Origin of the sequence: Methylomonas sp. HYX-M1, assembly GCF_040741385.1 — a bacterium.
Lineage (GTDB): Bacteria > Pseudomonadota > Gammaproteobacteria > Methylococcales > Methylomonadaceae > Methylomonas > Methylomonas rhizoryzae.
Map to the genome: position 1 here is coordinate 688,389 of NZ_CP160405.1, position 57,671 is coordinate 746,059.

Annotated in this window: 48 protein-coding genes and 2 pseudogenes (2 of these 50 cut by a window edge); 21 read left to right on the top strand and 29 right to left on the bottom strand. The window is 52.5% G+C overall.

Features of this window, described 5'->3' with window-relative positions; translation table 11 throughout:
* The 7 genes in view from AB0A83_RS03280 to AB0A83_RS03310 are tightly spaced (at most 12 nt apart) and all read right to left on the bottom strand, a layout consistent with a single transcriptional unit that may run on beyond the window.
* Positions 1-362, bottom strand: partial view of a 1-acyl-sn-glycerol-3-phosphate acyltransferase gene (locus AB0A83_RS03280; RefSeq protein WP_150046694.1) — the 5' portion only. 427 nt of this gene lie to the left of the window's left edge; the window shows 362 of its 789 coding nt (coding positions 1-362); the start codon lies at positions 360-362; the stop codon falls past the left edge of the window.
* The gene (locus tag AB0A83_RS03285; protein ID WP_367155391.1) at positions 355-1,107 is read right to left on the bottom strand and encodes a beta-ketoacyl synthase chain length factor; all 753 of its coding nucleotides are present in this window, start codon (positions 1,105-1,107) and stop codon (positions 355-357) included. Before AB0A83_RS03285 ends, AB0A83_RS03280 begins: the two co-directional genes overlap by 8 nt.
* Before the next feature lie 12 nt (positions 1,108-1,119).
* A complete protein-coding gene (locus tag AB0A83_RS03290; protein WP_150046697.1) occupies positions 1,120-2,349 on the bottom strand; it encodes a beta-ketoacyl-ACP synthase in 1,230 nt (409 codons plus the stop codon).
* Complete coding sequence (fabG, locus tag AB0A83_RS03295) at positions 2,349-3,077, bottom strand: 3-oxoacyl-ACP reductase FabG (protein WP_367155393.1); 729 nt, start codon at positions 3,075-3,077, stop codon at positions 2,349-2,351. Before fabG ends, AB0A83_RS03290 begins: the two co-directional genes overlap by 1 nt.
* On the bottom strand, positions 3,074-3,529 hold the full coding sequence (locus AB0A83_RS03300) for a 3-hydroxylacyl-ACP dehydratase (RefSeq protein ID WP_367155394.1): 456 nt from the start codon (positions 3,527-3,529) through the stop codon (positions 3,074-3,076). The genes fabG and AB0A83_RS03300 overlap by 4 nt, the downstream gene beginning before the upstream one ends.
* Positions 3,529-4,722 carry a beta-ketoacyl-ACP synthase gene (locus tag AB0A83_RS03305; protein WP_232056760.1) on the bottom strand — a complete coding sequence of 398 codons (1,194 nt, stop codon included), beginning with the start codon at positions 4,720-4,722 and terminating at the stop codon, positions 3,529-3,531. Before AB0A83_RS03305 ends, AB0A83_RS03300 begins: the two co-directional genes overlap by 1 nt.
* Before the next feature lie 2 nt (positions 4,723-4,724).
* Positions 4,725-5,951: an NAD(P)/FAD-dependent oxidoreductase gene (locus AB0A83_RS03310; protein ID WP_150046703.1), complete on the bottom strand. Its 1,227-nt coding sequence runs from the start codon at positions 5,949-5,951 to the stop codon at positions 4,725-4,727.
* A gap of 81 nt (positions 5,952-6,032) precedes the next feature.
* Here AB0A83_RS03310 and AB0A83_RS03315 point away from each other — a divergent pair, with 81 nt between their 5' ends.
* From AB0A83_RS03315 to AB0A83_RS03350, 8 genes are all read left to right on the top strand, one after another.
* Complete coding sequence (locus AB0A83_RS03315; RefSeq protein WP_150046705.1) at positions 6,033-7,367, top strand: AMP-binding protein; 1,335 nt, start codon at positions 6,033-6,035, stop codon at positions 7,365-7,367.
* Between the two features lie 468 nt (positions 7,368-7,835).
* Positions 7,836-8,045, top strand: coding sequence for a hypothetical protein (locus AB0A83_RS03320; RefSeq protein WP_150046707.1), 210 nt, complete (start codon positions 7,836-7,838; stop codon positions 8,043-8,045).
* A gap of 23 nt (positions 8,046-8,068) precedes the next feature.
* Complete coding sequence (locus tag AB0A83_RS03325; protein WP_150046709.1) at positions 8,069-9,067, top strand: AraC family transcriptional regulator; 999 nt, start codon at positions 8,069-8,071, stop codon at positions 9,065-9,067.
* Between the two features lie 202 nt (positions 9,068-9,269).
* On the top strand, positions 9,270-10,559 hold the full coding sequence (locus AB0A83_RS03330; RefSeq protein ID WP_367155395.1) for an NAD(P)H-binding protein: 1,290 nt from the start codon (positions 9,270-9,272) through the stop codon (positions 10,557-10,559).
* Positions 10,556-11,029 (top strand): DUF2269 domain-containing protein, encoded by a 474-nt coding sequence (locus tag AB0A83_RS03335; protein ID WP_150046713.1) that lies wholly within the window; start codon positions 10,556-10,558, stop codon positions 11,027-11,029. The genes AB0A83_RS03330 and AB0A83_RS03335 overlap by 4 nt, the downstream gene beginning before the upstream one ends.
* Before the next feature lie 4 nt (positions 11,030-11,033).
* Positions 11,034-11,621 (top strand): DUF4166 domain-containing protein, encoded by a 588-nt coding sequence (locus AB0A83_RS03340; RefSeq protein ID WP_190303233.1) that lies wholly within the window; start codon positions 11,034-11,036, stop codon positions 11,619-11,621.
* Positions 11,622-11,816: 195 nt separating this feature from the next.
* Positions 11,817-13,415 carry a phytoene desaturase family protein gene (locus AB0A83_RS03345; RefSeq protein ID WP_367155396.1) on the top strand — a complete coding sequence of 533 codons (1,599 nt, stop codon included), beginning with the start codon at positions 11,817-11,819 and terminating at the stop codon, positions 13,413-13,415.
* A gap of 50 nt (positions 13,416-13,465) precedes the next feature.
* Positions 13,466-15,457: a DUF3488 and DUF4129 domain-containing transglutaminase family protein gene (locus tag AB0A83_RS03350; protein ID WP_367155397.1), complete on the top strand. Its 1,992-nt coding sequence runs from the start codon at positions 13,466-13,468 to the stop codon at positions 15,455-15,457.
* 4 nt (positions 15,458-15,461) lie between these two features.
* Here the strand turns inward: AB0A83_RS03350 and AB0A83_RS03355 are convergent, their stop codons facing one another.
* On the bottom strand, positions 15,462-15,719 hold the full coding sequence (locus AB0A83_RS03355; protein ID WP_150046717.1) for a hypothetical protein: 258 nt from the start codon (positions 15,717-15,719) through the stop codon (positions 15,462-15,464).
* A 103-nt stretch (positions 15,720-15,822) separates the two neighbouring features.
* Here AB0A83_RS03355 and AB0A83_RS03360 point away from each other — a divergent pair, with 103 nt between their 5' ends.
* Both AB0A83_RS03360 and AB0A83_RS03365 read left to right on the top strand, forming a co-directional pair.
* A complete protein-coding gene (locus AB0A83_RS03360) occupies positions 15,823-16,743 on the top strand; it encodes an SPFH domain-containing protein (RefSeq protein WP_150046719.1) in 921 nt (306 codons plus the stop codon).
* A 2-nt stretch (positions 16,744-16,745) separates the two neighbouring features.
* Positions 16,746-17,210, top strand: coding sequence for an NfeD family protein (locus AB0A83_RS03365; protein ID WP_150046721.1), 465 nt, complete (start codon positions 16,746-16,748; stop codon positions 17,208-17,210).
* A 282-nt stretch (positions 17,211-17,492) separates the two neighbouring features.
* Here the strand turns inward: AB0A83_RS03365 and AB0A83_RS03370 are convergent, their stop codons facing one another.
* The 6 genes from AB0A83_RS03370 to adk all read right to left on the bottom strand — a co-directional run bounded on the left by AB0A83_RS03370 (position 17,493) and on the right by adk (position 25,154).
* On the bottom strand, positions 17,493-20,186 hold the full coding sequence (locus tag AB0A83_RS03370) for a FimV/HubP family polar landmark protein (protein WP_367155399.1): 2,694 nt from the start codon (positions 20,184-20,186) through the stop codon (positions 17,493-17,495).
* Positions 20,187-20,243: 57 nt separating this feature from the next.
* A complete protein-coding gene (locus AB0A83_RS03375) occupies positions 20,244-21,266 on the bottom strand; it encodes an aspartate-semialdehyde dehydrogenase (RefSeq protein WP_367155400.1) in 1,023 nt (340 codons plus the stop codon).
* Positions 21,267-21,269: 3 nt separating this feature from the next.
* Complete coding sequence (gene leuB, locus AB0A83_RS03380; RefSeq protein ID WP_150046727.1) at positions 21,270-22,349, bottom strand: 3-isopropylmalate dehydrogenase; 1,080 nt, start codon at positions 22,347-22,349, stop codon at positions 21,270-21,272.
* Positions 22,350-22,375: 26 nt separating this feature from the next.
* Positions 22,376-23,014: a 3-isopropylmalate dehydratase small subunit gene (gene leuD, locus AB0A83_RS03385; RefSeq protein WP_367155401.1), complete on the bottom strand. Its 639-nt coding sequence runs from the start codon at positions 23,012-23,014 to the stop codon at positions 22,376-22,378.
* Between the two features lie 2 nt (positions 23,015-23,016).
* On the bottom strand, positions 23,017-24,423 hold the full coding sequence (leuC, locus tag AB0A83_RS03390) for a 3-isopropylmalate dehydratase large subunit (protein ID WP_150046731.1): 1,407 nt from the start codon (positions 24,421-24,423) through the stop codon (positions 23,017-23,019).
* Between the two features lie 92 nt (positions 24,424-24,515).
* Positions 24,516-25,154, bottom strand: a complete 639-nt coding sequence (gene adk, locus AB0A83_RS03395) for an adenylate kinase (RefSeq protein WP_367155402.1) — start codon at positions 25,152-25,154, stop codon at positions 24,516-24,518.
* A 319-nt stretch (positions 25,155-25,473) separates the two neighbouring features.
* On the opposite strand from adk, the gene AB0A83_RS03400 reads away from it, so the two are divergent.
* Positions 25,474-28,995 carry an ABC transporter substrate-binding protein gene (locus tag AB0A83_RS03400; RefSeq protein ID WP_367155404.1) on the top strand — a complete coding sequence of 1,174 codons (3,522 nt, stop codon included), beginning with the start codon at positions 25,474-25,476 and terminating at the stop codon, positions 28,993-28,995.
* A gap of 134 nt (positions 28,996-29,129) precedes the next feature.
* The gene (locus tag AB0A83_RS03405) at positions 29,130-31,484 is read left to right on the top strand and encodes a penicillin acylase family protein (RefSeq protein ID WP_232056761.1); all 2,355 of its coding nucleotides are present in this window, start codon (positions 29,130-29,132) and stop codon (positions 31,482-31,484) included.
* A gap of 41 nt (positions 31,485-31,525) precedes the next feature.
* On the opposite strand, the gene rsmA is transcribed toward AB0A83_RS03405, so the two are convergent.
* Genes rsmA through AB0A83_RS03420 form a run of 3 tightly spaced genes read right to left on the bottom strand, consistent with a single transcriptional unit; the run spans position 31,526 to position 33,889 of the window.
* Positions 31,526-32,317, bottom strand: a complete 792-nt coding sequence (rsmA, locus tag AB0A83_RS03410; protein ID WP_367155405.1) for a 16S rRNA (adenine(1518)-N(6)/adenine(1519)-N(6))-dimethyltransferase RsmA — start codon at positions 32,315-32,317, stop codon at positions 31,526-31,528.
* A 6-nt stretch (positions 32,318-32,323) separates the two neighbouring features.
* Complete coding sequence (gene pdxA, locus AB0A83_RS03415; RefSeq protein ID WP_150046739.1) at positions 32,324-33,304, bottom strand: 4-hydroxythreonine-4-phosphate dehydrogenase PdxA; 981 nt, start codon at positions 33,302-33,304, stop codon at positions 32,324-32,326.
* A gap of 21 nt (positions 33,305-33,325) precedes the next feature.
* Complete coding sequence (locus AB0A83_RS03420) at positions 33,326-33,889, bottom strand: MarR family winged helix-turn-helix transcriptional regulator (RefSeq protein WP_150046741.1); 564 nt, start codon at positions 33,887-33,889, stop codon at positions 33,326-33,328.
* 209 nt (positions 33,890-34,098) lie between these two features.
* Between AB0A83_RS03420 and AB0A83_RS03425 the strand changes: the two genes are divergently transcribed.
* The 8 genes from AB0A83_RS03425 to AB0A83_RS03460 all read left to right on the top strand — a co-directional run bounded on the left by AB0A83_RS03425 (position 34,099) and on the right by AB0A83_RS03460 (position 39,516).
* Positions 34,099-35,679 (top strand): nitrite reductase, encoded by a 1,581-nt coding sequence (locus tag AB0A83_RS03425; RefSeq protein ID WP_150046742.1) that lies wholly within the window; start codon positions 34,099-34,101, stop codon positions 35,677-35,679.
* Complete coding sequence (locus AB0A83_RS03430) at positions 35,676-35,984, top strand: c-type cytochrome (RefSeq protein WP_150046744.1); 309 nt, start codon at positions 35,676-35,678, stop codon at positions 35,982-35,984. The genes AB0A83_RS03425 and AB0A83_RS03430 overlap by 4 nt, the downstream gene beginning before the upstream one ends.
* Positions 35,985-36,007: 23 nt before the next feature.
* Positions 36,008-36,283 (top strand): cytochrome c, encoded by a 276-nt coding sequence (locus AB0A83_RS03435; RefSeq protein ID WP_150046746.1) that lies wholly within the window; start codon positions 36,008-36,010, stop codon positions 36,281-36,283.
* Positions 36,284-36,320: 37 nt separating this feature from the next.
* On the top strand, positions 36,321-36,740 hold the full coding sequence (locus AB0A83_RS03440; RefSeq protein WP_150046748.1) for a DUF3465 domain-containing protein: 420 nt from the start codon (positions 36,321-36,323) through the stop codon (positions 36,738-36,740).
* A 153-nt stretch (positions 36,741-36,893) separates the two neighbouring features.
* Complete coding sequence (locus AB0A83_RS03445; RefSeq protein ID WP_367155406.1) at positions 36,894-38,084, top strand: cytochrome D1 domain-containing protein; 1,191 nt, start codon at positions 36,894-36,896, stop codon at positions 38,082-38,084.
* The gene (locus tag AB0A83_RS03450) at positions 38,081-38,539 is read left to right on the top strand and encodes an Lrp/AsnC family transcriptional regulator (RefSeq protein ID WP_190303235.1); all 459 of its coding nucleotides are present in this window, start codon (positions 38,081-38,083) and stop codon (positions 38,537-38,539) included. The genes AB0A83_RS03445 and AB0A83_RS03450 overlap by 4 nt, the downstream gene beginning before the upstream one ends.
* Positions 38,532-39,080 carry an AsnC family transcriptional regulator gene (locus AB0A83_RS03455; RefSeq protein ID WP_367155407.1) on the top strand — a complete coding sequence of 183 codons (549 nt, stop codon included), beginning with the start codon at positions 38,532-38,534 and terminating at the stop codon, positions 39,078-39,080. The genes AB0A83_RS03450 and AB0A83_RS03455 overlap by 8 nt, the downstream gene beginning before the upstream one ends.
* The gene (locus AB0A83_RS03460) at positions 39,073-39,516 is read left to right on the top strand and encodes an Lrp/AsnC family transcriptional regulator (RefSeq protein WP_150046752.1); all 444 of its coding nucleotides are present in this window, start codon (positions 39,073-39,075) and stop codon (positions 39,514-39,516) included. The genes AB0A83_RS03455 and AB0A83_RS03460 overlap by 8 nt, the downstream gene beginning before the upstream one ends.
* An 11-nt stretch (positions 39,517-39,527) precedes the next feature.
* Here the strand turns inward: AB0A83_RS03460 and AB0A83_RS03465 are convergent, their stop codons facing one another.
* From AB0A83_RS03465 to AB0A83_RS03490, 6 genes are all read right to left on the bottom strand, one after another.
* The gene (locus tag AB0A83_RS03465) at positions 39,528-40,514 is read right to left on the bottom strand and encodes a UDP-glucuronic acid decarboxylase family protein (RefSeq protein ID WP_150046754.1); all 987 of its coding nucleotides are present in this window, start codon (positions 40,512-40,514) and stop codon (positions 39,528-39,530) included.
* Positions 40,515-40,703: 189 nt separating this feature from the next.
* Positions 40,704-41,576: an NAD-dependent epimerase/dehydratase family protein gene (locus AB0A83_RS03470; RefSeq protein ID WP_150046756.1), complete on the bottom strand. Its 873-nt coding sequence runs from the start codon at positions 41,574-41,576 to the stop codon at positions 40,704-40,706.
* Positions 41,573-43,234 (bottom strand): lipopolysaccharide biosynthesis protein RfbH, encoded by a 1,662-nt coding sequence (gene rfbH / locus AB0A83_RS03475; RefSeq protein WP_367155409.1) that lies wholly within the window; start codon positions 43,232-43,234, stop codon positions 41,573-41,575. Before rfbH ends, AB0A83_RS03470 begins: the two co-directional genes overlap by 4 nt.
* A gap of 182 nt (positions 43,235-43,416) precedes the next feature.
* Positions 43,417-44,526: a CDP-glucose 4,6-dehydratase gene (gene rfbG, locus AB0A83_RS03480; RefSeq protein ID WP_150046761.1), complete on the bottom strand. Its 1,110-nt coding sequence runs from the start codon at positions 44,524-44,526 to the stop codon at positions 43,417-43,419.
* Positions 44,523-45,296 carry a glucose-1-phosphate cytidylyltransferase gene (gene rfbF / locus AB0A83_RS03485; RefSeq protein ID WP_150046763.1) on the bottom strand — a complete coding sequence of 258 codons (774 nt, stop codon included), beginning with the start codon at positions 45,294-45,296 and terminating at the stop codon, positions 44,523-44,525. The genes rfbG and rfbF overlap by 4 nt, the downstream gene beginning before the upstream one ends.
* A gap of 150 nt (positions 45,297-45,446) precedes the next feature.
* Positions 45,447-46,295 (bottom strand): hypothetical protein, encoded by an 849-nt coding sequence (locus tag AB0A83_RS03490; protein WP_150046766.1) that lies wholly within the window; start codon positions 46,293-46,295, stop codon positions 45,447-45,449.
* 421 nt (positions 46,296-46,716) lie between these two features.
* Between AB0A83_RS03490 and AB0A83_RS03495 the strand changes: the two are divergent.
* Positions 46,717-48,048 (top strand): annotated as a pseudogene (locus tag AB0A83_RS03495) (IS1380 family transposase).
* A 297-nt stretch (positions 48,049-48,345) separates the two neighbouring features.
* Here the strand turns inward: AB0A83_RS03495 and AB0A83_RS03500 are convergent.
* From AB0A83_RS03500 to AB0A83_RS03525, 6 genes and pseudogenes are all read right to left on the bottom strand, one after another.
* Positions 48,346-49,433 (bottom strand): annotated as a pseudogene (locus AB0A83_RS03500) (IS5 family transposase).
* Positions 49,434-49,657: 224 nt separating this feature from the next.
* On the bottom strand, positions 49,658-52,945 hold the full coding sequence (locus tag AB0A83_RS03505) for a glycosyltransferase (RefSeq protein ID WP_150046770.1): 3,288 nt from the start codon (positions 52,943-52,945) through the stop codon (positions 49,658-49,660).
* A 547-nt stretch (positions 52,946-53,492) separates the two neighbouring features.
* The gene (locus AB0A83_RS03510) at positions 53,493-54,449 is read right to left on the bottom strand and encodes an NAD-dependent epimerase/dehydratase family protein (RefSeq protein ID WP_150046772.1); all 957 of its coding nucleotides are present in this window, start codon (positions 54,447-54,449) and stop codon (positions 53,493-53,495) included.
* 11 nt (positions 54,450-54,460) lie between these two features.
* Positions 54,461-55,654, bottom strand: a complete 1,194-nt coding sequence (locus AB0A83_RS03515; protein WP_150046774.1) for an NAD-dependent epimerase/dehydratase family protein — start codon at positions 55,652-55,654, stop codon at positions 54,461-54,463.
* Between the two features lie 11 nt (positions 55,655-55,665).
* Positions 55,666-56,190, bottom strand: a complete 525-nt coding sequence (locus AB0A83_RS03520; protein ID WP_367155410.1) for a hypothetical protein — start codon at positions 56,188-56,190, stop codon at positions 55,666-55,668.
* A gap of 160 nt (positions 56,191-56,350) precedes the next feature.
* Positions 56,351-57,671: the 3' portion of a hypothetical protein gene (locus AB0A83_RS03525; protein ID WP_367155411.1), read on the bottom strand. 89 nt of this gene lie beyond the right edge of the window; 1,321 of the gene's 1,410 nt are visible here — the last part of the coding sequence; its start codon lies off the right edge, out of view; it ends in the stop codon at positions 56,351-56,353.

Sequence of the window (57,671 nt, forward strand, 5' to 3'; positions counted from 1 at the left end):
AACGGGTTTTTGATTAACGCCGGTTTGACGATGCAACTGGCGTTGCGGATTTGCGAAATCAAAAACACGATGTCCAGCAGGCAGGGGTGGTTGGCCACGACGATTTGACCGGATCGGTTCAAAATTTCCGGATCGCTGACCCGGTAATCCAATATGCCGACGGTTCGCATGAAATTCATGTATAGGCGAAAAACCTGCTGCATCAGGCGGCGCGAGCGTTGGGTTCGGATTTGGTTGCGGCCCAGTAACGGCGCCAGCAGCGGGAATACACCACCCCACAGCAGGACGCCGACCGCGCCGAACAAAAAGAAGCTCAGGCCGGTAGCGAACAAGCGCCACAAGTAATTCAGGCGGTTAGCCAAGAGTTAATCTCCACTGCCACAGTGCGCGCCGGGTGGCAACGCTGCCGTTCAGTTGCCCGCTGCAGGCGGCTTGCAGCAGGGCATAACCGGCGTCCGGCGACGGCGGCCGGCTTCTGTCCGGCGTGCGGCACAGCTCTAAGGCAGAACCGGACGCGCCGGGGTTGGCCAAGACCATGGCCAAGGCCCAAGTCTGTTCCGGACCGTGAATATGGGTTAGATACACCTCCGGCAAGGCTTGATCGTAAGCGACCAGCAATACCCGAGGAACTTCCAGCAATAGCCCGGCCGCTTCGACCAAGCCGGCAAACACGTCGTCCCCGCCGCCGGCTAAAGCCAGATAAGGCTGGCGGCTGGCGCATTGCAATCCGTACAAGCCGCCGATGGCGTTATGCACGCTCAAACTGAACCGGCTGGGCGATAGGGCTTCGCCGCGCGCCAGATCGGTCAGCATCTCGAAGTAATAGCGGCTTTCGCCGTGGCGGGAAAAAAATATGGACGGCATGTCGCCGCAGGCTTGCCGGCAGCGCCAAGCGCTTGCGCAGGCGGCCCTGGCCAGCGGCGACAGACGGCGGCGTTGCATTATCGGCAAAAACTCCAGATCCGGATGCTCGCCGGTCAATAGGCCGCCTTCCGGCCAGCAGTCGTCGGATGTTGCCGGGTTGGCCTGCCAGCCGCACCAATGCAATAAAGCGAATTTGAAACGGAGCGTGTCGCCGGGGTTGGTTGATTGCAAGAGCGCCGCCATGGGCCGCACCCGTCAGCCGCGCCAGCGGCGCAGTACCAGCGAGGTATTGATGCCGCCGAAAGCAAAATTGTTGCTGATCAGGTAGTCGGTGTCGATAGCGCGGCCGTTGCCGGTCAGATAGTCCAGCGGCGCGCAGCGCGGGTCGGGGTCGTCCAGGTTCAAATTGCCGTGAAACCAGCCTTCGCGCAGCATCTCGATCGCCACCATAGCCTCCAGCGCGCCGCAGGCGCCCAAGGTATGACCGGTATAGCCTTTCAGCGTGCTGATAGGGGTTTGTCCGCCGAATACCGCGAAGGTGGCCTGACTCTCGGCGATGTCGCCTTGCTCGGTGGCGGTGCCGTGGGCGCTGACATAGCCGATTTGCGCCGGCGCCAGGCCGGCGTCGGCCAATGCCTGACGCATGACTACCTGCATGGTGTCGGCGTTGGGTTGGGTGACGTGGGCGCCGTCGGCGTTGGTGGCGAAGCCGACCACTTCGGCGTGTATCGTTGCGCCGCGTTCGATAGCGCGTTGCAGTTCTTCCAACACCAAGGTGCAAGCGCCTTCGCCTATTACCAAGCCATCGCGCCGTCGGTCGAACGGGCGCGGGGTCAGCTGCGGCTGGTCGTTGCGGGTGCTGGCGGCGTACAAGGCGTCGAACAGAGCCGCCATGGTCGGGCACAATTCCTCGCCGCCGCCGGCCAGCATGACGTCTTGCTGGCCGAATTTGATCGCTTCGTAGCCGAAGCCTATGGCCTGACTGCCCGAGGTGCAAGCGCTAACGGCCGGTAGCATGCGGCCGCGTACTTGAAAAAACACCGCCACGTTGGCCAAGGTGGTATGGCCCATCATTTTTAAATAGGTGGTGGCGTTCAGGTTGCCAATGTCGTGGTGCAGCAGCATGTTGCCGAAATCGGCGATGGCCGAGGTGGAGCCCACCGACGAGCCGTAGGATACGCCGGTGCGGCCGCTGCCGATCACGGGATCGTCCAGCAAGCCGGCGTCCAGCAGCGCCAATTCGGTGGCGCGGGTGGCCATTTGCGATACCCGCCCCATGCTGCGGGTACGTTTGCGGCTGTAGTGCGCCGGCAGTTCAAAGCCTTCGACCGGCGCGCCCAAGCGGGTCAGCAAGCCGTTGTAACGTTCCCAGTCCGGTAAATAGCGTATACCGGATGCGCCGCGCTGCAGGCGGTCGCGGATCTGCGCCCAGTCGTTGCCTATCGGCGAAAAGCCGGCCATGCCGGTAACCACCACCCGCCGCATCAGCACAAACCTCCGTTGACCGAAATCACTTGGCGGGTGATGTAAGCGGCGTCGTCGGACAGTAAAAAAGCCACTAAGGCGGCCACTTCCTCCGGTTTGCCCAGGCGTTTGGCCGGAATGGCGTTGACGATCTCGTCCACCGGCACGCCTTCCAGCATATCGGTTTCGATCAAGCCGGGTGCGACGCAGTTGACGGTGATTTTGCGCTTGGCCAGTTCGACGGCCAGCGCTTTGCTGGCGCCGATGATGCCGGCTTTGGCGGCGCTGTAATTGACTTGACCGCGGTTACCGATCAGGCCGGATACCGAGGACAGGGTGACGATGCGGCCGGGCCGGCGGCGCTGGATCATTGGCATCACCACCGGATTCAAGACGTTATAAAAGCCGTCCAGATTACCGCGCAGTACCGTGTCCCAATCGTCGCTGCTCAGGGCCGGGAAGGCATTATCACGGGACAGGCCGGCGTTGCAGACTACGCCGTAATAGGCGCCGTGGGTCTGCATATCGGCTTCCAAGCTGGTTTTGGCGGCTTCGCGCTCGGCCAGGTCGAAACACAGGATACGGCTGCGTTGGCCCAATATCTCGATTTCGCCGCGAACCTGTTCGGCGTCTTGTATCCGGCTGCGGCAATGGACAACCACGTCGTAGCCTTCACGTGCCAGGCGCAAGGCGATGGCTTTGCCTATGCCGCGGCTGGCGCCGGTAACCAATACCGATTTGGGGCTCATGCGGCTTTTTGAGCGATAAAGCGCTGCCAGTCTTCCGGTAGCAGCACGTTGAGTTTGGCCGCCGCTTGGATGCCGGCGCCGTCTATCTTGCAATCGAAAACCGCCATGTCGTTGGCCGCTTCGATGATTTTCTCCGCGCGCACGGTCAGCACGGCGCCGCACGGAAAGCGGTCGACCGAGCTTTGGTAATGGCGGGTGCCCAATAAAAATCCCAAGCCTATCTCCAGGCCGGCGCGGCGGCGCTGGTAGCCGGAGTAGGCGCCTATGGTCTGTGCCATGTATTCCAAGCCCAGCCAGGCCGGGACGCAACGGTCGGGGCCGGAAAACAAGCCGTCGTCGCGCACGCTCAGCTGCACCAAGGCGTGTTGATCGTCGGCCGCCAACAAGCGGTCTATCAATATCATGTTGCGCGATTGCGGCAATAAATCGGCCAGCGGAAAATTATCCGGCATCAGAGAAGTTCCGACTTACCGAGCAGTAAAGACACATTGTTGCCACCAAACGAAAAAGAATTACTGAGGCAATATTGTAACGGCTGGTTGCAGCGATGTCCCGGTGCGACGAAGTTCAAGCTCGGCAAGGTTGGATCGGCTTGACCGTCCCAGCGGTGTGCCGGCAGCCTGCGCTCGGGATTGAACTCGGATAACAGCAACCAGCACAGTGCCGCTTCGATGGCGCCGGCCGCGCCCAGGCAATGCCCGGTAGCCTGTTTGCTGGAGCCGCACGGCGGCGTAGTACCGAACAAGGCGTGTACCGCCAAGGCTTCCATCGCGTCGTTCTGGACGGTGGCGGTGCCGTGCAGGTTTAGGTACTCGATTTGCCGCGGGCTGAGGCCGGCGTCGCTCAAGGCCGCTTGCATTGCGGCCAATGCGCCGCTGCCGTCCGGGCGGGGTGCGGAAATGTGGTAGGCGTCGGCGCTGGCCCCGCCTCCCGACAATACGAACGGGGCGGGTTCTCGGCTCATCATGAATAAAGCGGCACCTTCGCCGAGCACGGTGCCGTCCCGGTTGGCGCTGAACGGCAGGCAGCGGGTGCGACTGATGGCGGCCAGTACGGAAAATCCCTGCAAGGTGGTGCGGCACAAGCTGTCGCTACCGCCTACCAGCACCGCATCGCATGCGCCCAGGCGGAGCAAGCGGCGGGCGGACAATAAGGCGTTGGCGCTGGACGAGCAGGTGGTCGATAGGGTGTAGGCCGGACCTGCGATACGCAAATATTCGGCCAGAAACTCGGCTGCACCGCCCAGTTCTTGTCGGCTGTAGTGGTAGGACTCCGGAAAAATCCCCGTCGCTAGCAATTCGGCGATCGCGCGTTCACCCTCGGCAATCCCCGACGTGCTGGTGCCCAGCACTATGCCGATTCGGTGCGGTCCGTAGCGGGCAATGGCTTGTGTCGTAACGGCTTCGATTTGACCTAGGGCGGCCAACAGCAGTCGGTTGTTGCGGCAATCGTAGCGGTTAAGCCGGGGCGGAATACGCGGTAATTCGGCTTGCACGGCCATGGCGGGAATGGACGCCTCACCGCAGCTTAGGGTTTGCGGCTGCGGGGCGCGGCCGTCCAGCCAGGCCTGCAGCACGCTCGGTTTGTCGCAGCCGAGCGCGGAGACGATGCCGACGTCGTGCAGGTAGGCTGCCGCTCGCATCATTACTATAGCGGCGGACAAAGTTCGGCGATGGCGCTGAGCCGCTTGTCGCTGCGTTGCGTCATCGGGTTGTCGCCGTCCCAGGCATAGCCGGCCAAAATGGAACTGATCATGGATTTAATCCCGGTCAACTGGTAGGGCTCGAACAGCAGGCGCTGGAAACGGCCGTCGTACCAGGCGTCGACGAAGGCGCGAAATACGTCTATGCCTTTGCGTAACGGCCGTTCGTAATCGCTATGCCAATCCACCGCCGCGCCGTTGAGTTGTTGATGCAGCAAGGGCGCGGCCAATGCCGCCGATTTCAGCGCGATGGTGACGCCGGAGGAAAACACCGGGTCCAAAAACTCGCCGGCGTTGCCTAGCAGCGCATAGCCTTGGCCGTGCAAGGCGGTGACGTTGGCGGAATAGCCGCCGATGCGGTTGGCCGGGGTGTCGAACCCGGCGTCGGCCAGCAGTTGCGCCAAGCGCGGCTCTTCCATGGCGATGCCGCGCAACACATCGATGGGTTTGCCCGGCCGCTGTTCGATCCAGCCGGCCGGCGCTACGACGCCAAGGGAACTGCGGCCGTTGCTGAACGGAATCAGCCAATACCAAACTTCGTGGCATTCCGGGTGGATGGCGATCAGAATTTTGGTGCGGTCGTAGTCGGCGACCTTGATTCGGTCCTCGATATGGGTGAACAAGGCTTGTCTGGGCGCTAAACCGCTAGCCGTTTCCAGGTTCAGCAGTTTGGGCAACACTCTGCCGAAGCCGCTGGCGTCCAGTACCCAGGCCGCTTGCCAGCGCCGAGGCCGGCCCTGATCGTCCAAGCCGCTCAGGCGAGCGCAGCCCGGCTCGGAAAAATCGGCGGCGGTAATCTCATGGCCGTAACGGATGGGTACGCCGTTGGCGGCGGCGGTGTCGGCCAACAGTTGATCGAAGCGGGCGCGTTGCACTTGGAAGGTCGTGCCCCAGCCCGGGGTGAACTTTTCGGAAAAGTCGAATTCGCTAAGTTTGCCGGCGTGAGAAAAGGCCGCGCCGGTTTTCAATTGAAAGCCTTCGGCCACTATGGCGTCCAACAGCCCGGCCTGTTCCAGGACCGGCATGCATTGCGGCAACAGGCTTTCGCCGATGGAAAAACGCGGGAAGCGGTGTTTTTCCAGCACCAATACCTTGCGGCCCGCTTGGTGTAATAGTTGCGCGGCAACGCTGCCGGCCGGGCCGGCGCCTATGATGATTACTTCGGCATCCATCGCTGAGTCTGTCTCTGTCTATGGGTAAAATATAAGTTTTGTTTCATTGACTGCAATCGCGCCAAGGTCGCCAGCACACGCATGCCAATTGAGTCGGCAACAATACCGCAGCAGACGGTTTTCATGCAGGACGAGCGGCCGTTCGCCCTGTTCCAAGGTCGGGTGATCAGCCGCCGGCAACTGTGGCGAGACGTATCGGCTTTGGCCGAGCGCTTGCCAGCCAAAACCCATGCGCTCAATCTGTGCCAAAACCGTTACTTGTTTTGCGTGTGCTTGTTGGCGGCAGCCAGCCGCGGGCAAATTTGTCTGTTGCCGTCTTCCGCCCATCAACGGGTACTTTACGATATTTTAAAGGATTATCCCGATGCCTATTTGGTCGGCGAACAGATGCCGGAGATGGCTGGGGTTTGCCGTTTCGAGGTAGGCCGACCCGCAGCGGGCGGCGGCGGCAACATTCATGCGGCCGAGATAGACTGGGCGCGGGCCGGAGTCGTCGCGTTTACCTCCGGCAGTACCGGTAAACCCAAGCCTTGCCCGCACAGTTTGCTCAGCTTGCTGACTTCGGCGCGCATGGCGCTAGCGGCGTTGGGCTTGGCGGCAAGCCGGCGCGTGATGATTTCGACCACGCCGCCGCAGCACATGTACGGTTTGGAAACCTCGGTGTTTTGGCCGTTGAGTTCGGATTTGCTGTTATACGACGGCCGGCCGTTTTATCCGGGCGACGTGCAGGCCGCGCTGGCGGCCGCGCCTTGGCCGGCGCTATTGCTTACGACGCCCGCGCATTTACGCTCCTTGAGCAAAACCCGGCAGGCTTGGACCAACTTAGCCGGGGTGCTGAGCGCCACCGATACCTTGCCGCATGCCTTAGCCGCCGCCGCTAAAGCCGCGTTAGGGTTGGAGGTTTGGGAAATCTACGGTAGTACCGAAACTTTGTCGTTCGCCTGCAGGCAGGCGTTAAGCGCACGCGCGTGGCGCTTGTACCCGGGCTGTCGCTTGTACCGGGAGCGGAACCGGGGGCCGGTTTGGCTGGAGGCCCGGCATTTGCCCGAGGCCGCCGTTTTATCCGACCGGTTGAGACTTTTGGACGGCGAGCGGTTTGCGGCGTTAGGCCGCGATGTCGATATGGTGAAAGTGGCCGGCAAGCGCGCTTCGCTGAGCGATTTGAATCGCATTTTGTGCGAAATCGCCGGGGTCGACGACGGGGTTTTCTATTCGGTTGACGACGGTTCCACGGAGCCGCGTTTGGCGGCGTTCGTGGTCAGCAGCTTATCGGCTGCCGAGTTGCGTAGCGCGTTACGTGCGCGGATAGACGATGTGTTCTTACCGCGAAAAATCCAGCGGGTGGCGACCATCCCGCGCTCGGCGACCGGCAAATTTACCCGGCAGGCTTTGGAACAGCTGTTGCAAAATTGGTAAAACCCGGCGGCAAGCGAGCTGCGGCAACGTGACGCATTTTTAATATTAGGAAATACTGATAATCTATGGTCATTGCAACGCTGTTCAGCTCATTGCAATAACGTCCTCCCTCCAAATCCGGCCGTCGCGCCGGATTTTTTTTGCTTTACCCCTCCAAAAAAGCTGGGTTTACAATCAAGTTTCGCACCGCCGCTTTTCCGGGGTGATTTGGGTGACAATCCGCTCAGGTGCTTGTTCCTTAACTTTATAGTAGCGAGCCTATGATGCCTTTATCCGGCTTTATTCGCTCGGCATCCGAATGCACTAAACTTTTTCGTGGTCAATGACATTGGCCGGGGTCTCCTCTAGTTCTAAGATCGTCCACTAGGAGCAAGAGGGTGTCAGGTCGTTTGCTATTGGAATGAACAGGCGTTAGAAAACTGTGAGGATTAATTTGGGTGCAATGCTGGAACGTATTAAAGGCTGATCATGACTATTCTCTTTTCGTTTGCGGCTGAAAAAATCTGGCGCGCCATGCCTAAATCGAATCGGGAAGCCATTCTGTCCTCGGTTTGGTGTGGACAATGCCGAGGTAATACGACTATGGTCGATTATTCAGTCCAATCATTGGGCGATGAGGTGATTTTGTGCGGTAAATGCCAAACTTGCGGTGCGCAAGTCAGGCGGGTGGTCGACTGATAGGCACGAGGCCTCTGTTTCAAATGCAACTTGCTTCATTACTGACTATAGGCTTTTCGTTCGGTGCGGCAGCGCTGTTATTGCTGGGAAATCTTTTGCAAAGACGCGAGCCGGTCAGTTTCCAGGCCAAGGCGGCAGGATTTTTGCTGTTAGCGGATTTGACAGCTTTGCAGTGGTTGCATCTGCAATACCTGCTCGGTCGCCCGGATGCCGTGTTGTCTAAAGTTTATCTGGGGCTGTTGTTCGGTGTTGCTCCCAGCTTTTACTTTTACAGCCGGCAATTGCTGGGTGGCGTGGCAGCCTACCGCCGGCGCGACGTTTTACATTGGCTGCCGTTTACATTGACGCTGTTGTCATACCATTGGGCGTTTCTATCGGCTTTCGCGGTTGGCAGCGGCTATTTGCTTTGGCTGTGTAAGACGGTTTACGGCTTACGCGGCCAGCGGCGGCGCTTTCATCTGGAATTGCTGTCGTTGGCCGGCCTGTTGGCGATTGCCGTGGCGGTAATCGTATTAGGTTTGCTAGGTCCGCTACTGGACGACGGCCGTTTTATCAGCGTTTACAGTCTGTTGCTTGGCTTGGCGTTTTTCACCGTGGCACTGACCTTGTTGCGTTTCCCGAATCTTGCCGGCGAGGTGTCGGAAGCGGTGCAGGCGGCCTATGCCGAGTCTACATTGAAGAATATCGATAAAGCGGCGGTGCTTGCGAAACTCGATAAGTTGATGAGCGAAGATAAACTGTACACGCTTGAGGGCATAAGTCTGGCCGCTGTGGCCGAGCCCTTGGCCATTAGTCCTCACCAGTTATCGGAATTGATCAACACCGAATTCGGCCAGGGCTTTTCCCGTTATATTCGCGAACACCGCGTTGCTGCGGCCAAACAATTATTGCTAGCCGACCCGCAGGCTTCGGTGTTGTCGATTGGATTGACGGTTGGCTTTGCCACCCAATCCAATTTTTATGCCGCCTTCAAAGACGTTACCGGCATCACGCCGGGCCAATACCGCAAAAAGCCCGACTGAATCGGCCGGCGCTAACCGATCAAGCCCCCTGTTTGCTGCGGCCGTTTACTCCGAAATGATCATTTTGGATGTTTATAAGGCTTTGAAAATAAAGCCTGTTAAACAGTAGCGGCCATTTATTGTTCCTGAATGATCAATCAGGAAGATTGCTCGCGTCGCGTGGCTTATCTTGCTCCTGCCTTTCGATTTTAAGGAGCAAAGCATGGACATTTTACTGACCGGCGCTAGCGGTTTTGTCGGCCGTGCGGTATTGGCCGAACTGCTCGGCCGGGGACATCGGGTAACGGCCTGCTGCCGGAATCCTGAACAACTCACTATCCGACATGAACACCTCGCCACATTTGCTGTCGATTTCAACGAAGCCGATACCGTAGCGGCGTGGTGGCCCCGTCTACAGGGCATAGATGCCGTCGTTAACTGCGTCGGTATTATCGCGGAAACCCGCAATCAACGCTTCGAAGCCCTGCATAACCAGGCGGCATCGGCGTTGTTTACTGCGGCGGATCGGGCCGGCGTCGGCAAAGCGGTGCAGATTTCGGCCCTTGGAGCGGACGGCACAGCAGAGTCGCCCTACCATGTAAGCAAGAGGACCGCCGACGATGCCTTGCGGCAATTGCCGTTGGATTGGTTCGTGCTGCAACCGTCGCTGGTTTACGGTGATGGCGGTCAAAGCGCAGCGCTGTTTTATGCGCTGGCCTCCCTACCAATACACTGTCTACCCGATGGCGGACGGCAATTCATACAACCCGTTTATATTAATGATGTCGCCGAAGCGGTTGGCCGTTGCTTGGACGCAGACACGACGGGCCGCAAAACGTTGGCCTTGGTCGGCCCCGAAGCTATCACCTATGCCGATTGGTTGGCAGGCTTGCGTCGGCGGCTGGGTAAAACGGGAGCTACGGCGGTATCCATACCGCTACGTTACGCAAAGCTTGCCGCAAGTCTCGGGCGCTGGATAGGTGAGCCCATTCTGAGTCCGGACAGTATTGCGATGCTGGCTAGAGGTAATAGTGCGGATGTTTCCGTATTGACCGATTTTCTTGGTCGCCCGCCCGTCAACGTTACTAGCCGATTGTTCGAACGGCCTGCCAGCCAAGCCGAACGCTGGCAGGCCGGCTTGTATTTTTTACGGCCGGCGGCCCGATGGGTGATCGCATTGGTTTGGCTGTGGAGCGGCGTCACATCGCTATTTTTCTATCCGCACGACCTCAGTTACCGTATGCTGGCCGATACCGGTATAGAAGGTTGGATAGCTGCCTTGACCTTGTATGCTCTGGCGCTGATGGACATCGTTTTCGGCGTCGCGACGTTGTGCCGTTACCGCATTCAATCGTTGTTGCTTTGGCAGTGTTACATCGTCTTCGCCTACAGTATCGTCGTGGCCTGCCGTTTGCCCGAGTTCATATTTCATCCATTCGGGCCCTTATTGAAAAACCTGCCGTTCTTAGTCTTGTTGCTGGTTTACCGCGTATTGGAAGGAGAAAGACCATGATGTATTTAAGCTTGAAGTTGACTCACATCCTCAGCGCCGTCGTTTTATTCGGGCTAGGTTGCGGTACAGTGTTTTATAAGGTTATGGCCGATAAAACCGGGGAGCATGCCGCGATTGCCGCGACTAGCCGCCATGTAGTATTGGCAGATTGGTGGTTCACGACGCCAACCGTATTGATACAACCTGCTACCGGTGTGTTGCTAGCGGGGCAATTGCCGGCTTCGTTAGACGACGGCTGGCTGTGGTGGACTTTGCTGCTGTATTTAATCACCGGTTTGTGCTGGCTGCCGGTAGTCGTGTTGCAAATCCGCATGCGCGACATTGCCGTGCAAAGTCTTGCGGAAGGCAAACCGTTACCCTATCTGTACCATTATTATTCGAAACTCTGGTTGTGGCTGGGGGTACCTGCTTTCTTCGGCATGATCAGCATCACCACGTTGATGGTGTTTCATAACTCACTTTGGAGCTAAGCCCATGACAAAAGCATTGATGCAGAAAGTTTTAGGTGAAGATTGGTACCTGCTCCCGGACAGCATACGTCGGCACTACGACATCAGCGACGGCGGCAAAAGCCGGCTGCACGGCGAGATGGAAATAACTTATCCTGGTTATTTGTTTCCATGGGTCTGGACGATACACCTGTTCGGAGGCTTGGTGCTGTGGCCGGGCAAGGCGGTAGCGGCGGAAGTCGACAAACGCGCCGACGGCGGCGTTTTGCAGTGGCGGCGCACGCTGAGTTATGCCGACGGCAAGAGCGATTGTTTTTATTCGAGTATGCGTTTTGCTGCGGACAACGAGCTGATCGAAGACATCGGTTTTGGATTCGGTTTGCGGATGCGAGTCGAAGTCGACGAAGGCGAATTGCTTTACCGTAGCCTGGAGCACTTTTGGCAGTGGCGAAATTTCAAGCTGAAGATACCGGACTGGCTGCTATTGGGAAGTGCCGAAATCAGGGAGCATGCGCTCGGTGATGGGTTTCGACTGGATTTTAAGCTGACTCATCCATTATGGGGTATCACTTATCGTTACGCGGGTGGCTTTCTGTATTCTCCCGCTCAATAACCACTAAGGCGTTTAAAAAATGGCTTACCGCAATGAATTGTTGCAATCCAACCCATCGCTATTTAGTACCGACGGATCAGGCCTTAATGCTCATTCCGTTATTTTTTCAAATGTGCCTCACTGTTGCTATCGTGATATTTTCCTGACTGAGGGCTCGAAGACCTCAAATTGAGGTCGTCAGCCGAATCTGTTACTTTGCCCGGCTTGACGGCTTACCTTAAGACAACGGACAAAACTCCCGGCGGCATGCGCGGCATCCATACAGAATCCAAACAAGAACGTTACGACGTGGTGGTGATAGGCGCCGGGATCGGCGGTTTGAGCTGCGCGGCGTTGTTGGCCAAAGCGGGTAAGTCGGTGTTGGTGGTCGAGCGCCACGACAGGCCCGGCGGCTATGCGCACGGTTTCAAGCGGCGTGGCTTCCACTTCGATGCCGGCGTGCATTTGGTCAGTGGCTGCAGCGCCAGGGGGTATGCCAACGGCAGTACGATTTACCGGATTTGCCGGGCGGTCGGGATAGACGCCGACGGCTTGTTCATCGACGTGCCGCGTTATGGCCGGGTGGTTTATCCGGACGGACAGTTCTGGTTGCATAGTGGCGAAGCCGAGTATGTCGACGCTCTGTGTTCCCGGTTCGGGTCGGAGCACGCCGGTTTGCTGGCGCTGTTGCGCTTGTGCCGCAAGATTGCGGAGCAGTCGGTAATGGCCGACGAGTGGCTGGCGCAAGGCCGAGAGAGTAGCGGGTCGCCGGCGCAAGCTTTAGCCGATTTGTTTCGCTACAGGCGCGCAAGCTTGGCACAGGTATTGGACGAATATCTCGTCGACGCCCGTTTAAAAAGCGCGTGCGCGGCGCTCTGGCCTTATTTGGGGCTGCCGCCGTCGCGACTGTCGTTTTTGTACTGGGCGGTCATGATGGCCGGCTATGTGTACGAGGGTGGCTATTATTGCCGGGGCAGCTTTCAGCAGTTCGCGAATGCGCTGGCGGGTGCCATTGCAACGCACGGCGGCGAAGTGATGCTGAATGCCGGCGTCAGGCGCATATGCTGCGAAAGCGGCCGCGCCGACGCCGTCGTATTGGAAAACGGGCAAGTGATCGGCGCGGATGCGGTGGTTTCGAACGCCGATGCGCTGCTGACCGCAGAGATGTTGTCCGCCGGCGGCAACGACTTGGCGGCATGGCGGGACAGGGTCGCGGCCATGCAAGTGTCGCTGTCGATTTTTGCCTGTTACCTGGCCACCGACAGGGTGCCGCCGGCGTCGCAGCTCAGCCACGAAGCATTTTTTTTCCCGAGTTACGATCACGAGCTGAATTACCACCGCAGCTTGGCCGGAGAAATGACCTGGTTTTCGGCGACTATGCCGGGCGTCAGCGACCGGTCTGTCGCCCCGGCGGGCGGTCAGGTAATGATGCTGACCAGTTTATGTCCGTTCCAGGTCGGGCGCTCGTGGCGGGAGGCGAAACCGGCGTTCCAGCAGCGCTTGCTGGAATTGGCGGAACGCGAATTTCCCGGCTTGGGTGGCCGCATTTTGCTGGTGGAATCGGGGTCGCCGCGCACCATGGAACGTTACACCTTGAACCGGCACGGCGCCGCCTACGGTTTCGCCGCAACGCCGGAGCAAATAGGGCCCAACCGGCCGGACGTGCGCGGCGCAGTGCCGGGCTTATATCACGTAGGCCATTGGACCCGGCCGGGCGGCGGCGTGGCCGGCGTCAGCGTTTCCGCAGTATTGGCCGCGCAAGCGGTATTAGAGCGGCCTAAGCTGCAGGATTTTTGGCAAGCCTTGCAGGCTTAGTCACATGTCCGCCCCCGGTTTATGTTCCTTACAACGCAGTTGACCGGCCGATGGCGATTACCCTGAATTTTCCTAGCACAAGGACGGCCGGCAGCGTAGCGATAGAACCGGTTCCGGACCGGCGGGCGTTGGCCTTGCTGTTGCTGTCGGTGTGCTTGATTACCGTGCCGCACGCCTGGCACATTCCGCTACCCTTGTTTGGGTTTTTCGGCGTGCTGGCGGCATGGCGGGCAGTGACCTTGTATCGGCAGTACGGTTTGCCGAATCGCACGCAGCTGACCTTGCTGACGTTGCTGGCCATTGCGCTGTTGGTCAGTCAGCAGCGCAGTTTTTTCGGGCGCGACGCCGGTACCGCCGTGTTTGTCGTGGCTTTAGGCTTGAAGTTGCTGGAAACGCGCAGTCGGCGCGACGCTTATCTGGTCGTCAATCTGGCTTTCATCGTGGCCGCTTCGCAGTTTTTATATCAGCAAAGCTTGTGGATGGCCGGGTATGTGTTAACGGTATCCGGCCTGTTGTTGGTGACTTTGCTCAGCTTGCATTCGGCTACGCTGCCGATAGGGCGGATGCTGAAAACGGGATTTGCTATCGGCTTGCACGCGCTACCCCTGGCGTTGCTGATGTTCGTGTTTTTTCCCAGGGTCGAAGCGCCGCGTTGGATGTGGTTGCAGGATCAGCACAAAGCCGTGTCCGGTCTGACGGACAGATTGGAGCCGGGCTCGATCAGCGAGCTGAGCCTGTCCGACGCTTTGGTGTTCAGAGTGCGCTTCGATGGGCCGATTCCGCCGCCCGCCCGACGCTATTGGCGCGGACCGGTATATGTCGAAACCGACGGCAACGGCTGGCGCGCGGTAAAGCAGGCGGATCAACGTGCCGATCCGCCGGAGATAGTCGGCGATCGGTACGCATACACCTTGTTGTTGGAGCCGCAAGCGCAGAATTTGGTGTACGGTTTGGAAATGGCTGAGTCTTTCGGTCCCGAGCTGAGGCGCAATCGTTATTACCAATTGCAGGTCAAGGAAAAACCGCTGGAGCGCGCCGAATACCGCATCGTGTCCGGGGCGGAATACAGGATTTTGCCGCTCAGCGACCAAGAGCGCCGGCAAGCCTTGCAATTACCGCAGCCGGTTTCCGGGCGCCTGCGCGATTTCGTCGCCGGCATGCAGCAAGAGGCCGCCGGTCCGCAAGACTTGATCGATGGGCTGCTGCGCTATTTTCGCACCGAAAATTTTTATTACACGCTGACGCCGCCGTTGATGCCGGATCAGCCTGTCGAGACCTTTCTGTTCGAAACCCGGCGAGGATTTTGCAGCCATTACGCGACCGCCTTGGTGTATTTGCTGAGAATTGCCGGCGTTCCGGCTAGGGTGGTCGGCGGTTATCAAGGCGGCGAAATCAATCCGGTCGGCAATTTTCTGGAAGTCAGGCAGGCGGATGCGCATGCATGGGCGGAGGCGTGGCTGCCGGATAAAGGTTGGGTCCGCGTGGATCCTACCGCGGCAGTGGCGCCGGAGCGCATAGAGCGAGGGGTGAACGTAGATTTGCAAATCGCCAGCGGCGAAGTCAGCTTTACGTCCGTCAGCATAGGATCGGCCGGAGATTGGCTGAAACGCAGCCGGCAATTATGGCAAAGCATCGATTACAACTGGCAACGCTGGGTGGTCAATTACAACAGCGAAAATCAAGCGCAATTTTTTCGCGATTGGGGCATCGATAGCACGTTCAAGCTGGCGCAGTGGTTGTTTGCGAGTCTGTTACTCGTCGGATTGCCGTTAACCGCTTGGTTATTGAAAACGCGCGTCGCGGCGGATCGAAGCGTGGAATGCTATCGGCAGTTTTGCAGGAAAATGGCCAAGGCCGGCGTAGAAATCGGTTACAGCGAAGGCGCGCTAGCCTTCGCCGAGCGCGCCGCAGCCGCAAAACCGGAATTGGCGGAGCAAATCGAGCGGATTACCGCTTTGTACATTCGTATTCGCTATCAAGCGCAAAGCGATGCGGCCGATTTACGGACATTGAAAAATAGGGTGCGCGGGCTGCGTATCTAGCTCATCAATGCAAGTCCGGCACTTCCGAATTCAGCGTTCTAGCCGGTTGCTGCTGTTTGGCTTTTTCTTGTTGCAATTCTTTGTTCCCTTCGCCGAACATGGTGGCGGCAACCATGAACAGCACTGCGCTGATGACCAGTACCGGCGCCCGTCCCGGAGAATCCATCCAAAAAAAGATCCATTTAGGTTTGATCATCCCTACGATCAAAATAACCGCCATCAAGATGAAGATGTTGAACGAATAGTAAATTAGCGTGTTCATGCTTAGGCCCTTAAACCGGCAGGTTGTCGAAGTATGCATTATTATTAGTTGGTTAGCAGTTTGCAATATCTACTATTTCGAATCGAAAACTCCGGGAGGCCTTATGGGCGGGTTCAGTTTGTTTGTCACCGTATTGTTTGCGTTTGCCATTTTAATGGTGTTCATGAGCGTGAAATCGGTACCTCAGGGCATGGAATACACGGTCGAACGTTTCGGCAAATACATCAATACCCTGACGCCGGGGTTGAATATCATCGTACCTATCATCGATCGTATCGGTCGGCGCTTGAATATGATGGAACAAGTGCTGGATGTGCCGTCTCAGGAGGTGATTACCAAGGATAATGCGATGGTCAGGGTAGACGGCGTGGTGTTTTACCAAATCATGGATGCCGCCAAGGCGGCTTATGAGGTCAACTACTTGGATGTAGCCATCATCAATCTGGTCATGACCAATATCCGCACCGTGATGGGTTCCATGGATTTGGACGAGCTGTTATCGCGGCGCGACGAAATCAATGCCCGGTTGTTGGCGGTGGTGGACGACGCGACTACGCCTTGGGGCATCAAAGTGACCCGTATAGAAATCAAAGATATCGCGCCGCCCAAGGACTTGGTCGACTCTATGGCAAGACAAATGAAAGCCGAGCGGGAAAAACGCGCACAGATTTTGGAGGCGGAAGGCTTGCGGCAGGCGGAAATTTTGAAAGCGGAAGGCTTGAAGCAAAGCGCAATCTTGGAAGCGGAAGGCCGTAAAGAGGCCGCTTTTCGCGAAGCGGAGGCGCGCGAACGGATGGCGGAAGCCGAGGCTAAGGCCACGATGATGGTGTCGGAAGCGATAGCCAAGGGCGACGTGCAAGCGATCAATTTTTTTGTGGCACAAAAATATATCGAATCGTTGAAAGCGGTTGCGGCGGCGGACAATAGCAAACTTATTTTGATGCCGTTGGAAGCCTCCAGCGTGATCGGCGCGTTGGGCGGTATCGGCGAATTGGCCAAAGAAGCCTTGAATAAAAAGGGCTAGACATGGAGGCGACGCAAATCGAATTTTGGTATTGGTGGGTGTTGGCGACCGGTTTTTTGGCAATAGAGCTATTGGCCCCCGGCTTTTTTTTCCTGTGGCTGGCGGTTTCCGGTTTTGTGGTGGGGTCGCTGGTCTGGATGCAGCCGGCCGTATCGTTTGAAATACAGTTATTGATTTTTTCGGTACTGGCGGTGGCTTCAGTGTTGGTTTGGCGCCGTTATTTCCACGCCAAGGACCAGCAAAGCGATCAACCCTTGCTGAATAAACGAGGGGCGCAATATATCGGGCGTACCTTTAATTTGGTTACCGCCATCGAAAACGGCCAAGGCAAGATCAAAGTGGACGATACGACTTGGAAAGTGCAGGGGCCGGATTGCCCGTTGGGCAGCAAGGTGAAGGTGCTTAACGTGAAAGGCGTGGTATTCGAGGTGGAGCGTTGCGGCGAAGCTACGGAGCCGGGAAAATAGCTGTCAAATCGCAACGCTGTTTGGAATGCAGGGAATTGGCTACTATGAAAGTCATGGTGGGAGCGACGCCTAGCCGCGATTGGCAAGGCCCTCATTGCGGCTAGGCGTCATTCCTACCAAGCTACCTTTCATTTGCCGGAGCGATTGCCAGCCCTTCAAGATCGTTAGGTGATTTTCGGCGAAAAGATGCCCGGCTGACCGGTTTTTTGCCTATAGACTGCGGAGCATACCCGAAGGGCAAAAATCCGGCGCCTTCGGGTAGGTACATTCTTGGCTATCGCCTTAGATGAGTTCGTCCAGCAAAGCTTGTGCCGCTTGTTTTTGTTCTTTCGAACCTTTCTCCAGAACCTCGCTCGCGATTTTTCTGGCCGCTTCGGTGTCGCCCATGTCGATATAGGCTTTGGCGAGGTCGATTTTAGTTTCCAATTCATCCATATCGGTTAAATCGGAAACGCCTAAGCCGAAATCGCTTTCTTCTTCCGCGCCCAGGGCGGGGGCATCGAAGTCGAAATTGAAGTCGAATTCGTCCGCGTCGCCAGCGGCGATGTTCTCCGGCTCTTTGCTGCCGGAAGAGGCTAGCGTCAGCGGAGCCGCGGATTTGTCTTGTGCCGGGCTGACAAATTCGGGGAAATCCCAGCCGTCCGGTTCTTCGACCTCGGTAGCCGACGCCGTTTCTTCCGGTTGCGGTGCGGGGGCTTGTTCGGCGGATTTGGGCAGGCTGTCGTCCAAATCGAAGCTGAAATCGAAAGTTTCGAATTCTTCGGCCGGCGATTTTTCCCCTGTAGGTTTTTGTTCTGCAACCGAACCTAAATTGTCGAAGTTAAATTCTATCGATTCGATGTCGGTATCCGCGGTATTTTGTTTGTCTTCCTCGGCTTCATCATCGCCGATAGAAAACGAACTCAAATCGAAGTCCAGGCCGTTGTCGTCCAGCGCTGCGTCTTCGTCCAGCCGTAATTCGCTTAAGTCGTCGTCCAACTGCAATTCGCCTGCTGCGTCAGTCTCCGGCGTTGCGGGTTCCGATTTCGGTTCGAATGAGGCTTTAGTCTCTTTGCTATGCTGCGCGGGGCTGGCGGTTGCCGTTTCGGATGCGGCCGTTCCGCCGAATAACGGCGAGTCCGGAACGATTTCGCTAGCCATATCGGTCACTTTGTTCCAAAACCCTTTATCGGCCTGTTTGCCGGCCTTGGCGAGTTCTTGGGCGTAATTTTCGAAGGCTTCGCGGTTTTCGTTGGCGTAGAAGATTTCCAGCAGTTTGAGCTTAAATTCGTCTTTCTGAGGATGCTCTTTGATCGCTTCTTTGATCAAATCTTCCGCTTGTTGGTAGCGGCCGTAAGCCAGATAAACATCGGCCTCCGATAATGGGTCCACTTCGGCTTGATCGGTATCGAAAGCCTCGAAATCGCTGGGAGTAAAGTCGCTGATGAAGGAGCTTTCCCCTACCGTGCCGACATCGTAATTGCCGCTGGAGGTCATGTCGAGAACCGGTACCGATAATGCGCTGTCTGCGTCCGGCATTCTGATTTGGGTGGCCGAGGCAAACATGCTTTCGGTATCGGGTTGCCCTTCCGGTTTGCGTTTACGCCGGTATAGCCAGCCCAGTGCACCTAGAATGCCAAGGCCTAGTCCCCCGGCTGTCAAGTAATATACGGACGAAGAAAAGAAGCCCTCTTCTTCTGCAACCACTTCCGGTACCGGTGGAGGAACTGGTTTACGCGGTTGCGGAACAGGTTTGGGGACAATCGGCGTCGGCTCGGCTGTGGGAGGCGGTTGCGGTGCCGGCGTTGTTTGTTGCGCCGGTTCTATAGGCGCCGTCGGTGTCGGGACTTCCTGCTGTACGTCCGGAGTTTCCGGCTGTGTTTTGGCCTCAGGCTCAGGCGTTGGCGCGGGTTGGCTGGGTACGGCCGCGCCTTGGTTTTGTAACGTCGCCAATTGTTGGTCTTTCAACGCCAACAATTGCTGCATCATGTTGATCTGCTGTTCCAGGCGGTCGATACGGGCTTGTAGATCGGCTTGACCGGCGTCCGCTTCACCGGCTCCGCTATCGCCGCTGATATTGCCGCCGGTAGAGGTTCCGCCGGATTTGACTTGAGCGCCGACTTCGGCGTTCTCGGCTATTTTTGCATCGCTGGGGGCGACAAGCTCCAGCGGTTTAGGCGGTTTGACATCGCTAGGTTGCGGCTTGACCGGTGCGGCTGCTTTAGCGCCGGCTTTTGGCCCGGATTGCATAATCGCCGCTGTTTCGGGAATTTTTAAAACGACTCCGGTTTTTAACGAATTGATATTGCCGTGATTGAATGCGTCGGGGTTGGCGCGGTACAGCGCCGTCAGCATTTGCTTGGTGGGGACTTCGCGTTGCTGAGCTAATTGTTGTGCGATGTGCCACAAGGTATCCGCGCTTTGCGTTGGTCCGTATTCTCCGTCGGTCGGCGTTTGCGGTGAAATAGTCGAAGCGGTGCGAATCGGACTGCGGCTGCGGCGTGGCGTAGCCTTGGGCGCGCTCGGCTCTTCCAACGGCTCGATACGGTATTCCGGACTAATCGCGCTTGGAAGAGGCGATGGTTGGTATTCCGCCGGCGGATCGATCAGGACGGTGTATTCGCGATATTGGCTACCCTGCGGCCAATTGATTTCCAGCAAGAAATTCAGAAAAGGCTCGGTGATCGGTTCGCGCGAGGATACTTTGACGACGATGTCGCCGTTAGCTTGAACAACCGGTTGAAATTTGATTTTGGAAAGAAAATAACTCCAAGGGATGCCGGCTTGATCGAATTTTTCAGGCGGCGCCAAACGCACGCTAACGTCGGCAGGATTTTCGCCGGAAGCGATATGAAGTTTGATTTGCGCTTCCAGTTTTTGGTTGAGTGCCGAATGTAATTCTATATCTCCGATACCTAACGGCTGTGCGGTTATCGGCGCCAATAACGATACCATCGCCAACAGTTGGGACACAGCTTTTACGTTCGATTCCTTCACAGAGTTACACCTCGGCACTTTCGACTGGATGCGCTTGATACGCTTGGTAATCTTAGCTTAGATGTATTTTTTTACCAGCACTTCGGCAATCTGCACACTGTTAAGCGCCGCACCTTTTCTGACATTATCCCCAACCACCCAAAGGTTTATACCCATAGGATGGGATATGTCTTCTCTGATGCGTCCAACGTAGACGTCGTCGTGGCCGGCCGATTCGGTTACCGCGGTCGGATAGCCGCCGGCTACGCGTTCATCCAATACGGTGACGCCGGGAGCCGCATCGAGCAGGGCTTTGACTTCCTCGACGCTGATTTTACGTTTGGTTTCGATGTGTACGGCTTCCGAATGGCCGAAAAACACCGGAACTCTGACCGCCGTCGGGTTAACCTGAATGCTGTCGTCGCCCATGATTTTGCGGGTTTCCCAGACCATTTTCATTTCTTCTTTGGTATAGCCGTTGTCCATGAACACGTCGATTTGCGGCAACACGTTGAAGGCGATTTGTTTGGGATAAACGCTGGGCTGCACCGGCTTGGCATTCAACAAGTTAGCGGTTTGGGTGGCCAGCTCTTCGATCGCCTCTTTGCCCGTGCCGGAAACGGCCTGATAGGTGGCGACGTTGATGCGTTCTATGCCCACCGCGTCGTATATCGGTTTCAACGCCACCAGCATTTGGATGGTGGAGCAGTTGGGGTTGGCGATGATGCCGCGGTTTTTGTATTCGGCCACTTTTTCCGGGTTGACTTCCGGGATCACCAGCGGAATGTCGGCGTCGTACCTAAATTGCGAGGTGTTGTCTATCACCACGCAGCCGGCGGCGGCGGCCTTAGGCGCATATTCCGCGGAGACCGACGCGCCGGGGGAAAATAGGCCTATCTGCACTTTGGAAAAATCGAAACTCGCCAAGTCCTGGACGACCAGCGAGCCGCCTTTGAACGGAATGCGCTTGCCCGCGGAGCGTTCGCTGGCCAGAGCATATACATTGCCCACCGGAAAATTGCGTTCTTCCAAGATGCTGATCATGGTTTCGCCAACGGCCCCGGTGGCACCGACAACCGCGACGTCGTAGGTTTTCGACATATATTAGCCTCCTAAGGCGGTGACGACGGCGTCGCCCATTTGCGCCGTGCTGACTTTTTTCATGCCGTCGGAATAGATGTCCGCGGTTCTGACATTAGCGTCCAGAGCGGTGTTTACGGCTTGTTCGATACGCTCTGCGGCGCCTGCTTCGTTAAAGGTATAGCGTAGCATCATCGCGGCTGACAAAATGGTGGCCAAAGGATTGGCTATCCCTTGGCCGGCAATGTCCGGCGCGGAGCCGTGTATCGGTTCGTACATGCCTTTGCCGTTGGCGTCCAAAGAGGCGGACGGTAACATGCCGATCGAGCCGGTCAGCATGGCGGCCGTATCTGACAAAATATCGCCGAACATATTGGTGGTGACGATGACGTCGAATTGTTTCGGCGCGCGCACCAATTGCATGGAGGCATTGTCGACGTACATATGGCTGAGCTGTACGTCGGGATATTCTTTGCCGACTTCGGTCACCACCTGCCGCCACAGTTCGGTGCATTCCAGTACGTTGGCTTTATCGACCGAACACAGTTTTCGTTGGCGTTTTTGCGCGGTTTTGAAAGCGGAATGCGCGATGCGGCGGATTTCCGATTCGCTGTATACCAGTGTGTTATAGCCCTGCTGTTCGCCGTTTTCCAGTAAACGAATGCCGCGTGGTTGACCGAAATAGATGCCGCCGGTCAGCTCGCGCACGATCATGATGTCCAAGCCGGATACCACTTCCGGTTTCAGTGTGGAGGCCGCCACCAATTGCGGGTATAAGATAGCCGGGCGCAAATTCGAAAAAAGGTTCAATTCGGAACGAATGCCCAGCAGGCCGCGTTCCGGCCTGACCGCGTGCGGCAGAGGTTCCCATTTGGGGCCGCCGACCGCGCCCAATAGCACCGCGTCGGAATGTTTGCATAAATTCAGGGTTTGCTGCGGCAGCGGCGTACCGAACGCGTCGTATGCGGCGCCGCCGACTAGTGCGGTTTCAAAATTTAAGCCGAGATCCATGTCGGAGTTTAAAAATTTCAACACTTTAAGCGCTTCGGCAACGATTTCGGGGCCGATGCCGTCGCCCGGCAATACTGCGATTTTTTTCGTCATTGATTTACCTGGATATATAAAAGGTGTTATGCGTCGTGAAACAGCCAAGGTGCGCGTTTGGCGCGCTCCGCCTCGTAAGCTTTGATGCGCTCGGCGTGTTGTAACGTCAGGCCTATATCGTCCAAACCGTTTAATAAACGGTAACGGCGGTTGTCGTCCACGTCGAAGCCGATTTGCCGGCCGTCGGGTGTGGTGATGGTTTTCCGCGCCAAATCGACAGTCAGTCGATAGCCGTCGATCAACTCTTTGAATAACTGATCTACCTGTTCGGCGGGTAACACGATGGGCAAGATGCCGTTCTTAAAGCAATTGTTGAAAAAAATATCGGCAAAGCTTGGGGCAATGATAACTCTGAAGCCGTAGCCTTCCAGCGCCCAAGGTGCGTGCTCGCGCGACGAGCCGCAGCCGAAGTTTTCCCGGGTCAACAATATTTGGGCGCCTTGATATTGCGGTTGATTTAATACGAAGTCCGGGTTCAACGGGCGATTGTTGCAATCCATTTCCGGTTCGCCGCGGTCCAGATAGCGCCATTCGTCGAACAGATACGGGCCGAATCCGGCTCTACGAATCGATTTCAAGAACTGTTTGGGGATGATGGCGTCGGTATCAACGTTGGCGCGATCCAATGGCGCCACCAAGGCCGTCAAGGTGGTAAATGCCTGCATGGTTACAACTCCTCCGCAACGTTGACGAAATGGCCGGCAATGGCGGCGGCGGCGGCCATGGCCGGGCTGACCAGATGGGTGCGTCCGCCGTAACCCTGTCTGCCCTCGAAATTGCGATTGGAAGTCGAGGCGCAGTGTTCGCCGGCTTCCAAGCGATCCGCGTTCATAGCCAGACACATCGAACAGCCGGGTTCCCGCCATTCGAATCCGGCTTCGAGGAAGATTTGATCCAGGCCTTCCGCTTCGGCTTGCCGTTTGATCAAGCCGGAGCCGGGCACGATCAACACTTGTTTCACCGTGTCGGCTTTGCGGCGGCCTTTGATCGCGCCGGCTGCGGCCCGTAAGTCTTCGATGCGCGAGTTGGTGCAGGAACCGATGAAGACTCTGTCTATGCGGATGTCGGTGATTTTTTGCCCGGCCTGCAGGCCCATGTATTGCAACGCGCGCAGCATGCTTTCGCGTTTGACCGGGTCGGGTTCTTGGGCCGGATCGGGCACCTGCGCATCGACCGGTACTACCATTTCCGGGGAGGTACCCCAGGTTACTTGCGGTTTGATGTCGGCGGCGTTTAGTTCGACGACTTTGTCGAATTTGGCGTCGGCGTCGGAATGCAAGTTTTGCCAGTAGCGTACCGCCATATGCCAGTCGTCGCCTTTGGGCGAATAAGGCCGGTCACGGTAATAATCTATGGTGGTCTCGTCGACGGCTACGAGTCCGGCGCGGGCGCCGGCTTCTATCGCCATGTTGCAAACTGTCATACGTCCTTCCATGCTTAGGGCGCGGATCGCTGCGCCGCCGAATTCGATGGTATAGCCGGTACCGCCGGCGGTACCGATTTTGCCGATGATGGCCAGTACGATGTCTTTCGCTGTCACGCCGGGGCCGGTTTGGCCATCGACTTTGATCAGCATGTTTTTGGCTTTTTTTTGCACCAGGCATTGAGTGGCCAGCGCATGCTCCACTTCGGAGGTGCCGATGCCGAAGGCTAAGGCGGCCGAAGCGCCGTGGGTGGAGGTATGCGAATCCCCGCATACCACGGTCATGCCCGGCAAGGTAGCGCCTTGTTCCGGACCTACCACGTGGACTATGCCTTGCCGCATGTCGCTCATGTCGAATTCGGTAATGCCGAATGCGCGGCAATTGTTGTCCAGCGTATCCACTTGCAGGCGAGAAATCGGGTCGGCAATGCCTTTGGCTCTATCGGTGGTCGGCACGTTATGATCGGCCACCGCCAGATTGCGCGAGGTGCGCCAGGGCTTGCGCCCCGCCAGCCTCAGGCCGTCGAAGGCCTGAGGAGAAGTGACTTCGTGCAGCAATTGCCTATCGATGTAGATCAAGCACGAACCGTCGTCTTCGACGTGTACGATGTGGTCGTCCCAAAGTTTGTCGTATAAAGTTTTACCTGCCATTACGGGATCTCTAATTCAAAACGAGCTACTAAGCATCTGCCGAAGTCGGTCCGGTTGTATTGCCGGACTTGCGGCCGGTTTGTGCCAACGGATTAGCTTAACGCGGCAAACAGCCTTTCGGTAATTTCCTGCACGCTGCCGACGCCCGAAATCGATGCGAATTTGGCGTTTTGTCCGGGGGCGGAATAGAATTTTACCAAGGGTTTGGTTTGTTCGTGATAAACGCTCAGACGTTTGCGCACCGTTTCTTCTTGGTCGTCGTCACGTTGGATTAAGGGTTCGCCGGTCAGGTCGTCTACGTTTTCCTGTTTGGGCGGATTGAATACGACGTGGTAGCTGCGGCCGGAACCCGGGTGTACCCGGCGCCCGCTCATGCGTTGAATAATGTCTTGGTCGTCGACCGAAATTTCCACGACATAATCCAATTCGACCCCTAATTTTTGCAGGCCTTCGGCTTGGGCGATGGTGCGCGGAAATCCGTCCAGCAAAAAGCCGTTTTTGCAATCCGCCTGGGCGATGCGCTGTTTGATCAGGCCTAAAATGATGTCGTCCGATACCAGGCCGCCGGCGTCCATCACCTTTTTGGCTTCCAAGCCCAGCGGGCTGCCTTCCCGAACCGCGGCGCGCAGCATGTCGCCGGTGGATATTTGCGGAATCGAAAATTTTTCGGTAATGAATTGAGCTTGGGTGCCTTTGCCGGAGCCGGGGCTGCCTAACAGCATAATGCGCATCGCAACATCTCCAAAGAGTCAGATGATTATTAAAATAAAAAGGGCCACATTCTAGCTTAACCGGCCGGGGTTTGCCGAAATCTTGCGGCAAGTTCGATCAAATAATCTTACGGAAGCGTTGGCCTACCGGTGCCGGGCGATGGTGTTATTGGGTGCACAAATTTTCTAAAAGTGACGAGCGATAAGGCGTTTCCGCGAAAAACCGGACATTTAGCGGTTTTTGTCCGTTGCCGCAAACCTTTACTATATTCAAATTTTCATAGCCGAACATTCGATCCGCTCCTGTCGCAAACATGCGTCGATTTCCAGAGGAATATAAATGGTTTACCGGTATTTGGCTTTAGGCCTATTGTTTTGGATTTCGCCGGGTGTTTGGGCTGCGGATGGGTTTGAGCCTGTGAGGCTGCAATTGAAATGGAAGCATCAATTTCAATTTGCCGGGTATTACGCCGCCCTGGAAAAAGGATTTTATCGTGATGCCGGTTTAGACGTCCGGATAGTCGAAGGCGGACCGGAGCGTCCCCCGGTGGAGACTGTTGTAGCCGGTTTGGCCGATTTCGGCGTCAGTAACTCGCAATTGATTTTGGAACGCGGCAAACGTCAACCGGTAGTGGTGTTGGCGCCGATCATCCAACATTCTCCCCTTAGTTTGGTAGTCAAGCGGGACAGCGGCATTAGCACTGTGGCGGATCTGGCAGGTAAACGCTTGATGATAGGTCCGGACGACGCTGAACTTCAGGCGTATTTTCGCGATTCCGGATTGAAAGCCGGGGATTACCAGCGCCAAGTGCATAGTCAAGATGTGCACGATCTGATCGACGATCGTACCGACGGCCTGTCGGCTTACACGCCCGACCAACCCTATACCTTATATAAAGCCGGGGTGGACTACCTGGAGCTGCGGGCCATCAACGCCGGCATCGACTTTTATGGCGATACCTTATTTACTTCGGAAGATTATCTATCCCGGCATCCCGAACAGGTGAGTGCCTTTCGAGCGGCATCCTTGAAGGGCTGGGCCTATGCCATGCAGCACCCGGAGGAAGTTGCCTTATTGATACACCAGCGTTACGCCCCGGATCGTTCCATGGAGCATTTATTGTGGGAGGCTATGCAGTATCGGCCTTTCATCATGGCCGATTTGATCGAGCTAGGCCACAACAGCGTTTCCCGCTGGCGGCACATCGCGGATGTTTACATTCGCTTGGGGATGTTGCCGGCCGATTTCGATATGCGCGGCATGTTTTATCAAACCGAGGCATTAGACTTCGGTCGCGTTTATCCCTGGTTGATAGGTTTGGCGGTCTTAGTGCTGTTGTTTGCCGGGTTTGCGGCGTTTGCGCAGCACGGACGGCGTACTTTGTACCGCTTGCATAACCGGCAGGAAATGTTGGCCGCCAATTTGCCCGGCGTGATTTACCAATATTTACTCCGTGCGGACGGCAGCGCCTGTTTTCCTTACGCCAGTATCGGACTTTACGACGTTTTCGGCGTGCCCCCGGACCAAGTCGGCGAAGATGCGTCGCCGATTTTCCAGGTGATGCATCCGGACGATGTGCAAAGGGTTAAAAACGGCATTCGCACGTCCGCGGAGCGCTTGACGGTGTGGCAGGACGAATATCGCGTCAAACATCCTGTGAAAGGCGAGATATGGGTCGAAGGCAGGGCCAGCCCTATGCGCACCGAAAACGGCGACGTGTTGTGGCATGGTTTCATAGCCGATATCAGCCAGCGTAAACAGCTGGTGCGGCAGCTGCAGGAAAGCGAAACCCGCTTCAGACAGATGTTCGAATATATTCCGGTCGCTTATCAGGCTTTGGACGTCAACGGCAAGTTCGTGGATTTTAACGACGGATTACAGCATCTGTTGGGATATAACCGCGAACAACTGCTGGGCATGTGTTTTAGCGATTTGTGGCATGACGACGACAATTTGGCTTGGGCCGGTTTGTTTGCATCCTTGGAAATTCAAGAATCGATTTCCGACGAACTGACCTTGCTACGGCAAAACGGCATCCCGGTAACCGTTTTGATCGATTGTCGGGTGCAACGCGACGAACGCGGCAGATTTCAGAGAATTCATTGTATTTTGCATAACATCACCGAGCGTAAAGCCATGGAGGAGGCGATTACGAAAAGTGAGCATAAGTTTCGAAACATTGCCGCAACCGTGCCGGGTATGTTGTGCGATTACGTATTTCCCCCGCACCGAAACGCCCGATTTTTATATGCCGGCCCGCGTTGCCGGGATATTTTGGGTTTAGAGCCGGAGGCTTTGTTGGCTGATTTCAGCTTGTTTTTGCAAATGCTGCACCCGGATGATTTGGTGTCGTTGGCGCTAGAACAGCAGGCGGCCGAAATGAACGACAGGGTATTCAATGTTGAATGCAGAATTAAACTTGCCTCGGGGCAGGCCAAATGGATACAGATTGTTTCCCAAGCCAATCCGGCGACAGCGGACGAGTCCGCCGTTTGGAGCGGGATTATTTTGGACGTTACCGAGCGCAAGCGCATCGAAGAAAACCTTGCCCGGGCCAAAGAAGCCGCGGAAGCGGCCAACCGGGCGAAGTCGGTGTTTTTATCCAGCGTCAGCCATGAACTGCGCACGCCGCTGAACGCTATCATAGGTTTTAGCCATCTGTTGGAAACCGACGTTGAGGAGCCGCTGAGCAAAAGTCAGGCCGAATCCTTAAGCTATATCGCCCGTAGCGGCCAGCATTTGCTGAAATTGGTTAACGAAATTTTAGATTTGGCCAGAATCGAGGCCGGCAAAATGGATTTGGAAATTGCCCCGGTTTTGTTGCGTAGCTTGTTCCAAGAGTGTTTGCCGTTATTTGCCAACATGGCGGCGGAAAAACAGGTCACAATGAATACCTGCGGGGTTTGTCCGAAAGGCCCGGACAGCGAGGGCCTGTCCGAATGGCAGGCAATCTGCCAAACCGGCATGTTGGCGGTCATGGCGGATAGATCGCGTTTGCGGCAGGTGTTGAATAACTTGTTGTCTAACGCAATCAAATACAATCGAGCCGGCGGCAGTGTCAATCTGCGCTGTTCGGTGCGCGGCGATTCGGTTCGAATCAGCGTAACAGATAGCGGAAAAGGTATTGCGGAACAGTATTGGCCGGAAATGTTCACGCCGTTTCACCGTTTAGGCGCAGAAAACAGCGCTATTGAAGGTAGTGGTATAGGCTTGGTGATCTGCAAACAGTTGGTGGAAGCCATGAACGGCGCTATCGGTTTCGAATCTCAACAGGACGTAGGCAGTACCTTCTGGATAGAATTGCCGGTAGCCGATTTTTCCGTCTTGAACGGCGCCGGCATCGGCGAGCAAAGGGAAGAAGCCAAGCATACCCGAGCGTTGCCGGATGTACACGGCACTGTCGTGTACATAGAAGACAATTTGACTAACGCCATGTTGATGCAGCATATTTTGCGTAGGGTACCCGGGATTACCCTGCGGCATTTTCAGGCCGCGGAACCGGCGCTGACGGAGCTGGAACAGCTTGAGGCCGATTTGGTTTTCGTGGACGTCAATTTGCCGGGAATGAACGGTGTCGAAGCGCTACGCCGGATTAAAAATAATCCTGCGACGGCCGAGCTACCTGTTGTGGCGATTACCGCCGATGCGCTGAACGGTGCGGGGATAGCCGAGGAGCACGCCGGATTTGCCGATTATTTAATCAAGCCGTTCGATGTAGATCAGTTAATGATGGTGTTGCAGCGCTTAATCGGCGTGCGGCAGGAACAAACTGCTTGCGATCCGTTCATGCCCGAGAACAATCCGTTAAGCCTCCCTGGGCCGGTTTGCCCTGAGCCCGGTCGACAAGCGAACGGAATTTAAAAGGCTTGAACGATGGTTGAGCGCGTATCAAACGCTCACGTTTCGGCAGGCTGTTTTGTTTACGCGCCGCAACCGATTTTTAGACGCATGGGTTCGCTAGCGTTTTGCTTTTCTCCGGTTTCAACTAAGCACTCATGATGCGTAATGTCTTGTTAGTCAGTCTGACTGCCGTTGTTTTCGTTACCGCGGCGGCCTATGGCTTGTTGGCGGCTTCCATACCCGAACGCGCCGGGCAGGCGCGATTGCCGGGAATGCGTGCAGCAGCCGAGGTGCGTAGCGATCAATTGGGCGTGCCCTATATCAGCGCCGCCGATCGCGAAGATGCATTCCGCACTTTGGGCTATTGGCATGCCCGCGACCGGTTATTTCAAATGGAACTGATGCGTAGGAAAGCGGCCGGGCGTTTGGCGGAATTGTTCGGCGCGCCGGCTGTGTCTATCGACCGCAAGCAAAGGGTTTACCAATTTTCACGGACGGCCCGGCAAATCGTTGCCGATTTACCCGATGCGCAGCGGCGCGGCTTATCGGCCTACGCCGAAGGGGTTAACGCTTATCTGCAGCAAACCGGCGTATTGCCGCCGGAGTTTTTGGCGTTGCGGTTTCGTCCGGAACCTTGGCAAGCGGCGGATAGCATTTTGGTGATTTTGGCGATGTTTCAGACGCTCAACGGTCAAGAGCAGGACGAGCGCATGGTCAGCGTCATGCAGCGCGCAATGCCGGCAGACTTGGTTAGCTTCCTGACGCCGGACACGGATCTTTACGCCACGGTTTTGGTCGGAGGAGCCGCGCCGCGCCGCGCTAGCCAATCCGTGCCGATAGCGGCGTTGGTCGCTTTACCGGAAGCGTTCGTGCAATTCGCGCAAGCAGGCGTCGATCTGGAAAATGTCGTAGCCGGCTCCAACAACTGGGCCGTAGCCGGCAGTAAAACGGCCGACGGACGGGCGATAGTCGCCAACGACATGCATTTGACTCTGGGCGTGCCGAACATCTGGTACCGCGCCGATTTGCGCTATCAAGATCGGCAGGTGTACGGAGTGACCTTGCCCGGCGTGCCCGGCGTCATCGTCGGAGCTAACCGGCACGTGGCTTGGGGCTTCACCAACGTTACCGCCGACTTGTTGGATCTGATTGCTTTGGAAACAGATCCCGAACATCCGGGTGCTTACCGTACCCCGCAAGGTTGGCGGCCGTTCGACAGTCATAACGAAACCATCAAAGTCAAAGGCGGCAGCGATATTGAGTTGACGCTGCAAGACACGATTTGGGGCCCGGTTTCCGATCAGCCGCTATTAGGCAAGCCGGTCGCGATTAAATGGACGGCGCTGGAGCGGGGCGGCGTGGATTTGGGCTTGATCGATCTCGATGCCGCACAAGACGTTAAGCACGCGATGGCGCTCATCAATCGAGCCGGCGGTCCGCCGCAGAACGTGGTGTTTGCCGATGACGAAGGTCACATCGGTTGGACCTATATGGGGCGCTTTCCTAAACGCGTCGGTTTCGATGGCCTACAGGTCCGCGCTTGGGCCGACGGAACGGTGAGCTGGCAGGGATTCATTCCGCCGGAAGAATTGCCGCGATTGTACGATCCGCCTGAGGGCTTTATCGCGACCGCCAACAACCGCACCCTCGGTAGCGGCTATCCCTATGTGATCGGGCACAACTGGGCCCTGAGCTACCGCGCTTATCGTATCGCGGAATTGCTGGGTGAAGATAAAGTGTTTACCGAGCGGGACATGCTGGCCATTCAACTCGATAGCCGCAGCGCCGCCTTGGATTTTTACCGGGAACTGGGGCTGCGCGAATTGCAGGCTGTAGCCGACCTAGACCGGGAATTACGGGAGGCGCAACAAGCTTTAACGGTTTGGGACGGTTATATGCGGGCCGAAAGCTTGGGTGCGGCTTTTGTCGCGGAGTTTCGTAAACAATTGGCGGAGACGGTATTTGCACGGGTCGTGGCTGCCGGGCAAGCTTACGATCCGGAGTTTAGGTACGCCTGGCGGGAAATGGAGACGCCGTTGCGCCAATTGTTAAGCGAGCGGCCCAAAGGCTTTTTGCCGACGGTATATCGCGACGATTGGACGCGGATGATAATCGCGGCACTGCGGCAAACCGGCCAAGCGCTCCGCAAACAATACCCCCATCGCGAACCGTCTCGCTTGACTTGGGGCGAGACTCAGCGCATCGATTTACAGCATCCTTTTAGTAAAACGCTGCCTCAGTTAGCCGAATGGCTGGATATGCCGAGTTTTGACAGCGGCGGGTGCGCCAGCGTTTGTGTGATGGTGATGGGTAGCGGGCACGGTGCCAGTGAGCGCTTGGCCTTATCGCCCGCTCATCCGGACGATGCGCTGCTGCAGATGCCGGGCGGGCAATCCGGACATTTCTTGTCGGCTCACTATGCCGATCAGCAAGCGTTTTGGCAAGATGGTCGGGCCGTGCCGTTGCGTGGCGATACGGATGGTGCGGTATTACAAGTGCTGCCGGATTAGACGCGGCCATGCTGTCGATCGCCTCGAATGGCTCGGGGGGCTCAATGCTCGGTTTTAGACGCTAGGGCGTTAGCGATTTTGGCAAATTCCGCCAGCGTGATGGCTTCGGCCCGCAATTCGCCATCAATGCCGAGTGCACTGAGTTCATCCGCCGATATGAAATTGCGCAAGGAATTACGTAGCGTCTTGCGGCGTTGGGAAAACGCCTGAGTCACCAGAGTCCCGAAAGCGGACAGGTCGGCTATTGGTACCGGCGGCGCGGCGTGGGGAGTCAGGCGTACAATCGCGGACATGACTTGCGGGGCCGGGTGGAAGCTTTCCGGCGGTACGTCGAACAGCCATTCGGCGTCGCAGTAATATTGGATCATTACGCTCAAACGGCCGTATTGCTTGCTGCCGGCTTGGGCGCAAATGCGGTTGACGACCTCTTTTTGCAGCATAAAGATCATGTCTTCTATGCAGCAGGTTGTTTCCAGCAAGTGAAACAGCAGCGGGGTGGAAATGTTGTAGGGTAGATTGCCGATGATCCGCAGTTTTTCCGCGTTTTTAGCCAGGCTGCTAAATTCGAATTGCAAAGCGTCGGCACTATGTATGGCGATTTTGGGGTTGGTAGCGAATTGCTTTTGTAAGCGGGCGACCAAGTCCCTATCCAGTTCGATGACGTCCAAGTCAACGCCGCTTGCTAACAGGGGATTAGTCAGGGCGCCCAGGCCGGGGCCGATTTCCACCCAATGCTCGCCCGGTTGCGGATGAGCGTAGCTCAAGATGTCGTTAATGATGCTGTGATCGTGCAGAAAATTCTGTCCAAACCGCTTGCGCGCTTGATGGTTCATAATCGGTTATTTAGATTGGATCATTTCTAAGGCGGTTTGCAACGCGAACTGCAAACTGCCTAAATTGGCTTTACCCGAGCCGGCTAGGTCGAGCGCAGTGCCGTGGTCGACCGAGGTGCGGATGATAGGCAAGCCCAAAGTTATGTTGACGGCTTGGCCGAAACCTTTATATTTCAATACCGGTAGCCCTTGGTCGTGGTACATGGCCAGCACCGCGTCGGCGTGCTCCAGATATTTCGGGGTAAACAGCGTGTCGGCCGGCAGCGGCCCGTATAAATGCAAGCCTTCGGTACGCAAGCTTTCCAGCGTGGGTTCTATCACGTCCATGTCTTCTCTGCCCAAATGGCCGCCTTCGCCGGCATGCGGGTTCAAGCCGCACACCAATATCCTGGGATTGGCGATGCCGAAGCGCAGGCGCAGATCGTGGTCCAAGGTGCGAATGACATGGGCCAGCCGATGTTCGGTGATGGCGGCGCTGACCTCAGACAAAGGCAGGTGGGTGGTGGCTAAGGCAACTCGCAAACCGGGAGTGGCCAGCATCATGACCGGCGTGCCGCCGGTTTGTTCGGCGATAAATTCCGTATGGCCGCTAAACCGGATGCCGGCGTCGTTGATGACGCCTTTGTGGACCGGTGCGGTGACCATGGCTTGGAACCGCCGTTGCAGGCAGCCTTGGGTGGCCAGCCAAATCGTTTCGATGACGTAGTCGCTATTGGCGGGATTAAGGCGGCCGCACACGGCAGGTTCCGGCATGTCGACCGGCACAATGCTCAGCGTGCCCGGCGGTGCGATGCGGGCAGGGGCGGCGTCTTCGAAAGGTACCGGATTTAGCGGCAAACCCAGTTTTTTAGCGCGCTGCCGTAATAATTCCGGGCAGCCGATCGCGATTAGCTGGCAACGGTGCGGCAGTTGCGCCAATTGCACGCACAACTCGGGACCTATGCCGGCCGGTTCGCCGGGAGTTATGGCGATGCGGGCGATTGTCATGTTAGCGATGGTACCGAACGATCAAACCGGCTTGTGTTCTTGGCAAATTTGTTCGCTGTCCTCAACGCTGAGTTTTTCTTGCGTGAGTTGACAAAAAAATTCACCGTCTTTTTCGCTGAAGTTGCGGCAAGTCTTGCAGACGCCGAAAGATTGCGATTGGTTGGCTTTTTGCAACGCGGTCAACGCTTGTTGAAACACATTGGCGTCCGCGGGGGCCGGGGCGCTGCTGTGCAAAATGTCGGTGGCGCTGGAAAATAAATCCGAAGGACGCGCTTGTCTCAATACGTCCGCGCCGTCGGGCAATAAGCGCAAATGCACGACCCGGCGATCGCTGGCATCCGGCACTTTTTCGATAAAGCCTTTTTTTTCCAGAATGATCAACGATTGCGAAACGGTACCGCGGGTCATGCCCAGATAGTTGGCGACTGCGGCAGGGGTGTTGCTGAAGCGATTGGCGCGCGACAAATAATTCAAGACTTGAAAATGTACCGGCTGCAAGCCGAGTTCGGTGCATTTCTTACGTTCTTCCGAGCGTATTAGCGAGGTCATGCATTCGATGAGTTCGTAGATGTCGGTTTCGGGCATAACGGCGATGCAAATATATTTGGAAAGAAAATTGACAAATCTTATTATAGTGCTTAAATATCGATTCGAAACTACTTTGTGACATTCGGCCTGGAGCCATGCCGAGAATTGCTTGACGCAATAGAGCGAGCGCTGTTCCGCTCCTGCATTTATGGTTTAATGCCCCGGCTTGGCTCTTCTTTTTTTACGACGGATTACAGGAATTGTAAATGAAAACCACAACTATAAAACGACTGAATCAATCCGTGCTGGCCGGCGCCATTGCCGCTTTGTTGTTCTCCCTGAGCGCGGCAGCGAATTCCGACGACATGCACCGGTTGTACCAGGATAATTGCGCCAGTTGCCACGGCTCCGACCACGGCGGCTATCTGGCGCCGGCTTTGAACGCCGAAACGTTGAAAGGTCGCAGTCCCACCGCATTGCGCACCATAGTCATGGCCGGAAGCTTCGATACGTTGATGCCGCCGTTTTACGGTAGGTTGAGCGACGACGAAATCCGTGGGGTCATTAAACACCTGCAAAGCACGCCTAAGCAACCGAATCCGGCTTGGACTTTGGATGACATGAAAAAGTCGCTGAAGGTTTACGTCAAAGACGAAAGCACTTTACCGGATAAACCCGGCTATCAAATCGATAGCATGGACAATCTGATCGGAGTGGCCGCACGTGGCAAATACGGTCGCGGCGAGGGCTCCAAAGCCATTTTCATCAATAGCGTTACCCATCAGCCGGTTGGCGAAGTAGCGACCGGCACAGCGGCGCATATTATCGACTTCAATCCGGCCAATCCGCGCTGGGCTTACGTCAAAACCGATACCGCCGAGATTTTTAAGGTCGATTTGTATTCGATGAAAGCGGTGCGCAGCATCAAAACCGGCTGGAACGGCCCCGGTATGGGGGTGTCGCGCGACGGCAAATACATCATGGCCGGCTCGTTCGTGCCGCATAACGCCGTGATCCTGGATGCCGACACGCTGGAACCGTTGAAAACCTTCGAACTGGAAGGCATCGATCCGGACGGCAAACACGTGTCGTCTGATTCCGGCATGATCATCGGCACGCCGTACGCCGATATTTTCGCTATTGCCTTGGAAAACGCCGGTCAGGTCTGGATTGTCGATTATAAAAAAGAAGGCTTTCCGGTCACCAAAATCGAAAAAGTCGGCCGCCATTTGCACGATGCGTTCCTGACCCACGGCGGCAAAAAGCTGATGGTGGCGTCCTATGACGACAGTATCGTCGCGGCGATCGATCTGGAAAAACGCGAATTGATCAAGCAATTGCCGGCCGGTTGCGTGCCGCACGTCGGTGGCGGTTCGGCGGTGGTGGTGGACGGCCGTACCTTGGGCTTCGGCACCAATTTCGGCGACTGCGACAAGATGGTGGTCAGCGTGTGGGATTTGGACAAAATGGAAGTGGTCAAGCAAGTGCCGGTTTCCGGCGGCACCGAATCGCCGGCCGCTCATGCCAACGCGCCTTATGTCGCAGTGGACATCATCAGCAAGGACAGACGTGCTCGTACCGTGCAGTTGATCGACAAAAAGTCGCTTGAAGTTGTCAAAACCCTGGATGTCGGCGGCCACGCCTACTTCCCGGAATACAGCGCCGACGGCAAATTTTTGTACATTAGCGCGGGCTATAACGGCGACGAAGTGGTGGTTTACGATTCGCACTCGCTGGAAAAAGTCGCGTCTGTTCCGATGGAAAGTCCGGCCGGTATTTTCTCGCGCGGCCGGGTCAAATACATGACCCGCGGTTTGTCCCCGGATGAAATGGAGGCCGGCAAATGATTAAGCAAGTGTTTGCGATTACGTTGTTGGGGTTGGCTGCCGGCGGTACGGCCCAAGCGGCTAACCTATTTGCCGGGCAAAGCAGGGCGGCGGCAGTCTGTTCTCAATGCCACGGCATACGTTCTCCTAGCGCGGATGCACCGTTTCCGCCGTTGGCCGGCCGGGATGTCGAATATCTGAAAATGGCGTTGAAACAGTATCGGGATAAAACCAGACCGTCCGATATTATGAATGCGATAACCGGTTCGCTGACCGATGCGCAGATTAACGATGTCGCCAGTTATTACGGCCATTTAAAACCGTGAGACAGTTGGTTTGCTTGGCTATCATGATCGGTAGTTGTGCCGTTGCGGCCGAGCCCGGTTTGCAGCGGCAGCAAGAATTGATCGATTTGCTAAAGCACGATTGCGGTTCCTGCCACGGCTTGCCGCCTAAAGGCGGCCTAGGGCCTTCGCTGATGCCGGAAGCTTTGGCTTCTAAAAGCGACGCCGAATTAGTTGCCGTGATACTGCACGGCAGGCCGGGCACGGCGATGCCGCCGTGGAACACTTTTCTAAGTTCCGACGAAACCGAATGGTTGGTGCAGCGCTTGCGCCAACCCTAAACAAAATCACTAAGCTTTGTGCCGCGGGAGTGGCGTTATGAATAGTTTTGCTAGAGTGTTGATAGGGGCGCTGGCCATCAGTGCGGTTTTGTCGGTGCCAGTAGGTGCGGATAGCGCTTTAGCACCGGAGCAAGTGGTTGCCCAAGCCTTCCAGTCGCATCGTAGCGATTTTCAGATCCAACTCAAGGGCACCATCGTCAAGCGCTTGCCCGACGACAATCAGGGTAGCCGTCATCAAAAATTCATTGTTAGGTTGGCGAACGGACAAACATTGCTGGTAGCGCATAATATCGATCTGGCCCCGCGGGTCGAAAACCTGAAAACCGGCGATAGTGTCGAGCTGTTCGGAGAATACGAATGGAGCGAGAAAGGCGGCACGCTGCACTGGACTCACCGGGACCCCGCGCAACGGCATGCGCACGGCTGGATACGGCATAACGGCCGGCAATACGATTAGAAGCGCAGGAATGCCGCGCGGCTAGCGGACTATGTTTAAGGTTATGGATTACTCTGAAATGGCAGGCGCTCGAAAGACTAACGACATAGCCACGTTGACTTGCATTGGCCGTGCTTTCATGCGCGTTAGCTTATAAATGATTAGGCGGCAACGATGACATTACGCATAGGGAAAGTTTTACTGGCGGCGCTCTGGCTAACCGGTGCTTCGGCCTCTGCCGAGCCTCGCGGCAGCGGCGATTTGGGCGTGATTATCGAACGCGAAACCGGTAGCGTGCAGATCGTCAACACCAGCCGGCCGGCGATGCTGAGCCGTATCGAAGGTTTGGGCGATTTATCGCATGCCTCGGTGGTATTTTCCCGCGATCAACGCTACGCCTACGTGTTCGGGCGCGACGGCGGCTTGACCAAGATCGACTTGCTGCAGGACGTGATCGACAAGCGCATCGTGCAAGCCGGCAACAGCATAGGCGGTGCGATTTCCCAGGACGGCAACGTCATTGCGGTTTCCAATTATGCTCCGGGCGGGGTCAAATTGTTTGCGGCCGATAGTTTGGAACAGCTTGCCGACATACCGGCTGTTTACGGCGAGGATAGTCAAAGCGAGGATAAGTTGTCCAAGGTAGTCGGCTTGGTCGACGCGCCCGGGCAACGCTTTGTTTGCAGTTTGTTCGATGCCGGCCGGATTTGGTTGATCGATGCCCATAATCCGCGCCACCCGCAGTTGCAGGTCTTTAAGGATGTCGGCAAACAGCCTTACGATGCCTTATTGACGCCCGATGGTCATTTTTATGCCGCAGGGCTTTTTGGAGAAAAAGGCTTGGCTTTATTGGATTTATGGCAGCCCGAAATCGGCGCTCGGCACATTTTGCAAAGCTACGGCAAGGATGACGAGCAGTTGCCGGTTTATAAGATGCCTCATCTGGAAGGTTGGGCGCAAGCCGGCGACTGGTTGCTGGTTCCGGCGATGGGCCAACACGAGGTTTTGGTGATCGACAAACGCAACTGGGAACTGTACAAGCGCATACCGGTAGCCGGGCAGCCGGTGTTCGTAATGGCTAGACCGGACGGACGTCAGGTATGGGTCAATTTTGCTTTTCCGGACAATCAAACCGTGCAAGTGATCGACGTTAAGGATTTTAGCGTGATCAAAACGTTGAGCCCCGGCAAAGCGGTGATGCATATGGAATTCACGCCGCGAGGCGAACGGGTTTGGCTGGCCTTGCGCGACGAGGACAAGGTAGCGATTTACGATACCGAAAGCTTTGCGGAAGCCGCCGCCTTAAATGCGCGCAAACCGAGCGGCGTGTTTTTTTCCTCTCGCGCCCATAAAATCGGCTTATGAAACTTTCGCCCTTGCATAAGCGGCTGCTAAACGATTTTCAGCAGGATTTTCCGCTGAGTTCCGCGCCGTTTAACGAAATTGCCCAGCAGTTAGGTGTTGACGAAGAACAAGTGTTAGATGCATTTGCGGAATTGACCGAGTGTAATGCCATTAGTCGCATAGGACCCGTCATCACCCCAAATGCAATCGGAAAAAGCGCCTTGGTGGCTATGGCTATTCCTGATCACGATTTGGAGCGGGTTGCCGCCGTCGTCAGTGCGATACCCCAAGTCAATCACAATTACGAACGGGAAAACCGCTTCAATTTGTGGTTTGTCCTAATTGCCGAAGATAAAAACCGGTTGGACGAGCTGGTTGCGCGCATTGAATTGCAAACCGGCTATTCGGCAATGGTTCTGCCGATGTTGGCCGATTATTTCATCGACTTAGGCTTCGAACTGGATTTGCATGATTGAAGATGCTAAAGATTTCGCGTTGATTGCTGCAGTGCAAGCCGGTTTGCCTGTTGCGGCCCGGCCGTACGCGCTGATCGCCGAAAAGATCGGTTTGACGGAAGGACAGGTGCTGGAGCGACTACAGCGTTTACGCCAATGCGGTTTGATCAAGCGCTGGGGGGTGGTTGTGCAGCACCGAGCACTGGGTTACCGGGCGAATGCGATGATAGTGATGGATATTCCCGACAGTCAGGTGGATCAAGTTGGCCGGCTTATCAGCCGCTACGACTGCGTAAATCTCTGTTACCAGCGACCGCGTTACCCAGGCGTTTGGCCGTATAACTTGTACTGCATGATACACGGTAAAAGCCGGGATGCCGTTTGGGTTCAGTGGCAACACCTACAAGACGAGTGCCAATTGCAGGCCTATCCGTTCGAAATGTTGTTCAGCGCTCGCTGCTTCAAACAGCGCGGTGCACAATACGCCCGATTAAACCAAGGAGCGACAAACGGCGCCAATCCGCAAATTCCGGCCTCAAATCCGGTCGCCGCTTATGGATGAGATAGACCGGGCCATTCTGAACCGGCTGCAAATAGGTTTCCCGATTTGCGCTTCTCCTTTTTTAAAGGTTGCAGAACAACTGGGAGTGGACGAAAACGACTTATTGCTGCGGTTGCAACGAATGCAGGCCGACGGAGTACTGTCCCGGTTTGGTCCCATGTACCACGCCGAGCAGATGGGCGGCGCGCTTACTCTAGCGGCGCTTAAAGTCCCCGAGGAGCGTTTCGACGAAGTGACCCGCATCGTCAACAGTTTTCCCGAAGTAGCGCACAATTACGCGCGCAGCCACGCATTGAATATGTGGTTTGTACTGGCCAGCGACCAAGCCGAGCGGCTAGCGGAAGTCATTGCCGCAATCGAGTCCGCTACCGGCCTTAGGGTGTACGATATGCCGAAAAACCGCGAGTATTATGTAGGACTCAATTTCGCCGTGTAACGGCAAGCCGGTCAAACCGCGTCGTCGGCGGTTAAAAGGTCATCGAAATAAGCTATCGTTTTGATCAAGCCTGCGTCCAGGTTGACGGTAGGTTGCCAATCTAACCATTCCTTGGCTTTGCTTATATCCGGTTTACGCTGCATCGGGTCGTCCTCGGGCAACGGTCGAAATACCAATTTGGAACCGGTGCCGGTGAGGTCGATGATTTTTTCCGCCAATTGCCGAATGGTAAATTCGCCGGGGTTGCCAAGGTTGATAGGGCCGGGGCATCGCTGGTTGCTAGCCGGGCCGGGCTGCAAATTCATAAATTGGATAAACCCGTCCACCATGTCGTCGACGTAGCAAAAACTGCGGGTTTGTTGACCATCGCCATACAAGGTAATGTCCTGACCGCGTAAGGCTTGGACGATAAAATTACTAACCACCCGCCCGTCGTTGGGATGCATCCTGGGACCGTAGGTATTGAAAATACGGACTACGCGAATATCCAAATTGTGTTGGCGGTAGTAATCAAAAAACAAGGTTTCGGCACAACGTTTGCCTTCGTCGTAGCAACTTCTGCTGCCGATGGGGTTCACATTTCCCCAGTAACTCTCCGTTTGCGGATGTACGGTCGGATCGCCGTATACCTCGGAGGTGCTGGCCTGAAAAATTCTGGCCTTCAAACGTTTGGCCAAGCCCAACATATTGATTGCCCCGTGTACGCTGGTCTTGGTGGTCGCTACCGGGTCGTGCTGATAATGTATAGGGCTGGCCGGGCAAGCCAAGTTGTAGATCTGATCGACTTCGATATAAAGCGGAAAGGTTACATCGTGACGTAGGAATTCGAAGCGCGGATTGTCGAATAAATGTTCGATATTGCGTTTAGTGCCGGTAAAAAGATTATCCACACAGACAACTTCATCCCCGTTATTGATGAGCTGGTCAATCAAGTGTGAGCCGAGAAATCCGGCACCGCCGGTAACTAATATCCGTTTACGAGGGTTGTATTGGCGCATGAGAAAGTATTGGCTAGTAAAACTTAATGTCGCTTAGTGCTGTTGTATGTGTTTGATAGTAATCTAAAGATAAGGAATTGAGTCAAACAAAGAGTTGGCTACTATTATTAGTAAGTTTTAATCGACTTTGGTGTGAGTTTTTTCGACCCATCTTGTAAATTGCGCTAGCATTTTATGGTTATTTTGTGGCTATATTTTTTTCTTTTCGTAATTAATTAGCTCCATCAATCCCTGGATAAGATTGTGTTTGGTTTTCCAGCCGATTTTATTCAAAATAATGCAATTTGCTACGCTCTCCATAGATTCGTTTTCCCGATAAGGTAACGCGCCAAACTTTAAGATAGAACTAGAGTTTGTAAGCTCGTGAATTAACTCCACTAGTTTTTTAATGCGTATTCCCTCACCGCTGCCAAGTTCTAGTTCGCAATAATTGTCATTGATTCTTTGATAGTTTTCCAACAAACTAAGGTAGGCATTTGCAGCATCAGTGACATAAATAAAATCACGTTTTTGTTCCCCTCTTGTTAGATTGATACAGTCTATGTTGCGTAAGCATTCGTTAATTATGTATGTGACAAACTTAGTATTATCATCCTTGGGGCCGTAAATGTGTTCTAGTTTTATATTAAAAATCTTTGTATTAGATGCGGATTTTTTTAACCATTCGCTAAACTGATGCTTTGATAGCGAGTAGGCGTTAACGGTTTTTGGTAAGGCTGTATCAGTATTGAAAAAGGTTTTAGCGTTATATTGATTGGCTAATTCCAGTAGCTTTAAAGGGAATAATAAGTTGGTTTCTATTAATGCACTGTTTAACTCTGAATTGCGGCCGTAATTAGTTGCTGCATGGATGATGTGAGAAATGCCGGATTTACTTTCGAATGGCCGGCTTAGTTCGCTATTAATGTTAAACCAATTAATAGAAGAGCGTATTGCTGATACGCGCCAAAAGTCACTTGATTCTCGATAATATGCTGCAACTTGATAATTATGATTCAGTAGCACTTCTGCAATATGACTACCGAAAAAACCTGTTGCCCCCGTGATTAAAACAGATCTCATGATTGAAAAAAGGCCTTTAGTTCGCTGATCATAAAATCGAGCATTTCTTTATTCAGCATGGGACCTAAACCTATCCATAAGCTATTGTTCATGACTAAATCGGTATTAGTCAAGTTGTCGACTATGCGGTGTGGCTGATTTTCAAAATACGGTTGCCTAATAAGGTTGCCGGCAAATATTAAGCGCGAGCCTATATTTTTACTATCTAAATGTTGTAATAAGTCAACTCTTTTCTTATCGGCATGTTCTCGAATGGTTATGGGGAAACCAAACCAGGATGGATTACAATTTTGTGTTGCCTTGGGAAGGATGATTTTATCTTTTAGGTCGTTTAGGGCGTTATACAAATATGAAAAGTTCGCACGACGTTTTTCGATAAAAGCTTCTAATTGATCCAATTGTGCTAATCCAACGGCTGCTTGCATGTCGGTAATTTTTAAATTATAGCCAACATGCGAATATGAGTATTTGTGATCGTAGCCTTTGGGCAAATCTCCTAATTGCCAACAAAAACGCTTGCCACAGGAGTTGTCTTCTCCCGGCGCGCAATAACAATCACGCCCCCAGTCTCTAAATGATTCAATAATTGGTTTTAATATACCACTGTTAGTAAATACTGCCCCTCCTTCACCCATAGTAATATGGTGAGCTGGATAGAAGCTAAGTGTGCCTATATCCCCGAAAGTACCGACATGGTATGATTTGCCGATTTCGATAGGCTTTCCCTTATAATCGGTAAGAGCTCTACTTGGGGAATAAGTCGTACCTAATGCATCACAGCAGTCTTCTATGACCCATAAATTGTGTTTACGTGCTAAGTGTATTATTTCATCTAGGTTAAATGCATTGCCCAATGTGTGAGCCAGCATAATTGCCCGTGTTTTATCGCTGATTGCGGAAGTAATTTTATCTGTATCTATATTGTAAGTACCTAATTCAACGTCGACAAAAACAGGAATTAAGCCGTATTGAAGTGCGGGGTTAACAGTGGTTGGAAAGCCTGCTGCAACTGTAATAATTTCATCACCTGGTTTTAGCGCTCTATCGCCTAATTTTGGGGATGTTAGTGCAGCTAAGGCTAGAAGATTTGCCGAAGAACCGGAGTTAGTGGTTAATAAATGTTTAACTCCTATAAATTGTCCTAACTTTTTTTCAAAAGCCTTGTTGAACCTGCCTGTTGTTAACCAGCCATCCAGAGACGACTCGACTAATAATGTTAGCTCTCTATCGCCGAGTACTTTTCCTGAAACAGGAATGTGTTGTAGGGTTGGTGTAAATGGTGTGGACTTATATTTTATTTCGCTAAATGCAGGAATATGTTGTAATATTAATTGGCGGAATAAATATTCTAAAAATCTATCGGTGAGTCGAGATATTTTTTTTATAACAATGTTCTGGTTTAAACGAACGTGCTGATTAATATGTAAATAACCGGAATGTGGTAACGGTGTGAAGTTGTTTTCATAATGTTCTGCTTCTAGCTTTATTGATGTCGAACTGCTATTCGAGCTTGCTGTAATAAAGGCAAATATAATTTCACCATATTCGTCAGCGGAAGATAATGCTAGCGCAGGGCGTTTTTGCCGGCTAGCCAGGTTATCAAATGGAAACGGCAACAAGCAGATATCGCCACGTTTAATTGAAGTTTCAAAGGTCATTCCAGATATCCTCGGCAGCATCGGCTAGCACAGATTGAGCGAACCCTTGCTGGGGCTGTCGTATTGCTGTTTCATCAGAAAAAGGTACTCTCTCTTGAGTAACGGGTGAAATTCGGATTTCGATTTGTTGATTAGAGAATTCGGGTAACACTAGCAACAAGTTCCCGTTTTCAGGGACAGTTTTAATTAGTATTTTTGTGCTCATAATGTTCATTTCCTAGAGTTGTCGCGGATTGCTGGTAAGCTGCGATTTGAGCTAAGCAAAATTCTTGCATATTATTGCCGGTAATTTCGGCTTTATGCCAATCAACAATTGCTTGTAACGCTGTTGTAAGCGACCACGCAGGTTTCCAGTTCAATAGGGAATTTGCCTTGCTGCAATCAAGCTTTAAATAATGGGCTTCATGCGGATGACTGTCATTGTCAATTTGCCACGGAGTGTCCGAGCCCCATAATTCAGACATTCGCCTGGCTATCCATTCAACAGGTTTAGTGTCTTGATGGTAAGGGCCAAAATTCCAAGCCTCTGCATATGGAGCTCCTTCGCAATAGAGTTTTTCTGCCAGCATCAGGTAACCAGATAATGGCTCAAGTACATGTTGCCAGGGACGGATCGCGTGAGGATTGCGGATGTATATAGTTTGGTTGCGTTGAAGTGCTTTTATGATGTCGGGGATAAGCCTGTCTTCAGACCAGTCGCCTCCGCCTATTACGTTGCCAGCGCGCGCGCTGGCTATTGCAGTTCTATGCTCAGAATAAAGGTGGGTTGGGAAAAAAGAGTTACGATATGAAGAAATTAGCAATTCCGAACAGCCTTTACTACTGCTATAAGGGTCAAAGCCTCCCATGGGCTCGTTTTCACGATATCCCCAGTGCCATTCTTTGTTTTCGTAGCATTTGTCCGTTGTAATCATCACAGCTGCGCGAACGCTGTTTACTGATCTAATTCCTTCTAAGACGTGTAAAGTTCCCATTACATTAGTGGCATAAGTTTCTACCGGAGCTTGATAAGAATAACGAACTAGGGGTTGCGCGGCTAAATGGAACACAATGTCCGGTTGTGTTTGTAAGAATATACTTTTTACTGATTCTAAATCGCAAATGTTGCCGATTTCCGAATCAATGCTATTTGCTACTTTAGCGACTTCAAATAGTGAAGGTGTGGTCGCCGGTTCAAGTGCGAAACCAGTGACTTTTGCGCCTTGCTGCTTGAGCCAAAGTGCTAACCAACCGCCTTTGAAACCGGTGTGGCCGGTTAATAGCACGTTTTTGTTGTTCCAAAAATTAGTCATTGCCAGATTTTCCAGGGAGCGCTACCAGACTGCCACAATGATTGCAGATGAATTTTATCGCGTAAAGTATCCATGGGTTGCCAGAAGCCAGAGTGTTGGTAAGCCGCCAGTTGGCCGTCTTTTGCTAGTAGTTCCATTGGAGTTTTTTCCCAAATTGTTGAGTCGTCGCTAATATAATCAATCACTTTAGGCGACAAAACGAAAAAGCCGCCATTGATCCAGCCCCCGTCCCCCTGGGGCTTTTCTTGGAATCCTTCTATTTTGGTGCCTTTTAAGGCCAGTGCGCCGAAGCGACCGGGTGGTTGGGTAGCTGTTAAGGTGGCTAAGACTTTTTGTTCCCGATGAAATTTAATAAGTTTGGAAATATCAATATCTCCAACACCGTCCCCATAAGTAAAACAAAAAAACTCTTCGTTTTGTACATATTCCTTGACACGCTTCAATCGACCTCCGGTCATGGTTTTATCGCCTGTGTCAACTAATGTTACTTTCCAAGGTTCTGCCTTGCTTTCGTGGACGTGCATTTTATTGGATTGCATGTCGAAAGTGACGTTAGAAGTATGTAGAAAGTAATTTGCGAAATACTCCTTTATAATATAACCTTTGTAGCCGCAGCAAATAATAAATTCATTTATGCCATGTGCGGAATAGGTTTTCATTACGTGCCATAGTATTGGCTTTCCGCCAATTTCTACCATGGGCTTGGGCTTAGTGTCAGTTTCTTCACTGAGGCGAGTGCCAAGCCCGCCGGCTAGGATTACTGCTTTCATGATGTAGTTAAATAAAAGTTAAAGAGGATTGTAGGTAAATGCTTTTGGTAAATTTATATTTAATTATACGATAAGGTAATAAGCTTCGTTCAATGACTCTGCTTTAATGACTTGGTTAGTTGTAGCTGCTTGATACTAGATTTATCACTTTCAATCCCCATAGGCGCAATAAACAGGACATTTGGCAGGGTGTACAAGTCTAAGTCCTTTATAGTTAAATCTTTCGCCTGGTTTTGGCCAGAGTTTTTCACTATATACGAAAGTTTTGAACATTTCTGGGTAGTCGGTTTCCATATCTTGTCTTGCTACATTTGTTTTAATAATTTCAGAGCCAACAAATGCTTCACATAAGGGCCAGTACTTATTGGCTTGAATTTTATCCAATTGTTTTATATTTAAATTAATTTTTTCTAAAATTGAAGAGTAAAATTCCGCAATTTGACGTCTTTGAGAAAACAAATAATCAACTAATGAAACAGTGTAGCCCTGCAGCCCGAAAAGTGTCTGATACACGTTGTTTTGTCCATAGTAATGCCGAGCAGCTTCGAAATGTGGCCAATCAGCGTTGACGTGTCGGATAGTTTTAGAAAAAAACTCAATTGAATCAAATTTTACAAGATCAAAAAATTGGCTCCATGTGCCGCCGGCTAAAATAATGTCATTATCTATCTGTATTATCCAATCAGTTGGCTTTAGATCGGGTAATAATGTTCTTACTAAATACGTGCCATAGTCGCCATTCCTCCAGCTATTAATAGAGGCTGGTTCGAATGGTGTGACTGGAAGATTTAAATCTCGAAATGAGTCTGATGTGAAAGTAAATATGTCATTCTTTATTTCGTCAAATAAATATTGTATGAAATGTGACAGAGAGTTGTTTTCATTGTTTAGTAAAATAATGCATCTTGCAACTCGAAGGTCTGATTGGAGATCGAGCCATACATTTATATGCATTTGTGAAATGTAATGCGTTTTTATTATAAAATAAATGTTTGGCATGGTTAATGGCACTCGAGTTTTTGTGATTTATGTGGTATATTATCTGTGATAATAGTGTGTTGTTTTTTTATTTTAAGAATCGCGTAAAATAGATTTTAAATTGATGGTCGACGGAATTCATAGGTTTTGTGACTCCCTCGCGTAATTGTTCTTTCGACCGAGTGATGAATCGAAGCCAGTGGTGTTTGGCGTGTTTCCAGACGATTCGATCAGATTGGGCTCGGGACTGTAAGGTGGCAAATGAAGCAATATTAGGCGATGATCAGTCATTCGGTTAGTTTATCTGAGTCGAAGTAGTGATGCATCGTTGTGTTATTCCTGAATCCGTGACTTAACAAGGCGCATAAGACTCTATCATATTGATTTATAAGATATAATATTGGATAATACGCGCATTCCATTTTCACCCAGCGAGTGAGTCATGAAGCGGTTTATTCTGGAGCAGTCTGAAACTGAATTTTATACCAGCCATTCCGGTTTAGCCTTGGTCGGTTTATGTTTGAATCGGTACGGCCAACTGAATCAGGCCTTGGAAAAAGGTATTCCGTTGCGGCACGGTATTTCTCACGCCGATATGATCAAAAGCATTATTGGCACACTGTGCCTGGGCAAAAGCGATTTCGAAGCCATCGAAAACCATCGCGACGACGAGTATTTCAAAGCCGCTGGCCATTGATCAAGTGCCGTCCAGTGCCCGTCTCAGACAACGCCTGGATGAACACGCCTAGGCCCTATTGCCGATCGTTTATCAAAGCAACCTCGATTTTCTGGCCCATGCCCAGGTGCCGGTCACGCCGTTAGCCACCGGCCATGTCGCGCTGGATATCGACGTCTATCCCATGAACAACGAAAAAAACCGCAAGGAAGGCGTCTCCCGAACCTACAAAGGCTTCGATGGCTATTTATGCCCTTTAGGTATGCCTCGATTGCCCTGTATCTGGGCTGGTGCATCGGTAACGAACTGCGCGAAGGCAAGCAGCATTGCCAATACGAATTCCGCTATGCGCTGGAGCGTGGACTCGCCGCCGCGAAACGCTTGACCGCTTTGCCTTTGCTGGTGCACCTGGATGGCGGTCACGACGCGCTCGACAATCGCATCGACTTACACGATGCCGATAGGGTCGACTTCATCATCAAATGGAACCCGCGCAAACAGGATGCCGACGCCTGGCTGGCCTACGCCGAACAACACGGCCAGTGGACCCCGCCGCGCGACGGCAAACGGGTGGCGCTGTTTAGCGTCACGGATGAACAGACTCGACACGGCAAAACCTATACCTGCCGTCGAGTCATGCAAATGACCGAGCGCACCATGACGCCGCAAGGCCAATGGCTGCTGATGCCGGACATCGAAATCGAAGGCTGGTGGACCAGTCTGCCGACAACCGACTACGACGACGCCTCGATCATCGCCCTGTACCGCGACCATGCCACTGCCGAACAATTTCACAGCGAATTCAAGACCGATCCGGACATTGAGCGCCTCCCATCCGGCAAATTCGCCACCAACGATCTGATCATGACGCTCAGTGCTTACAGTTACAACATCCTGCGCTGGATCGGCTTGCTGGGCGAAGAAAGCCCGGTCAGACATCCTGCCAAGCGGCGCCGCATCAAAACCGTGGTCCAGGAACTCATGTATCTGGCCGCGCGACTCATCCGCAGTGGCCGCCGGCTCAAGCTGCGTTTCTCGCAGCTCTGCCCGGGCTTCATCGCCTTTGAAGCCACCTACGCCAAACTCGCCGCCGGCTAGCGACTGATTTCTAACCCTCAAAGCCCGCCACCTATCACTGCGTAAATACGGCAGTGAGCACATCGCTGCGCTTAAAATCCAGCCAATTTATCCATGCCTGGAAAAAACGCCTGCTAATAGGGTGAATTCTAACAGGGTGTTGAAATTTGCCTATATGCCTTCGGCTTCAAAACCATTTTTTGGTTTTGTTGGGCTTCTGGAAGCCCGATCACACCTCAAAAACCGGTTTTAGCCGGTTATATTCGCCCCGAAGGGCGTTAAATTCCGCCTTTTGGCGGATTTCAGGCGCACCACCGCCTAGGCGGTACTGTATCGCCAGCCGAAAATGGTACCCATGCGCGTCAGGTTATAGGCGGCAAAGGTAAAAATCGTTTGCGCGGCGACCTTCTTTAACCCCGGAACTTGGTTTGGCGTAGCGGGCCGACCGTCTTGGCCCAACCGAAGACTTCTTCGATCCGCTTACGGATTTTGAGACTTTTACGGTAACCGTCGTGCCGGGTTGTGCGACCGTCAATGGCGGAGCCTTTGTCTTTGCTGGCGACATGCGGCGTGACTTTGCGCTGGCGTAACTTGGCGACAAAATCCTGCGTATCGTAATTTTTGTCGGCGGCCAAGGTCGCGCCCGGTTTGTGGATCGTGCGTTTGACCATGGCATGGGCCGCCTCGCGTTCTGCGGTGCCGGTGGCCTGGGTGACTTCGACGTCGACGACCAAGCCATTACGGTTCTCCATCAAGGCATGACCGAGGAAAGCCAGCTGAGACTTGTCGCCCTCGCTCTTTTTGTACAACCGGGCATCGGGATCGGTGCGTGATGCGTGGGTTTCGTTACTGCGTTTCTCGCCTTTGAAGTTGACCGTGGGATTGCGGCCGCCGTCTTCCGGCGGCGGGGTCGAGCCGTCTTTCTTGACGAAACTCTTGTGCGAGGCCCAAGCTTGAATCAGCGTGCCGTCCACCGAGAAATGCTCGTCAGAGATCAGCTGTTTCCACTCCGCCAAGGCCAGTACCCGTTCGAAAAACAAACGACTGATCCGTTCGTTGAGCAAACGGTCGCGGTTGGCGCTGAAGGTCGAGTGATCCCACACCTCGTCATCTATCGTCAAGCCGACAAACCAGCGGTACAAGAGGTTGAAGTCGATATGCTCCACCAGTTGCCGTTCCGAACGGATGGAAAATAGCACTTGCAACAAACTGGCGCGCAACAAGCGTTCCGGCGGAATGGAATCTCGACCGCGACGAGCGTAGAGCGCGTCGAACTCGTCGTTTAGCGTGGCGAGCAACAAGTCGACCACTTGACGCAGCTTGCGTAGCGGATGCTTTTTGGGAATCCGGCTTTCCAGGGTTCGGTAACTGAACAGGTCTTCTTGAGTAATGTCGGCGCCGCGCATGGGGACAGTGCAATATATTGGAGATAGAACTATTTTATCATTTAGAACAATACTTTATGATTTACCAACACATCTGACTCAACTAGCCAATGCGGGTTACAGGGGAGATAAAATCAACAGCCTGCTAAGCCGTTACACTCGATTGCAAGGAATGTAATTTTAAATTCAGCCACTTTTGTAATAGTTTCCGAATAAAAGGGCTGACAATATTTGAAGTCACGGATTCAGGTAGAGTTCTGATCGATCATGCTTTTGAAAACAGCTTCGTACTTGCTCACGGTAACATCAGTATTGTGGTACGAACGAGCGGTTATGTGGCCACGTAATCCGTGTCTTAGTATATCGTCTGAGTGATGGAGTGCCCAGGCAAGGCCTTCCGCAAAATGACTTGTATCCTCATAGCGCGCAATAAATCCAGTATTCATATGTTCAACTAATTCGGGTACATTGCCAACGGGAAATGCTACGACCAGCGTGCCGGATAATAATGCTTCTGGAACCGTTTGAGGAGCGTTGTCTTCTCGTGATGGAAATGCAAACACGTCAGCTGCGGCGTAAATTAATGATAGCGCCTTTGGATCGGTGATATAACCCATATTATGCATAGGGATTCCTAAATCGAGGCTAGCTGCCCCAAATAATAATCCGCGTACATTGTTTGCTTGGCCTTTATTAACTAATACGCGAATGGCATCGACTAGAAGATCGCCGCCTTTTCGTAAGTTGTTCAATGCATCTGCGCCGAAGACGATAAATTTGGCATCAAATGGAAGGCCTAGTTTACTTCTCGCAACCAGTTTGTTGGTAGGATTAAAATCTTCAGACGGGATTGGATTTGCTATTACGCGTATGTCGCGACCTTTAAATAGCGAGCTTTCTTTTGCACAATCGGCTAGCCATTGCGAAGGGGAGACAATGTGAAGATTTTTTAACTGAGCATACGCCTTTTTCTTTGTGTGCCAAATTTCGTTGGCTAGGTGTTTGCTCTTATTTCCAAGCAATGGACAGTTGCCGCACTCATTGCGATATTGAATGCATCCTTCTGAATAATGACATCCCCCGGTAAATGGATTCATATCGTGTAGTGTCCATACTATCGGGCGATTTCCGGCGATAGTAGGTAAATTTTGTATATCTAAAATACCTATTATCCAATGAAGATGTATCACGTCAGCGTTGGAGATTATGTAACGCAATTTTTCAAGATCGGCAATGCTACCCGTTTTAGAGAAAAGTTCTCTAGCACTCAAGGTGTCAACGTCTTTTTGAGTAACCACGGCTACTTCCCGCCAACGATTTCTAATTTCGAGGTCCGAGCCAGATATAGTCGTCGGAACTTTGACAACATAGGGGGAATTAGTAGATTTGCGAAATATGGTCGCCAAATATGCCTGATGCCCCCGTTCTCGTAAAACTTCTACATTTCTAAGCGCTGAGATACCGGCTCCACCATGATCTTGTGTAGAAATTGCACATATAGAAAGTGAGTTTGCTTTAGGAGGTGGTGTATAAGGAAACTGCCGAAATCCGAATTCGAAAATTTCTCTGATTTTAGGGTTGCGAGTTTTTTCTAAGGTTATTCCGCCAGCTTCTTCGAATGCAGACTGTAAAGTTTCGAAGAATGTTTTATTTTGTTCAGTTGAGAAATTTTTTCTCATGTTTTCAAAGAACGGGACATTCCAATAGCTAAAAAGTAGAAAATCAGCAATATCGATAAATCCATGTTTCTTGAGTGTGTGCCAATCTCTTCGCCGCCATTCAATTTCGTCCATGTTTTTACGAAAATTGAAGGTATTCATTGCGCTTTTGGGATTGGCTAGATAATGATATACAACATCCGGAATAACGCTGATAGACCTCGCTGTGGTTAACGCATCTACAATAAATACGCTATCTTGTCCCATTTTCAGGTCTTCAGGCCAAAAAACTCGTTTTGCAAAAGAGCTTTTATAGAGGTATGACCAGTGGCCTTCGGTCGACTTTAAGAAATCTGGGTAGCTTTTTAGTGTTTGATTGACAATATGCTCACTTCCGTCATTTAGGCCTTTTCGAACAGCATTGGACTTTTGACCAGCAATTTGTTGTTCGTGAATAAACGAACCTTTAGTCATCTCGCTTTTGTATCTAATGGCATATTTGTAAAGTGTCTCAAGTGCATTAGGAGGAATTCTGTCATCCGGGTCAATGCTGAAAATATAATCGCCTTGTGCTAGAAAAATTCCTCTGTTTCTTGATGCCCCATGACCAGAATTTATTTCGTTAAAACGTCGCTGGATGCGTTTATCATTCTTTGCATATTCGTCGATTATTTTTTGTGATCCGTCCGTAGATCTGTCGTTAATACAAATAATTTCAAAATTTTTGAAGGTTTGCACCATAATGCTATCTAGGCAATTGGCAATAGTATCCTCACAATTAAATATTGGCAAAATAATACTTATTGCAGGATGAGTAACTTGTGGGGAGAAAGGTATGGTTTTTCGTAATGGTTTCTTATTTAAAACAGAAGAGAATGCATCCAGGTCGATGTTCTGCCAAGCATTATGTCCTTGATTCGCTCGATCAGTCACATAAGCGCGAGCTGATGCGCGAAATCTTGGAGACTTGTAATTTCTTGAGATTTCGCATAGTCTTTCAGGGGTAAGCTTTTCAAGCGTCATTATATCCAGTAGTGCGGTCATCGATATGCCTGGATATTGCTCTTCCAAAGCTCGACGACGCTCTTCGTATAATTGACTTATATTTGCACTTGATACACCGGATGTTCGGAAATTTAAAAGCGGTATCTGAAGTTCATAGTGGGTATACCCTTTCCAGAATAAATGAGCGGTAAAAATGCGGTCTGCAATTACGGCATAACTAGTGTCATAGAGTCCGACTTCTTCATATATTTTAGCCGCGATTAGCATCGTTTCGTGGCGGAGGGGCATTCTAAAGTCAACGGAAGCATCGAACGAAGAGCTTGGCTGAACTCTCATAAACTTGCCATTGCCATCGGTATAATTAGCCAGTGCCGATACGAAATCACATTTTTGTGTAAGCTGTGCTTTCATTAATAGTTCGAGCGCTTCCGGTTCGTACCAATCGTCTGAGTTGAGGAATATAATGTATTCCCCTAAGGCAAGTTCTAAACCTTTGTTCATTGCAGCATAAATGCCGCCATCCGGCTCGGAAACATAATAGTCAATGATATCTTCGTTTTGGAGAATAATATCTATAGTTTTGTCTTTTGAGCCGCCATCAATAATAATGTATTCAAAGTTATTATAGGTTTGCTGCCGTATAGATTGAATCGTTTGAGAGAGTGTGTTTTCTGAATTAAAGCATACCGTGACCACTGTAATGAGTGGTAAATTTGGTATTGATTTCTTAATCACGCCTTTTATTCGGCTGCCTCCATCGGATATGCGCTTTCCTGTATTGTCAGGGTAACGTAAAAACTTACCTAAAAAATTGTTAGAAGTTGCGAGATTGCGTTCAGTTTTTGGTAAAGTTTGTTGATTTGAATTCATTTCGGATCAGTTCTTATCGCTATGTGTCGCAATTAAAAGTCAGTTGCTAATTCGACAATCCGCAAGAATTAAGCGAACAAAAATTAGCAATGTGCTCCGTCTTCTAAAATGTTAGCCGGGGTGAGATAGTGCTCGGGCACTGGTTTATTATCGTTTTTGCAGAATATAGTAATCGTTTAATAATATTAAGCGATGAGCAAAAAATGCTTATTTCGAGCAAAGATAAGAGCTTTGCAAAAAGTTGGCGTGCATTTCAATCAATGTATTCTCGAGTGAATGCGCACAAACAAGTTCGCCGGACATGTCGACTTTTTGCTAAGCATTAAATACTATTTTATTCAGTAATAAACATAAAGCTCCAGACTATTTTTTAACGGGCCGGTAAAATATTGGTAATGCTATGTTGTTGATACAATATGTAACAAAAATTTTTTATCCTGTTTTTGTTAGCGCCTGAGTTATTAAATTTGACCGGCCTGTTTAAAGTTATATATGGCTTTTTCGACTTTTTGTAATTCGAAAAAGCCTAAGAAGCATCAAGCTATAATTATTGCTGGTTGGAATTTATATTCAGCCCGGATTTATACAGCTGAAACCACTTCCAAGTTGCGCTCATAGCATCTTCTATGCATATCGTAGGACAAAAGTTCAGTTCTTTTTGTGCTAGATCAAAATTAGCAAAATTTCGGTCCACCTCGCCCTTTCTTTTCGAATCAAAAAGAATCGGGTGTTCGAATGCGCCAGTAGTATCTCGAGCGATTTCTGCAAGTTCTTTTACAGAAACTTCGCGGCCGCTAGCGAGATGGTATACGTTGAACCCAGGCTTTTGAGCATTCAAGGCAGCGATAATGCCTCTGCAAAGATCGTCTACGAATAGAAAATCACGAGTTGCGGAACCGTCTCCGTATATGCAAATTGGTATTCCATCCATGATGGATTTAAAGAACGTAGTCACTGCGCCTTTCTTATGCCAACTTATAGGACCGACTACGTTTGCAAACCTTAAGGCGGTAATTGACATGTCGTAGGCGTTGGCAAAGGCGCAGCAATAACCCTCGCCAGCCAGTTTACTGGCGCCATACGGAGAAATTGGCCGAGGTACTGATTGTTCGTTCACCGGTGGGGATGCGTTGCCGATTAATGCCCCGCCGGTCGATGAGAATATGAGTTGTTGGATCCCGGCGCTACGGGCGGCGTTCAGTACCTTAAATGTGCCTTCGACGTTAATGGAAAAATTTTCTTCCGGCGAGGCGACGGACTCTACGACAGATCCGTAAGCGGCGAGATGGATAACGGCATCTTTGCCGGTGAATGCGGATGTTAAGGCTGCTTCGTCCCGTATGTCGGCCGTTATTATTTGATATGCATCGGGGGCGTCGAGATATTCAACGGCACCGCGGCTCAGGTTGTCGAGTATGGTAATGTTGTGTCCGGCAAGGCGCAGCATGGGCGCTAAATTGGCGCCGATAAAGCCGCAGCCGCCGGTGATTAGTATATTGGCCATCGTATTTCTCGTTAGCTTGCTTGCTCGCTGGATTGTTTGCGTTCGCTGTTCCAATAAGATACACAAAGTATTTTTGTGCGGTCGCAACGCGCGGCGTATTTTTTGGCAATGTCGGTTACTTCGAGTAGTAAGCCGTCTTCCAAGGTGGTTGGATTTAAGCCTAGGCTGAGGAAACACTTATTTTCGACATGCAGTTCGTTTTCGTCGGCTTCTTTACGCGGATTGGATAAATATGAGACTTGAGCGCCTGCCAATCGGGAAATCAGTTCCGCCAGCTCGCGCACCCGATGAGTTTCGGTCATTTGGTTAAAGATCATCACCTTGTCGCCGCGTTTAGGCGGGTTGGCTAAGGCGATTTCGATACATTTGACGGTATCGCGGATGTGAATAAACGCGCGTGTTTGGCCGCCGGTTCCGTGTACGGTAAGCGGGTAGCCGATGGCGGCTTGCATTAAGAAACGATTTAACACGGTACCGTAATCGCCGTCGTAATCGAAACGATTGATCAGGCGTTCGTCCATTGACGTTTCCGCGGTGTTGGTTCCCCAAACGATGCCTTGGTGCAAGTCGGTGATGCGCAAGCCGTCGTTCTTATTGTAAAACGCAAACAGCAGGGCGTCTTGCGTCTTGGTCATGTGATAAATGCTGCCGGGATTGGCGGGATACAGTATTTCCTGTTCGACCACGGCGCCGGTGTCGGTTACGACTTGAACGGTTAGATAACCTTCCGGTATTTTCATGCCTGCAGTGCCGTATCCGTATACGCCCATGGTGCCAAGATGGGCCAAATGTATGTCGCGGCCGGATTCGACAATCGCGCATAGGACGTTATTGGTCGCATTCAAGTTGTTGTTGACGGTATAACGCTTCTCTTTTGAAGACTTCATCGAGTAAGGGGCGGCACGCTGCTCCGCAAAATGGACAATCGCGTCGACTTCCTCGCTAATTATTAAGTCCAATAATTCGCGATATTGTTGAGAAACGTCAATATTGCAAAATTTTATGGTTTTACCGGTGATTTCTTTCCATGCCGCCAAGCGTTCGGATAGGGGTTTGATCGGGGTTAAGGACTCGACTTCCAAATCTATGTCTATCTTGCGGCGCGATAAGTTGTCTACGATAATAACGTCATGGCCTATATTCGATAAATGTAATGAGGTTGGCCAGCCGCAAAAACCGTCTCCACCTAATACCAATACTTTCATCCTGGGTTCTCCTAATTATTTGATTTTAAAGATTCGAGCAATAGCGCTCGGCATTGTAAGCAGTCTAGTTGGCTTAATAAGTCGTTTAAGTCATGTTGGTTTAAATTGAATCTAAAATGGGGGAGGAAGTTGTTTTCTTCGCACGAGCGGATGTTTGCGTAATAGCCAAATAGCTTTTGATTCGATGTCGAGCTATTTATATACTTTGGGTTGCTATAAATGCTGCTAATGCTTTCTATCTGGTTAATCGATATTCCTAGCTCTCGATTAAGTATTTCTTCTATGCTTGTTTCAATCGTGTCGACATGGGAAAATCGGCCGCCGGGAAAGTCCAGGGTTTCAATGCCAATACCAGGCCTGAACGTTTTGTCAGGAACCAGAATTTGCTTGTTTTGGATCGGGATAATAATGACCGAATCAGCGGAAACGGTACGCCAATAATCGATCAACCGGTTGTTTGGGTCTTGCCATCTCTCGCCTATCAGCTCTATCCACGGTGAGCTGAAAGAGGCAATTTTTGCAATGTAAGTCCACATGTATAAGCTAAAGCACCGTAAGCGGCCGCGCTAGTTGGCGTAGTCTTCAGCCACGGCAGGTTTGTAAGAGCTAACAGGTTGTACAGCCTTCACCCTATTCGCTGTGTGGGTGTCGCTGCGGTAGGGCGTGATTTCCGGCATGAATACGTATCGAACTACATTATTGCAATGCGATATTATCATCATAACTCAATAATTTGCAAACCTCTTTGAAATTCGCCGAGTTATTTACCTCGTTGACGAAATTCAAATCATAAGCGCGCCTGGGGCGTTCCGAAATAATATCTCCTTTGCGTCCGCTGTCGCCGGTGAGTTTGAATTGCGAAAACGTGTCTGTAAAGCCGGGGTCGAAGCGAATAGATAGTTCGCGGCACATATCGAACATAATCTTGTTTGACTGTTTCACAAAATCTTCATATCTAAAGGTCTTTACATTAGCATGATCGCGTAAAAAATTAAGGTACCTAATGCAATATTCATCGAAATTGGGAGGAGAAAAGTGTAGCCATTTGTTTTCACGAAGACTCAGGTAACTATCAATAGGATTTCTGACGGTAACAATTGATTTAACGAGATAGTGTTCGCTAAGTATATTGTCCAATAAAACCTCATTGCGTGCTTTGTCGCCAGTCAAATAGATGCTGTGCGTGTGTTCTCTGAGTATCAGGCATTTATTGGTTTTTGATAATTGCTCTAATATTAGTCCGATGTCGTTGCAGAATATATCCTTAATTAATTCTCTATCGAAAGCACCGTCGGACTGGTGGAGTATCGATATGATGTCTCTCGGCTGAAATGTAGGATTTTGCGGTTTGCTTAAACCTAACCGGCTAAACGGATCAATTTCGCTTAACAATACCGTATCAGGTTGTGCGGCCAGACACTTGGAAAATAATGTGCCGCCAGTGCAGGAAAAGTGATGAATCACTCTGACTATGGGCTTTGACGTTGGTTTTTTTACGGCTCGATTGTGGAAGTGAATCTCCGTTTCGCTGACGACGTCAGAACGCCAGGAAATTCCTAGACGCTTAAGTTCAGTGTTTATTCTGTCCCTATAATCGGGTTCTTCGTCCGTATCGATCCCGTTAAGCGCTGCCGCAAAAAAATTTAGGGCACGATCATTATGGTTAATTAACGATTCAGTTTTGCCTAAGGTATTATATACACCGGAGATCAATATTCGGAAAAGAAACAATCTGTCGCAATGCCATTGGTTGGCAGCGTCGATGAGTTGTTGAGCGTATGTTTTGTTGCCAAGTTGTAAATATCCCGCTGCGACTAAAACGGCTAGTTTTGCGCGCTCAGGGTGGTTATTAATGGTTTCAAATTTAACTTGCGTCAAATTTTCCCAATTTCCCACGCGCCATTCGTCTTGTATTCCGGCTAGGATATTGTCCGAAGCAAATCCTGTTTCAGGAGAGTTGTCGTTAAGGTCGCTGGCGTCTGCAAGTAAATTCCTTTCAATAGCTGTGGAAGGGGTG

Coding starts and splice junctions, on each gene's coding strand:
- AB0A83_RS03340 (WP_190303233.1), top strand. CDS start 11,034: ATGACAAAAGCATTGATGCAGAAAGTTTTAGGTGAAGATTGGTACCTG.
- AB0A83_RS03305 (WP_232056760.1), bottom strand. CDS start 4,722: ATGATGCGAGCGGCAGCCTACCTGCACGACGTCGGCATCGTCTCCGCG.
- AB0A83_RS03375 (WP_367155400.1), bottom strand. CDS start 21,266: ATGTCGAAAACCTACGACGTCGCGGTTGTCGGTGCCACCGGGGCCGTT.
- AB0A83_RS03425 (WP_150046742.1), top strand. CDS start 34,099: ATGAAAACCACAACTATAAAACGACTGAATCAATCCGTGCTGGCCGGC.
- pdxA (WP_150046739.1), bottom strand. CDS start 33,304: ATGACAATCGCCCGCATCGCCATAACTCCCGGCGAACCGGCCGGCATA.
- leuC (WP_150046731.1), bottom strand. CDS start 24,423: ATGGCAGGTAAAACTTTATACGACAAACTTTGGGACGACCACATCGTA.
- AB0A83_RS03515 (WP_150046774.1), bottom strand. CDS start 55,654: ATGAAAGTATTGGTATTAGGTGGAGACGGTTTTTGCGGCTGGCCAACC.
- AB0A83_RS03290 (WP_150046697.1), bottom strand. CDS start 2,349: ATGCGGCGGGTGGTGGTTACCGGCATGGCCGGCTTTTCGCCGATAGGC.
- AB0A83_RS03315 (WP_150046705.1), top strand. CDS start 6,033: ATGCCAATTGAGTCGGCAACAATACCGCAGCAGACGGTTTTCATGCAG.
- AB0A83_RS03435 (WP_150046746.1), top strand. CDS start 36,008: ATGATCGGTAGTTGTGCCGTTGCGGCCGAGCCCGGTTTGCAGCGGCAG.
- AB0A83_RS03335 (WP_150046713.1), top strand. CDS start 10,556: ATGATGTATTTAAGCTTGAAGTTGACTCACATCCTCAGCGCCGTCGTT.
- rfbH (WP_367155409.1), bottom strand. CDS start 43,234: ATGACCTTTGAAACTTCAATTAAACGTGGCGATATCTGCTTGTTGCCG.
- leuD (WP_367155401.1), bottom strand. CDS start 23,014: ATGCAGGCATTTACCACCTTGACGGCCTTGGTGGCGCCATTGGATCGC.
- fabG (WP_367155393.1), bottom strand. CDS start 3,077: ATGAGCCCCAAATCGGTATTGGTTACCGGCGCCAGCCGCGGCATAGGC.
- rsmA (WP_367155405.1), bottom strand. CDS start 32,317: ATGAACCATCAAGCGCGCAAGCGGTTTGGACAGAATTTTCTGCACGAT.
- AB0A83_RS03445 (WP_367155406.1), top strand. CDS start 36,894: ATGACATTACGCATAGGGAAAGTTTTACTGGCGGCGCTCTGGCTAACC.
- AB0A83_RS03520 (WP_367155410.1), bottom strand. CDS start 56,190: ATGTGGACTTACATTGCAAAAATTGCCTCTTTCAGCTCACCGTGGATA.
- AB0A83_RS03430 (WP_150046744.1), top strand. CDS start 35,676: ATGATTAAGCAAGTGTTTGCGATTACGTTGTTGGGGTTGGCTGCCGGC.
- AB0A83_RS03440 (WP_150046748.1), top strand. CDS start 36,321: ATGAATAGTTTTGCTAGAGTGTTGATAGGGGCGCTGGCCATCAGTGCG.
- AB0A83_RS03405 (WP_232056761.1), top strand. CDS start 29,130: ATGATGCGTAATGTCTTGTTAGTCAGTCTGACTGCCGTTGTTTTCGTT.
- AB0A83_RS03300 (WP_367155394.1), bottom strand. CDS start 3,529: ATGCCGGATAATTTTCCGCTGGCCGATTTATTGCCGCAATCGCGCAAC.
- adk (WP_367155402.1), bottom strand. CDS start 25,154: ATGCGCATTATGCTGTTAGGCAGCCCCGGCTCCGGCAAAGGCACCCAA.
- AB0A83_RS03400 (WP_367155404.1), top strand. CDS start 25,474: ATGGTTTACCGGTATTTGGCTTTAGGCCTATTGTTTTGGATTTCGCCG.
- AB0A83_RS03450 (WP_190303235.1), top strand. CDS start 38,081: ATGAAACTTTCGCCCTTGCATAAGCGGCTGCTAAACGATTTTCAGCAG.
- AB0A83_RS03510 (WP_150046772.1), bottom strand. CDS start 54,449: ATGGCCAATATACTAATCACCGGCGGCTGCGGCTTTATCGGCGCCAAT.
- AB0A83_RS03355 (WP_150046717.1), bottom strand. CDS start 15,719: ATGAACACGCTAATTTACTATTCGTTCAACATCTTCATCTTGATGGCG.
- AB0A83_RS03365 (WP_150046721.1), top strand. CDS start 16,746: ATGGAGGCGACGCAAATCGAATTTTGGTATTGGTGGGTGTTGGCGACC.
- AB0A83_RS03460 (WP_150046752.1), top strand. CDS start 39,073: ATGGATGAGATAGACCGGGCCATTCTGAACCGGCTGCAAATAGGTTTC.
- AB0A83_RS03455 (WP_367155407.1), top strand. CDS start 38,532: ATGATTGAAGATGCTAAAGATTTCGCGTTGATTGCTGCAGTGCAAGCC.
- AB0A83_RS03330 (WP_367155395.1), top strand. CDS start 9,270: ATGGACATTTTACTGACCGGCGCTAGCGGTTTTGTCGGCCGTGCGGTA.
- AB0A83_RS03350 (WP_367155397.1), top strand. CDS start 13,466: ATGGCGATTACCCTGAATTTTCCTAGCACAAGGACGGCCGGCAGCGTA.
- AB0A83_RS03420 (WP_150046741.1), bottom strand. CDS start 33,889: ATGCCCGAAACCGACATCTACGAACTCATCGAATGCATGACCTCGCTA.
- leuB (WP_150046727.1), bottom strand. CDS start 22,349: ATGACGAAAAAAATCGCAGTATTGCCGGGCGACGGCATCGGCCCCGAA.
- AB0A83_RS03320 (WP_150046707.1), top strand. CDS start 7,836: ATGACTATTCTCTTTTCGTTTGCGGCTGAAAAAATCTGGCGCGCCATG.
- rfbG (WP_150046761.1), bottom strand. CDS start 44,526: ATGACTAATTTTTGGAACAACAAAAACGTGCTATTAACCGGCCACACC.
- AB0A83_RS03285 (WP_367155391.1), bottom strand. CDS start 1,107: ATGGCGGCGCTCTTGCAATCAACCAACCCCGGCGACACGCTCCGTTTC.
- AB0A83_RS03465 (WP_150046754.1), bottom strand. CDS start 40,514: ATGCGCCAATACAACCCTCGTAAACGGATATTAGTTACCGGCGGTGCC.
- AB0A83_RS03505 (WP_150046770.1), bottom strand. CDS start 52,945: ATGAATTCAAATCAACAAACTTTACCAAAAACTGAACGCAATCTCGCA.
- AB0A83_RS03470 (WP_150046756.1), bottom strand. CDS start 41,576: ATGAGATCTGTTTTAATCACGGGGGCAACAGGTTTTTTCGGTAGTCAT.
- AB0A83_RS03490 (WP_150046766.1), bottom strand. CDS start 46,295: ATGCCAAACATTTATTTTATAATAAAAACGCATTACATTTCACAAATG.
- AB0A83_RS03310 (WP_150046703.1), bottom strand. CDS start 5,951: ATGGATGCCGAAGTAATCATCATAGGCGCCGGCCCGGCCGGCAGCGTT.
- AB0A83_RS03360 (WP_150046719.1), top strand. CDS start 15,823: ATGGGCGGGTTCAGTTTGTTTGTCACCGTATTGTTTGCGTTTGCCATT.
- AB0A83_RS03325 (WP_150046709.1), top strand. CDS start 8,069: ATGCAACTTGCTTCATTACTGACTATAGGCTTTTCGTTCGGTGCGGCA.
- rfbF (WP_150046763.1), bottom strand. CDS start 45,296: ATGAAAGCAGTAATCCTAGCCGGCGGGCTTGGCACTCGCCTCAGTGAA.